41 protein-coding genes and 2 pseudogenes (1 of these 43 running past the window's edge) are annotated in these 57,671 nt (G+C 46.7%); 19 read left to right on the top strand and 24 right to left on the bottom strand.

Annotated elements, in window-relative coordinates; translation table 11 throughout:
• Together G8759_RS02275 and G8759_RS02270 are read right to left on the bottom strand one after the other, a co-directional pair.
• A protein-coding gene (locus G8759_RS02275; RefSeq protein WP_232074104.1) for a DUF6371 domain-containing protein crosses the window boundary here: on the bottom strand, positions 1-137 show its beginning. Its footprint begins 1,075 nt before the window's first position; only the first 137 of its 1,212 coding nucleotides appear in the window; the start codon lies at positions 135-137; its stop codon lies off the left edge, out of view.
• Positions 138-850: 713 nt separating this feature from the next.
• Positions 851-2,434 carry an autotransporter outer membrane beta-barrel domain-containing protein gene (locus tag G8759_RS02270; RefSeq protein ID WP_167204825.1) on the bottom strand — a complete coding sequence of 528 codons (1,584 nt, stop codon included), beginning with the start codon at positions 2,432-2,434 and terminating at the stop codon, positions 851-853.
• 246 nt (positions 2,435-2,680) lie between these two features.
• Here G8759_RS02270 and G8759_RS02265 point away from each other — a divergent pair, with 246 nt between their 5' ends.
• The 4 genes from G8759_RS02265 (at position 2,681) to G8759_RS02250 (ending at position 6,807) form a co-directional block, all read left to right on the top strand.
• The gene (locus G8759_RS02265) at positions 2,681-4,609 is read left to right on the top strand and encodes an ATP-binding protein (protein ID WP_167204823.1); all 1,929 of its coding nucleotides are present in this window, start codon (positions 2,681-2,683) and stop codon (positions 4,607-4,609) included.
• A 70-nt stretch (positions 4,610-4,679) separates the two neighbouring features.
• Positions 4,680-5,315, top strand: a complete 636-nt coding sequence (locus G8759_RS02260) for a response regulator transcription factor (RefSeq protein ID WP_167204821.1) — start codon at positions 4,680-4,682, stop codon at positions 5,313-5,315.
• Positions 5,316-5,483: 168 nt separating this feature from the next.
• Entirely contained in the window at positions 5,484-6,350 is an 867-nt protein-coding gene (locus tag G8759_RS02255) for a DUF4190 domain-containing protein (RefSeq protein ID WP_167204819.1), read from the top strand.
• Between the two features lie 61 nt (positions 6,351-6,411).
• Complete coding sequence (locus G8759_RS02250; protein ID WP_167204816.1) at positions 6,412-6,807, top strand: hypothetical protein; 396 nt, start codon at positions 6,412-6,414, stop codon at positions 6,805-6,807.
• Between the two features lie 135 nt (positions 6,808-6,942).
• Here the strand turns inward: G8759_RS02250 and G8759_RS02245 are convergent, their stop codons facing one another.
• On the bottom strand, positions 6,943-7,152 hold the full coding sequence (locus G8759_RS02245) for a hypothetical protein (RefSeq protein ID WP_167204814.1): 210 nt from the start codon (positions 7,150-7,152) through the stop codon (positions 6,943-6,945).
• Positions 7,153-7,425: 273 nt separating this feature from the next.
• On the opposite strand from G8759_RS02245, the gene G8759_RS02240 reads away from it, so the two are divergent.
• Positions 7,426-7,944 (top strand): hypothetical protein, encoded by a 519-nt coding sequence (locus tag G8759_RS02240; RefSeq protein WP_167204812.1) that lies wholly within the window; start codon positions 7,426-7,428, stop codon positions 7,942-7,944.
• A 155-nt stretch (positions 7,945-8,099) separates the two neighbouring features.
• Here G8759_RS02240 and G8759_RS02235 read toward each other — a convergent pair whose 3' ends face one another.
• The gene (locus G8759_RS02235) at positions 8,100-12,170 is read right to left on the bottom strand and encodes an FG-GAP-like repeat-containing protein (protein WP_167204810.1); all 4,071 of its coding nucleotides are present in this window, start codon (positions 12,168-12,170) and stop codon (positions 8,100-8,102) included.
• A gap of 1,311 nt (positions 12,171-13,481) precedes the next feature.
• On the bottom strand, positions 13,482-15,101 hold the full coding sequence (locus tag G8759_RS02230; RefSeq protein ID WP_167204808.1) for a PQQ-dependent sugar dehydrogenase: 1,620 nt from the start codon (positions 15,099-15,101) through the stop codon (positions 13,482-13,484).
• A gap of 108 nt (positions 15,102-15,209) precedes the next feature.
• Between G8759_RS02230 and G8759_RS36275 the strand changes: the two are divergent.
• Both G8759_RS36275 and G8759_RS35760 read left to right on the top strand, forming a co-directional pair.
• Positions 15,210-15,716: pseudogene (locus G8759_RS36275) on the top strand (PAS domain-containing protein); the annotation flags it as partial.
• 54 nt (positions 15,717-15,770) lie between these two features.
• A pseudogene (locus tag G8759_RS35760) lies at positions 15,771-15,977 on the top strand (sensor histidine kinase); the annotation flags it as partial.
• A gap of 98 nt (positions 15,978-16,075) precedes the next feature.
• On the opposite strand, the gene G8759_RS02220 reads toward G8759_RS35760, so the two are convergent.
• The 5 genes from G8759_RS02220 to msrA all read right to left on the bottom strand — a co-directional run bounded on the left by G8759_RS02220 (position 16,076) and on the right by msrA (position 23,852).
• Entirely contained in the window at positions 16,076-19,423 is a 3,348-nt protein-coding gene (locus G8759_RS02220; protein WP_167204804.1) for a fibronectin type III domain-containing protein, read from the bottom strand.
• 204 nt (positions 19,424-19,627) lie between these two features.
• The gene (locus G8759_RS02215) at positions 19,628-20,641 is read right to left on the bottom strand and encodes a family 43 glycosylhydrolase (RefSeq protein WP_232074103.1); all 1,014 of its coding nucleotides are present in this window, start codon (positions 20,639-20,641) and stop codon (positions 19,628-19,630) included.
• Between the two features lie 552 nt (positions 20,642-21,193).
• A complete protein-coding gene (locus tag G8759_RS02210; RefSeq protein WP_167204802.1) occupies positions 21,194-21,391 on the bottom strand; it encodes a hypothetical protein in 198 nt (65 codons plus the stop codon).
• Between the two features lie 501 nt (positions 21,392-21,892).
• Positions 21,893-22,216, bottom strand: a complete 324-nt coding sequence (locus G8759_RS02205) for a hypothetical protein (protein ID WP_167204800.1) — start codon at positions 22,214-22,216, stop codon at positions 21,893-21,895.
• A 1,066-nt stretch (positions 22,217-23,282) separates the two neighbouring features.
• Positions 23,283-23,852 (bottom strand): peptide-methionine (S)-S-oxide reductase MsrA, encoded by a 570-nt coding sequence (gene msrA, locus G8759_RS02200; protein ID WP_167204798.1) that lies wholly within the window; start codon positions 23,850-23,852, stop codon positions 23,283-23,285.
• Between the two features lie 169 nt (positions 23,853-24,021).
• Between msrA and G8759_RS02195 the strand changes: the two genes are divergently transcribed.
• Positions 24,022-24,909: a PPK2 family polyphosphate kinase gene (locus G8759_RS02195; protein WP_167204796.1), complete on the top strand. Its 888-nt coding sequence runs from the start codon at positions 24,022-24,024 to the stop codon at positions 24,907-24,909.
• Between the two features lie 12 nt (positions 24,910-24,921).
• Here the strand turns inward: G8759_RS02195 and G8759_RS02190 are convergent, their stop codons facing one another.
• The 6 genes from G8759_RS02190 to G8759_RS02165 form a co-directional block, all read right to left on the bottom strand.
• On the bottom strand, positions 24,922-27,480 hold the full coding sequence (locus G8759_RS02190) for a GH116 family glycosyl-hydrolase (RefSeq protein ID WP_167204794.1): 2,559 nt from the start codon (positions 27,478-27,480) through the stop codon (positions 24,922-24,924).
• Between the two features lie 144 nt (positions 27,481-27,624).
• Entirely contained in the window at positions 27,625-28,512 is an 888-nt protein-coding gene (locus G8759_RS02185; protein ID WP_167204792.1) for an AraC family transcriptional regulator, read from the bottom strand.
• 428 nt (positions 28,513-28,940) lie between these two features.
• Positions 28,941-29,795: a DUF4097 family beta strand repeat-containing protein gene (locus G8759_RS02180; protein WP_167204790.1), complete on the bottom strand. Its 855-nt coding sequence runs from the start codon at positions 29,793-29,795 to the stop codon at positions 28,941-28,943.
• Between the two features lie 5 nt (positions 29,796-29,800).
• Complete coding sequence (locus G8759_RS02175) at positions 29,801-30,658, bottom strand: DUF4097 family beta strand repeat-containing protein (RefSeq protein WP_167204788.1); 858 nt, start codon at positions 30,656-30,658, stop codon at positions 29,801-29,803.
• Positions 30,659-30,695: 37 nt separating this feature from the next.
• On the bottom strand, positions 30,696-31,511 hold the full coding sequence (locus G8759_RS02170; protein ID WP_167204786.1) for a HEAT repeat domain-containing protein: 816 nt from the start codon (positions 31,509-31,511) through the stop codon (positions 30,696-30,698).
• The gene (locus tag G8759_RS02165) at positions 31,501-32,046 is read right to left on the bottom strand and encodes an RNA polymerase sigma factor (RefSeq protein WP_167204784.1); all 546 of its coding nucleotides are present in this window, start codon (positions 32,044-32,046) and stop codon (positions 31,501-31,503) included. Before G8759_RS02165 ends, G8759_RS02170 begins: the two co-directional genes overlap by 11 nt.
• Positions 32,047-32,413: 367 nt before the next feature.
• Between G8759_RS02165 and G8759_RS02160 the strand changes: the two genes are divergently transcribed.
• Positions 32,414-34,714, top strand: a complete 2,301-nt coding sequence (locus G8759_RS02160; protein WP_167204782.1) for a PQQ-dependent sugar dehydrogenase — start codon at positions 32,414-32,416, stop codon at positions 34,712-34,714.
• Between the two features lie 78 nt (positions 34,715-34,792).
• On the opposite strand, the gene G8759_RS02155 is transcribed toward G8759_RS02160, so the two are convergent.
• The 7 genes from G8759_RS02155 to G8759_RS02125 all read right to left on the bottom strand — a co-directional run bounded on the left by G8759_RS02155 (position 34,793) and on the right by G8759_RS02125 (position 40,703).
• A complete protein-coding gene (locus G8759_RS02155) occupies positions 34,793-35,338 on the bottom strand; it encodes a 3'-5' exonuclease (RefSeq protein ID WP_167204780.1) in 546 nt (181 codons plus the stop codon).
• A gap of 60 nt (positions 35,339-35,398) precedes the next feature.
• Entirely contained in the window at positions 35,399-36,904 is a 1,506-nt protein-coding gene (locus G8759_RS02150) for a S41 family peptidase (protein WP_167204778.1), read from the bottom strand.
• 105 nt (positions 36,905-37,009) lie between these two features.
• Positions 37,010-37,471, bottom strand: coding sequence for an ABA4-like family protein (locus G8759_RS02145; RefSeq protein ID WP_317166755.1), 462 nt, complete (start codon positions 37,469-37,471; stop codon positions 37,010-37,012).
• A 776-nt stretch (positions 37,472-38,247) separates the two neighbouring features.
• Positions 38,248-38,670: a hypothetical protein gene (locus tag G8759_RS02140; RefSeq protein WP_167204776.1), complete on the bottom strand. Its 423-nt coding sequence runs from the start codon at positions 38,668-38,670 to the stop codon at positions 38,248-38,250.
• A 349-nt stretch (positions 38,671-39,019) separates the two neighbouring features.
• Positions 39,020-39,604, bottom strand: a complete 585-nt coding sequence (locus tag G8759_RS02135) for a hypothetical protein (RefSeq protein ID WP_167204774.1) — start codon at positions 39,602-39,604, stop codon at positions 39,020-39,022.
• A complete protein-coding gene (locus G8759_RS02130) occupies positions 39,555-40,424 on the bottom strand; it encodes an MPN domain-containing protein (RefSeq protein ID WP_167204772.1) in 870 nt (289 codons plus the stop codon). Before G8759_RS02130 ends, G8759_RS02135 begins: the two co-directional genes overlap by 50 nt.
• Positions 40,425-40,703, bottom strand: a complete 279-nt coding sequence (locus G8759_RS02125) for a hypothetical protein (protein WP_167204770.1) — start codon at positions 40,701-40,703, stop codon at positions 40,425-40,427.
• A 685-nt stretch (positions 40,704-41,388) separates the two neighbouring features.
• Here G8759_RS02125 and G8759_RS02120 point away from each other — a divergent pair.
• The 10 genes from G8759_RS02120 (at position 41,389) to G8759_RS02075 (ending at position 56,541) form a co-directional block, all read left to right on the top strand.
• Positions 41,389-41,820: a hypothetical protein gene (locus G8759_RS02120; protein ID WP_197933079.1), complete on the top strand. Its 432-nt coding sequence runs from the start codon at positions 41,389-41,391 to the stop codon at positions 41,818-41,820.
• 66 nt (positions 41,821-41,886) lie between these two features.
• Entirely contained in the window at positions 41,887-42,729 is an 843-nt protein-coding gene (gene prmA / locus G8759_RS02115) for a 50S ribosomal protein L11 methyltransferase (RefSeq protein ID WP_167204768.1), read from the top strand.
• Positions 42,730-42,896: 167 nt separating this feature from the next.
• Entirely contained in the window at positions 42,897-47,843 is a 4,947-nt protein-coding gene (locus G8759_RS02110; RefSeq protein WP_167204766.1) for a hypothetical protein, read from the top strand.
• A 548-nt stretch (positions 47,844-48,391) separates the two neighbouring features.
• Positions 48,392-48,901: a response regulator transcription factor gene (locus tag G8759_RS02105; RefSeq protein ID WP_167204764.1), complete on the top strand. Its 510-nt coding sequence runs from the start codon at positions 48,392-48,394 to the stop codon at positions 48,899-48,901.
• A gap of 450 nt (positions 48,902-49,351) precedes the next feature.
• Complete coding sequence (locus tag G8759_RS02100) at positions 49,352-50,578, top strand: sugar transferase (RefSeq protein WP_317166754.1); 1,227 nt, start codon at positions 49,352-49,354, stop codon at positions 50,576-50,578.
• Positions 50,557-51,498 (top strand): glycosyltransferase family 2 protein, encoded by a 942-nt coding sequence (locus G8759_RS02095; protein ID WP_167204762.1) that lies wholly within the window; start codon positions 50,557-50,559, stop codon positions 51,496-51,498. The genes G8759_RS02100 and G8759_RS02095 overlap by 22 nt, the downstream gene beginning before the upstream one ends.
• A gap of 16 nt (positions 51,499-51,514) precedes the next feature.
• Positions 51,515-52,747, top strand: a complete 1,233-nt coding sequence (locus G8759_RS02090; protein ID WP_167218631.1) for a glycosyltransferase family 2 protein — start codon at positions 51,515-51,517, stop codon at positions 52,745-52,747.
• A gap of 68 nt (positions 52,748-52,815) precedes the next feature.
• Positions 52,816-54,297: an O-antigen ligase family protein gene (locus G8759_RS02085; RefSeq protein ID WP_167204760.1), complete on the top strand. Its 1,482-nt coding sequence runs from the start codon at positions 52,816-52,818 to the stop codon at positions 54,295-54,297.
• 123 nt (positions 54,298-54,420) lie between these two features.
• Positions 54,421-55,281, top strand: a complete 861-nt coding sequence (locus G8759_RS02080; RefSeq protein ID WP_167204758.1) for a glycosyltransferase family 2 protein — start codon at positions 54,421-54,423, stop codon at positions 55,279-55,281.
• 42 nt (positions 55,282-55,323) lie between these two features.
• Positions 55,324-56,541: a glycosyltransferase gene (locus tag G8759_RS02075; protein WP_167204756.1), complete on the top strand. Its 1,218-nt coding sequence runs from the start codon at positions 55,324-55,326 to the stop codon at positions 56,539-56,541.
• A 33-nt stretch (positions 56,542-56,574) separates the two neighbouring features.
• Here the strand turns inward: G8759_RS02075 and G8759_RS02070 are convergent, their stop codons facing one another.
• The gene (locus tag G8759_RS02070; RefSeq protein WP_167204754.1) at positions 56,575-57,447 is read right to left on the bottom strand and encodes an alpha-1,2-fucosyltransferase; all 873 of its coding nucleotides are present in this window, start codon (positions 57,445-57,447) and stop codon (positions 56,575-56,577) included.
• Positions 57,448-57,671: the final 224 nt, after the last annotated feature.

Genomic DNA, 57,671 nt, shown 5'->3' with positions numbered 1-57,671 from the left:
TCACCGGTTAACCGATCGACATAACGGCTTAGCGTCCGACGATGCCTGGGTCCACAGGCAGGGCAATCGGACTTTATTGCTTTTGGAGGAAGGTGATATCGATACGAACGGGCATCCATCAACGTAAAACTAAGCATTTGTTTTTAGGAGACCATTCTGGCTTGAAAATAAGGTTTTCGTTGAATTGGCAGAGTTTTCTAAGCTTATTTGGCGGGCTCTTGCATCCTCCGGCAAGCTTCAGCAAATGGTGTATAAATCCGGGTACCGGTCTCATTTTATTTGCGATTGCGCCAGGTTAGATACCGGGTACTTTCTGCTGGCTGATAGCCAGTCCCGCTTCGGCATACTTGAAATCGGCAATGTCGAAGGTTGCATAGAAATGAATCTATCTACTTAACCAACCGTACTATAGAGCTGTTTTTTTAGAGCCTGAAAATTCCATATAGCGGTTAGGCTTATGCCCAAATACAGCCATTTTACAGATTATCTACAAAAAATGAATAGCTGCAGATAACCTGTGGGAAGCATACTTCGATCTTATTACGACCAGAAACTATAATATGGGGGTAATATGGACGCAAGTTGCTCCGGTATGAACAACTTCATTTTTGGTACAGTACTTAACGCCGTCTCTGATGCGATATGGCGTTTCTCATACCTGATTCGGGACAGCCTGTACCCATTCCACAGTCACAAAAAAGCCCAGCTCACAAGTAGCCGGGCTTTTTCATTCATGGGTTAGTCGATAACTCTATTGAGACGAGGGGAAATCTGGAAGTAACCAAAAAACTTCCAGCCAGATTCTACAAAAAATAAGGATGTTTGTCAAGAACAGCTTTCGTCACCAAGGTCACTTTTTGTTCAGTAACTGCTTGACCAATTGCTTCAATTCGTCGATCTCGGTTTGTTGTTTTTGGTTCACAGACTGCTGTTGCTGTTTATCCTTCTCTAGTTGAATGCTATATAGAGTTAGTTCTTCGATCTTTGCCAGTAGTCTGGCATCCATTTTGGCCGCGTCAATACCTTGTTCAACGACTTCGACGGCCGAAGGAATACCCGGTAAGTGTTGATGAAGCTGAATATAGTGTTCTACCTCACCTAGTGAGCGTAGCTCGTAATTTGCCATCAAGACGTTATCCGACCATTCGGCTACGCTCCGTATTGAGTAGTGCCCTGCCTGCGTTAGAACCAGTTTACCCGTAGCATCGACCGTGAGTAGCTTATCGTATGAAGCTAGTTGAGCGGGGCTATTGGATGTCAGCTGACTCAGGCGAACACCAGAATCATGATTCACGCTACTATTGATTTCCAGCCGGGCAGTAGGAGACGACGTTCCAATCCCTACGTTGGTTTCATTACCCAATACAACCGCATTACTGACAGCAACCTGAGCGCCCGCACCGATGGCCGTAGCATTGGTTAGGTTATGCGCGATAGCATCGGTGCCGGTGCCGATAAATGTGTTCCGGGAACCACTGTCATGGTTGCCAGTCGCATAGCCGATATACACATTATCATCTACATTACTACTTGCTGGGCCCGCTCTATTACCCACAAACGTGTTATGGCTACCCGTACTGTTAAGCTGGCCGGAAGCGGTACCAAAGAACGTATTGCCTTTACCCGTGGTCGTCATATAACCCGATCGAAAACCGACGAACGTATTGGAGTCAGCCACGGCGTTGTAGCCGGATTGAAAACCCACGAAGGTACTTAACTGGCCTGTCTGATTCGTATAGCCTGCTTTAGACCCGATAAAAATATTGTTTGAAACAAGATTGTTTAAACCCGCGGAGTCACCCATCATGACGTTGTTATGGCCTGTTTTATTCTGGTAACCGGCCAGCGTTCCCAACGCCAGATTGCTGTAACCCGTTGTGTTATTCACGCCAGAAGTGGATCCGATAAAGACATTACCTGTTCCCGTTGTATTGTTTTGGCCCGTCACATTTCCCACAAAAGTATTATTGGCGCCCGTCGTATTGGCATTTCCTGCGTTGTACCCGATAAAGGCATTATTATTTCCTGTTGTAGTACTAAAACCCGCATTGGACCCTAAAAAGGCATTTCTTTCCCCGCTTGTATTCCCATTCCCTGCCGTGAAACCAACAAATGTATTGTCACTCCCCGTTGTATTGGCCGATCCCGTCCCATACCCAATAAAGGAATTTTTAGAACCTGTTGAATTAGCCGTCCCCGAAAAGGAGCCGAAAAAGGAGTTGGCATTGCTCGATGTGTTACCCAGGCCCGCCTGATAGCCTACGAAGACATTGAAGGTGCCTGACATTGTTGCATTACCCGCCCCAGGGCCTACCAGTGTGTTTCTGGTACCAGGCGATAGTGAATTCGGACTATTAGCGACATAGTTAGTCTGGCCGCTCGTCAGCAGTGGGCTACTCAGCCCAAGCAAAAAGAGGTAGTAGAGTTTAGGCATAGGATTACGAAAAGAGAGGTTGACAAAAGAAATGCGTGGATGGCAGGATCGATGAAAGCAGCTATTCGTGTGGTCAAATTGTCATTGAATGTAATGGATTGTTGATCGACATATAGAAATATGGCACTATTACTCTGGGTATTGTGCGTAAACAACCGGTTTGTGGGTATGAATCATCAGGCTGAACGAAACGAAGCAACCTGCCTTCTATATTTGTAATCCAATGTTAGCTGAATTACCATACGTATGTTGGTCAAATGTCTTCTGATCGTAAGCCTTTTCCTGACTCTAAATCATGTACTTAGTTTCGGTCAGTCGGTTCCCAATCCTTCTGATACCAGCTACATCATGGCCCTGTTAAAAAAAGCAGAAGCGATTGAGTTACAGCAACCTATGGTGGCCCTTCGCGATTACCAGAAGGCTTCTGCATTTGCGAATAAGATCGGGTACACAAAGGGGTATTTTGAAAGTATTCGATTGATAGCCTACCTGCTCGACTTACTGGGACGCCATGATGAATCCTACAAACTGGCCGGGGATGCGCTAAAAAAAGCGTTACGGGATACGTCTGAGCAGTATCGTAGTACATGCTATTTTGCCTTGGCCCAGTCGGCTAAATCCCAGGGCAGAAACAAAGAAGCGATTAAGTTCTTCGAAAAGGCGGCTCCTTTCATGCTGGCCCATAAGAACCGCCGGAAAGCATCGGTTCTTTATCAAAATCTAGGGCTTATTTACGAAAGTGAGAGGCTCTATCCACAGGCGCTGGACTATTTCGGCCGCGCACTCAAGTACGATTTAATAGCAAAAAGTAGCGCTCTGGACCTGGCTTTGGATTATCATAGCATGGCAACCGTTTACATGAAACAAAACCAGCTGAATATGGCTTTGGGCTATTTTCGGAAATCGAAGGCGTTGCTCGATCCAACAAGTGACATGCATTTTTTGATAAGCCTGTACGGAAACATGGCGAATCTGCACAAAGAACAAGCCCACTTCGATTCATCACTTTACTACTATCAGCGGGCGCTGCAGATGAATCGTAAGTTGGACAACCCTCTTCAGGAGCTGCATTTACTAGCCGGAAAAGCAGAGACCTACAACGAAATGAAGCAGTTTAGTCTCGCAAGGCCCTTGCTCGACAAAGCGTATGGATTGGCAAAGCAACATAAGGTGGGACTATCTGAATTTCGAAATATTTACCGCGAATATGCCAATACCAGTATGGGCTTGGGTGACTATAAAGGCGCAATTCCCTGGTATGATAAGTACATGCAAACAAAGGATTCGCTCTCATCGATTGAGGCTAAAGAGCTGCTGGAAAGCTATGAACTAAAACTTCGCCAGGCAGAAGCTAAACAGAAGATAGCGGAGAAACAGCGCCGGATCGACCAGTTAGAGCAGGCAAGGCAACGTCAGAACTTATGGCTATTAATTGCGGCTTTGGCCGGGATCGTGGTCGTAATTGTTCTGGGATTTGCCTATCTATACTTTCGTCAGCGTCAGCGCACGGCCGCGAATGCCCTGCTGGCGGCCGAACGCGCTCATGCCCTGGCCGTGGCGCAATCGGAATTGCAGGGCCAGCAGAAAGAACGGCTCCGGATATCTAAAGAAATGCATGATGATCTGGGCGCATCTCTAACGGCCATTGGGCTACTGAGTGAAGTGGTTAAAACCCGGATGGGTCCCAACACCACTCCCGAAATAGAGAAAATTTCGAGCATCTCATCCGATATGGTCACCTCCATGAATGAGATCATCTGGTCGTTAAACACCAAAAACGATAACCTCAATGGCTTGATTGCTTATATCCGGTCTTATGCCAGCGAGTTTTTCGACAACACGAATTTGTTGCTACGGGCACAGGTTAACGAATCCCCCCAGGAGGTTATCATACGGGGAGGAGATCGCCGAAATATATTTTTGACCGTTAAGGAAGCACTTAATAACGTGGTCAAACATGCTCAGGCGACTCAGGTTTCACTCCTTATTCGGCCAGAAGCCAATCAGTTAGTCATTGAGGTAGTTGACAATGGGCTGGGGTTTGTTCAGAACGAGCGTACACGATTCAGAAACGGGTTGGGGAATATGCAAAATCGAATGAGCGAGTCGGGAGGCAGTTTCGCGATTGAGTCTTCGCCGGAGGGTACGTGCGTAAAAATCATGTATCCATACTGACCGGAGATAGCCGATAAAATACTACAAATGAAGTATTTTACCGACGAGAGAAAAGGGCCATTATTGCCGGATGAAAATACCCATTACTGTGGCTATCGTAGATGGCAATGAGCCGATACGACAGTCATTAGCTATTTTGGTCGATGGGGCGGAAGGCTTTAGGGTTCAGGCTACATTCGAGGATGCGGAGTCGGCACTCGCTTATTTACCGCCCCATTGTGTCGACGTTGTCCTGATGGATATTGACCTGCCGGGCATGAACGGTATCGACTGCGTCCGGCAGCTGAAAGACCTGTGCCCTACTACCAGGGTTATGATGTGTAGCATGTACGACGAGGACGAAACCGTTTTTGACGCGCTTAAAGCGGGTGCAAACTCATATATTCTCAAACGGAGCCCGCTTCACAAACTTCTCGACGCCATCATTGAACTGCACGAAGGCGGGGCACCCATGAGCAGTACCATTGCCCGCAAAACCGCCGATTCGTTTTCCCTTTACACGACTACACCCAACACACCGGACGTACTGACGCCCCGTGAGCGCGAAATCCTGGATCGACTATCGAAAGGCTACAGCCATAAAGAAGTAGCTAATGCCCTTTTCATTAGCTCACCGATGGTGCGCAAACACATTTTCACGATCTACCAGAAGCTTCAGTTACACTCTCAGGCAGCTACCGTCAACAGACATTGGGGCCGAAAATAAAAGCACTTTTGCACGTCAGTAGCCCGCATTAAATGTGATCGTTCGGCTTCATTCTCGCTCTGGTTCGCCCTAAAAAATCATACAAATGCAGTATTGTTAGCCCTGGAACTGGCCGATAGTTTTGCCCCGGTGATTGACGCTAATCACCTCAAAAATCTTCCATCGGTTATGAAAACACTCTTTCTAACAAGGGCTACATCGCTACCAGTTAGGATTTCATCCCTGTATAAGCTAAGCGTTCTTCTACTAGCACTTACTGCACTGGGTAGCTTTTCATCCTGCCAGCGCGCTCCTTATGCCTATTTTACGCCGACTCCACGCGTACCCCATCAACGGATAGCAGTCACTAATCCCACGGTAAACCCACCTGTTGAGCCTCAGGTAACGGCTTCGTTGAAAGAAGATGTTCCTTTAACGACCAATCCCATCTGGGAACAACCAGTAGACAACACGCTTTCACATCCAGCCGTAACCGCAGTTGAGCAGACTCCCTCCCAGGGTCAACGTAAGCAGATACACCGCAACAAAACTGTACCGCCCCAGTGCGACCAGATTGTACTGCGCAGTGGCGATGTCATTGAGGCCAAGATTAAGGAAATAGGTGTCAATGAGATTAAATACAAGAAATGTGATCGGCCGGATGGTCCTGACTATACCATTTCCAAACGCGATGTGCTGAGTATAAAATATACGAATGGCGACGTCGAACGCTTCAGTACAAACGCTAATTCGTACAATACCAATAACAGTTCATCGGGAGGAAGTCGGGCCTCGTACGATAGCCCCACTAACTCTCAGAATGATGGCCCAAAAACTGATCCCTTCGCTATTGTGGCCATTGCCACCGGGGGGCTCGCCATTCTGACGGGTTATGGTGCTTTTTTGTTAGGAGCAGCAGCCATTGTGTTTGGTGCGCTCAGTTTAACGCGTATTCGAAAAGAACCAGCCCGTTTTAAAGGGAAAGGATTAGCGCTCGGCGGAATGATTGCGGGTATCGTAGCGGCCGGTGTTATCCTGCTCTACATGCTGTTATAGGCGAATTAGCTGTCGTCTGATCTAGATGCGGAATTAACTTAATCCATCAACCCTCCAACTCATGAAAAACGTTTGGATTGCCCTTTGTTTATTATGGCTAGTGAGCGCCTGTCTGCCTGAAAAAATTGGCAAGAAAGACCCTGAACCGGACCTGGCCGGCCTCTATCAAATTACCAATTTCGTAAATGATGGTGTAACCCTGATTCCGAGGTCAGGGGTTAGTGGCCGGGTAAATGTGACGAAAGACAGCGATAATCAAATAGGAATATCGTTTTCTATTACCAATAATGGACAGACGTCCAATGTTGATGGTGGGATAGTATCCATCAGTAAGTCAAGTGGGTCTTCGTATGATATTGTAGAAAACGGGACGCGAATCGGATCAATTGACGGCACTAATTTTTCGTTGAGTTATTCCGATATCAATAGCAGTTTTTCAATATCGGCAAAAAAATAAGGTCCCTCTTATGAGCCGTAAACTGTTTGGCTCATAAAGGCTCACCTCGATTTAATTCACCGGGAAAATTACCCAGCCTTTTACATTGAGGGGCTTGATCATATAGATCAAGCCCCTTTTTTATGGTTCTGAAGATTACCCCTGAACAATCTCCGGGAGCAAACTAGGATCGACACCAAATCTTGTTTGAAGCCTCCTTAACCGATTTCTCAGTTCGTCAATGTGCATGAGAATACCATTTCTAGGAGTCGAGTTGGCCAATGGGTGCTTATTGGCAGTATTAAGGCCGGAATAATGCGGGCTAAATAGTTCCGCCTTTTTTTTCTGTGCTTTTTGCTTTTTCATATCCGTTGTTATTTTACCGTATATAAATAAAGCAAATAACAAGCCTGAAAGTTATCGATAGTGGTAATGGAATCACCTCTCCAGTAGGAAGTTCTAGCATAATCAGGTCTTTCGCTTGAAAAGGACCGTTGTTGGCTGCTATCTGTCGGAATCAACGGCCAAATGATCTACATAACCTTTTCGAATAATAAAGCCTAGCGTTTCTTAAGATGTCTGCCGTCACGACTAAGCGATTACGAATCGGCCTCGAATTGACTGCTTTTTTACACAACTATGATACCACTTTTCCCCTACTGGCGATTTATCATCCACACTCCCTTGAGTCAGCAGGAAGCGCTAACCAGGCTTTCGAGCGAGGTCTCGTCGGCCCAACGACAGTTTTTCTTCTCCTGGGATACAAGTTCACAGGAGTTTAGGGGAATCGTTTCGAACAATGACTTCTGTATTGAGCGGATCATTCATTACAAAAACTCATTTTTACCCACAATTTATGGTCATTTTCTGCCTACTCAAAGGGGCTTACAGATTCGTATCGTTATGACTCTCCATCCGATTATATTGATCATTGGCATTGTATTATGTTTATGCGCACTTCCCTTTCTGGTTTCATTTGTCTATCGCTTCATCACTATTGGCCATTTCGATGAAGCCCTTAAAACACCTTTTCAGGTGATGGCCTTTCTCTACCTGCTATTCACGGGTGGCTTCGCTTTTGAAGCAGTTATAGCCCGTCGGCTGCTTAACCGCATTTTTGAGTCTAACCCGCCCACTTCGGCTACGCCTGATGCGTAATAGCGGCTCCTGCTTTCTAAAGAAGAGGAAAAGTCAGGTTTTCAGGTAGAAAATCCGTTTTGACATCACCGGGACAAACGCCCATCAGGTAAGCCCAAATAAAAACGCCCGGTCACAAGTTGGCCGGGCGTTTTTCGATAGTACATCAATATACACTATGGCTTCAATAACTTCACTTGCTGGTGCTCGGTAGTCGTATTGACGTGCAAGAGGATTATTCCCTTACCCGTACCAATGGGCACACTCACCCGCTCCAGCGAAGCCGCTTCCTCAAGACGCTGCTGATGCAGGACTTTACCCTGCATGTCCACCAGATTCAACTGCACGGCCTGACCCGCTATCCCTCGAATTTCAACCTCGACGGATTTACCCTCCACCGGATTGCCCAATACAGTCACCTGTAAACCCGCTCCGGCTTCGGCCACCCCCACTCGGGTGGGAGCCGTGCAGACCGCCAGCCAGTTATACAGATAGGTTGCCGTTGTAGCGCCCTGTTTTGCACTCAGGGTAATGCTTGGATTGTCGGTATACAGATTCAGACTATAGGGCCCTGGATTGATGGTCGCCGGCATCTCATTGACCACCGAAAAACTAATGGGCGAATTGTCTACTCCGCCATATTGGGGCGTAAAGGTTACCCGACGCTGACCTGCACTCACTACCTCACAACTCACCGTCGATACACCCACAATCGTAAAACCGGCTGGTGTGCTGGGCATGGGGTTTACCGTCAGCTGAAAGCTGGTTTGAGCGGGCAAACCACCCGGATCGAGAGCGGTTATCTGAACACTGCTCACACCCGAAGTGGAGGGTGTACCACTGATCAGACTACCCGTGAGACTCAAGCCCGCAGGTAAGCCCGTAGCCGAGAACGTCAGTGACTGACCATCAGGGTCCGAGAAGTAGTTGGTCAGTTGCAACTGATAGGCTTGTCCTACCAGAATGGTCTGGTTGGGAATACCACTCGTGGTGGGCGGGCTGCTGGGGTTGTTGCCCGTCTGGCAGGAAGCCAGCCAGTTGTAGGCAAAGCGCGCTTCAGGATTACCGGCCTGATTAGCTACCAGGGTGATGACCGGATTGTCGTTGTAGAGCTTGAGCGAATAGGGTGCCGGGGCTGTCGTGGTGGGCATCTCATTGACTACCGAGAAGCTGATGGGATTACTGTTCTGCCCTGTGTACTGAGGGGTAAACTGGACCTGATAGCCACCCTTGGCTTCATCGATGAGCGTACAGTTGACCATCGTCACTTTGGTAATGGCAAAACCACCTGGCAGGATCTGCAAGCTTACCGGACTGGCTTGGGGACTGGTGCAGCTGCCTACTGAACAAGTAGCCGTCAGGGTATAGTTGCCGGGCTGGCTGAAGGTATAGATGTTGCCCGTGGCCTGCCCCGCTCCGCCTTGTGGGAACCAGTTGATGGTACCCCCACAACCACTGGCCGTGACCGAGATGGGCTGGTTAGACGTCGAGGTAGCCGAGGCTTGCAGGCTTGGCGCTGCCAGCGCCGTGTTACTGCTAACCGTGGTCGTCGCCGTCGCCGAGCAGCCACTGCTGGCGACTACCGTTACCGAGTAAACGCCCTGTTGGTTGACGATAGCCGTGTTGGCCAAACTGGCGATCACACCCGAAGGGCCACTGAAGCTGTAGGTGCTTCCTCCATTCGCCGTTAAGGTCACGCTGGTCTGAGCACAGGTGATGGGTCCATTGTTTTGCAGATTCGCTTGGGGCAACGGATTCACCTGAACGGTTGTGCTGGCCGAAGCATTCACTCCATTAGCGCTTACCGTCAATGTATAGCTTTGTGATCCCGAACCAGAAGCGGTCAGGGTCTGCTGAAAAGCACCGGTTGACGAGCTCCCTATCGTCGGCGTGTCCTGCCCATTGGTCAGCGTGTAGGTATAAGCCCCTGTCAGGTTGCCCACAGTCGCGGTGAACGTCAGGGGGCTACCCGTGCAAAGGGTCCCGCTCAGTGGCGCAAAGCCACTCAGGCTGGGACCGGGCGTGTATTGCAGGGCGTAGACGAAGGAAGCTAAGTTGGGGTTGCCGGCCGCGTCCTGAGCCCGTTCCTCTTGTACGCCCACATTGATCCTACCAGCACTGGTCGGAGTGAGCGTCACCGTGTAGGTGATATTATCCATAGTTATCAGGTCAGCCAGGGTGGCTATATCGACAAAGATATCACTGAGCACAAAATCGGTAACGGCCTCCGAGAAGGCGATGGTCAACGTCACTGGTCCGGTGATGCTACTACCCGATGGCCCCGCTGAAGAGGTGATCGAAACGCTGGGTGGAGTGGTGTCGATTGTCCAGGTGTAGGTGGCTGGCGTAGGGTCCACGTTACCCGCTACATCGACAGCCCGGACCCGGAAGGTATGTTCGCCCTCGAGCAGCCTGGAATAGGGCTGGTTACTAAAGGATATCTGTTCATATTCACTCCCATCCAGACTAAACTGGAAAGTAGAGCCGCCTTCCGAGTTGGAGAATCTGAACACGGCCGAGGTGCTATTGGTAATCAGGGGAGGAGTCGTCGAAAAGGAGGTTTCGGGAGGGGTGGTGTCAATTCGGAAGGAGTTAGTGTTGCTTAAGACGCTATTGAGGCCATTGAGCTGGGCGATGGCATGAACCGTATGCACCACCTCGGTCAGGGGCGTAGTCGGCGAATAGGTCCAGTTACCGGTCTGGCCAGCGGTAGTCGTGCCGCTCAGGACGTTATCGATATAAACCAAGATTGTAGTGTTGGCTGGAGCCGTTCCGCTGCACTCGGGCGTGTTGTCGGCGAAAACCCCACCATTGGCTGGTGTGATGACCGTCGGGGCCGAAGGTGGGTTAACTACGGTCAGGGCAAAGGCATTGGTGGTCAGCGAGTTGCAGCCACTGGTAGCGACGAGTGAGTAGCTGCCACTCTGGCTAATGTTAACACTATTGAGCGTGAGGGTGGCTGAGGTCTGCCCGCTGACAATGCCGGTCTGGTTATACCATTGCAGGCTGGTAGGGGTTCCACTGATGCCCACCGGTACCCGCAAATTGGATCCGGTCGCTACGGTGGCACTGCTGGCAGGCTGCTGGGTGATGACTACCGGCGTACTGCCATATAGCACCGAGATATTGTTACTGCCCCCATTGGCGGTAATGATATCGGGACGACCGTCAGCGTTAAGATCACTGACCACAACAAAATTAGGTTGATTATCTACAGCGTAATTGCTAGCAGCCGCAAAGCTTCCGGCTCCATTTCCCAGCAGCACCGATACATTGTCACTAAAATTATTAGCTGAAATGAGATCAAGAAAACCATCGGCGTTGACATCACTCACCGTCACACTAAAAGGCACATTCCCAACGGGGTAGTTGGTTCTCACAAAGACTCCTCCAAGTTGCCCACGCAGTACCGTTACGGAATTATCAATTGAATTGGCGGTGATGATATCGGGATTGAAATCGCCGTTGATATTACTCAATACTACGCCGGTAGGCCCGCTCCCAACGGCCCAGTTTACTGCCGGACGGAAGCTTCCATCCCCCTGTCCAGGGAGTATCGATACGTTGTCACTAAAACCATTCGCCGTGACTATACTGATTTTACCATCTCCATAGACATCCCCCACACAGACCGAAAATGGAGAATCCCCTACTGGATAGTTCACAGGAACCGCAAAGCTTCCGGCTCCATCTCCCAGCAGTACCGACACCGTGTTACTGGTAGTATTGGCCGTGATGAGATCTGGATGACCATCGGCGTTGATATCACTCATCGCTACTGAAGAAGGTGCAGTCCCCACTGGGAAATTGACGGCAGCCGCAAAGCTTCCGGCTCCATTTCCCAGCAGCACCGATACATTGTTACCGGTAGTATTGGCCGTAATGAGATCGGGTCGTCCATCTCCATTCACATCCCCGGCCACTACTGATCGCGGATTATTCCCTACCGGGTAGTTAATCGCTGACGCAAACCCTCCATCTACTTTCCCCAACAGCACGGAAACATTGTTACTAGAATTATTAGCTGAAATGAGATCAAGAAAACCATCGGCGTTGACATCTCTCACCGTCACCGATCGGGGTTGGCTGCCTACTCCATAATTGGTAGCGGGTAGAAAGCATTGGGCAACAAGCCTGGAGGGAGTTATTAAGAACCCACCCCCTAGTAAACAAGCCAGCCAGAACACTTGTGTCCGGCAATCGGTCATCAGCCGCTGACGATAAACAAACGGTAGAAAAGAGGCCATAAAGTAAAATAGATTGAGTTAAAGAGAACAGGAATTAATGGAATGTAGACCTGAAGCGCCAAAGCGGCCAATCCTGGAAATTGTTGGCTTAGGAAAGTACCCTGCCAGCAGGAGCAAGAAGTGAGGTTGGATACATACGTTAAAGAGAAGGGGTTGAATGGTGAATAAAAAGGCATGATTTCCGTATATCAGACACAAAATCAGGGGTATATACGTAAATAATTTCTTATTAGATGTCGTACATATTAATTTTCCTAAATACTTAGGAAATATACCTATACGTTCATTCGGAAAATTACAGATGTTATTTCTTGCGGAATTATAAAAACGCCCGATCTCATCGAAACCAGGCATTCACCTTTATCCACGTTTTAAGGTTGTTTACGCCCAGAAAGGATCATACTCAACTCTGAGACAGACGCTCTAACAAAAACTTACCAGAAGGTTTATACCCATCGGGGGTTCAAGCAGCCAGCAACGAACGTAGCCGACATACGTTGGCCATTTCGTCAATCAGTTGCTGCGGGATGTAGGCCAACTTCTCCGTCAGCTTGCACTACAGCTTACATAAAAGTCTGGTGTATCTGAAAATGTCTCCATATTGATAGCTTTCGACCCTGGAATATTAGTTGGCTAAGCTATTTTCAAGGGGTTAAAATTAGCTTAGTCATAGCTTACTTTTCTGCCGATCACCGCAACACCTCTACACCATCTGTTTATCCATGAACTACCTGTATGATTACACGGGGCAGGTTCTTCGGATTAATTATGGAGCTGCCGGCCGGCTTCTGTTTAGTCTCAACAGCAAATTAAACCTAACTGGTAATCAGAATTGATCTTTACGGTTAGGGCATATTTGATAGCCCATACTTATAGATGAGGGTTGCCTCATTATAATTTCCAATCGCTTCGACCGTGGCCAATATCGGCAACACTGGCAATCAGGCGAATTGAACAAATGCCCTGACCGACCCGACAAAATAGAGTTATCTAACCTTTACATTTATTCTGTCCGTTATTATACCCCTCCCCCCTTTTTTGAGCGTATATTTTATACGATGAAGGTTACCCAGGTATATGCCTGAGGGGGATTTGCAAGAAATAAAACTAATGGTCGTAGCTAAATTTCCGTCCTATTTTCAGTGCCCACAAAGGGACTAAAAGCTTCCTTTGTGGGCGCATCTGTCCATTTTTCGGCTGAGGCGTGGTACACCGTTTGCAAGAAGAGCCATTACTAGTAAAGCCGGCAAAGCCATTACCAATGCCAAGAGGCTCCTACTTGATCTCTCCTACTAAGTACTGGCTTTAGTTTTAAAGTGCCGTAATGATACGAGCATAAATATTATTCGTTATATTGCTATCATAGGCATTGGTAGCATCATCAGCGACACTAACAGTAAGGTTAGCCGCACTATTTGAGTTAGCACTGGTTCGAGTGAGGCTAAAACCAATATTTACATTGCCACCGGCTCCGATGAACTGGCCAGATTTCATCACTAATGAAATCTGATTGTTTTGTGAACTGGTCACGGTCCAGCTCGTATTCGTCACTGTTGTTGGACTTCCCGTACCGCCCGAGATAGTGATACTGGTAATGGAAGGGTTAAAAGCGAGTGAATAACCAATAGGAGCTGTAAGGGTGATCACTACGTTGCCACTCGAGGTTGGAAATCCATTTCCTTCATAAATCCCTACCACAAAGTTAGCGACACTGCTCCCGGCAGGGAAGTTAGCTTGTGGCAAAAGTAAATTAGGCGTTAAGTCAGGGGTTGAGGGTGTATATATTATTTTATTGAGTGCACCGGTATTCCGGCTCAGATAATAAAGATTACCATCAGGACCCGTTAACATACTCAGTGAATTGCCGGGTAAACTGGTGGCAAAGGCAGATCGTCCGGCAGGGGTAACAGATAGGTCAATGTTGTTTATCCAGTTATTACAGAGGTCCTGATAAAAGTAGCGACCAATTAAATTGGAGGGATAGTTCGTACTGACTGGACTGAAAAAGGTGCCGCCCGTAATAGCGCATCCTTTACCGTCACCCGTCCCATGCGGATAAGCATAAACAGGATTGGTAAAGGCTGAATTGGTACTTGTTCCTTCGGCGTCCGGCCAGCCAAAATTCAGCCCTCCAGCAGTGGCTTCGTTAATTTCCTCCCATGACCCTTCCCCAACGTCATTAACGAAGACCCTCCCCGTTCCAGGCTGAATGGCAATCGTATAAGGGTTACGTAAACCATAGGCCCACACTAGTTTACGCTGATTAGTTCCAGTGGGAAACGGATTATCGGCAGGTGGGCTCCCATCGGGATTAATACGAAGAATCTTACCGAGATGAGTATCCAGGTTTTGTGCGTTATCCCGAAACGCATTTTCTCCTATGCCGACGTAGAGCTTACCGTCTTTTCCGAAACCCATGGCACCACCATTGTGATTGGTGGCTCCACTTAAGGGGTCTATATCCAAAATCACCGTCTCACTGCCCGACACAACGACATCACCAGTTGCGGTAAATCGACTGATACGGTTATGAGCAGGAGTGCCTGGAACGGTATAATAGAGATAGATGTATTGATTTGTTGAAAAGGCAGGATCCAATACAACACCGATAAGACCCCGTTCACCGGTCGAGTCAACGGTCAATTTCACAAGAGGAGCAGTCAATAAGCTTCCGTTTTTAATGACACGTAAGGCACCTCCTTGCTGGGTAACGAACACCCGACCGTCTGGAGCAAACACCATAGCGGTCGGGTTTCTAATACCATTGACTACCTGCACCTGGCTAAAGCCGGTCGGAAAGGTTTGAGCTTGTAGCCTTTCAACAAAAAATAGAACTAGAAAAACGGCAAGTAACCCTGCGCTTTTAGAATAAGTAGCATGCAGCTTGCTCCGATTGACGCGATGGTCAATCCAGTTGTAAATAATTTTCATAAAATTTTCGGATAAAGTCTCTTAAAACTGTCAGTACCAGGAAATTAAACTGTAGTTTTTATCTTATTGTTTATTAAAAAAGTAGTATATATACTTAATATAGAACCTATGGTATTGATCATCCATTCTCCGTTGGCTGGCATTGCTTCGATGAACCGGCCTTGTTCGACTCATTCAGTAACCGCTGAATACTATGTGGTACGGAGATCACAATCTACCCGACAAGAACATTTTTCCTACCTATTTAGTCTTTTTTGTATGTTACCCCTGCGTTCTTTCTTATCGATATATTTACTCGTAAGCATGACTGGCTCCGACAAGCCTTTTGACAAGAAGACGCCCGGTGAGCGTCTGGATGCACATTCCGCTCTACAAGCGGCCGGGCTAGGGGTTTGGGAAGTGGACTCCCAAACCAACCACGTCCACTGGGATGATCGCTGCCGCGAGCTGTTTGGTCTGGGCAAAGATCTTATAGTGACTTATCAAGAGGCCGTTCAGCATATCCATCCCGAGGATGTTGACCAGGTTAATAAAGCTTTAAACTGGGCGATGAACCCCGAGTCAGATGGAGTCTATGATCAGACCTTTCGCACCCTGGGAGCCGATGATGGCCAACTGCGCTGGGTACGCTTTCAGGGACACGCCTATTTTAGCGAGGCCGGTAAGTTAGTGATCGACAACGGTGTAGGCTTTGATGAAAAGTATCTGGATCGCATCTTTCAGGTCTTTCAACGACTACATGGAAGGAGTCAGTTTGCCGGATCAGGTATCGGTCTGGCTATTTGCGAGAAGGTGGTTACGAATCATGGCGGAGCCATCACAGCCAGTAGTCAACCAGGCCAGGGAGCAACCTTCAGCGTGTATTTGCCTGTGTAGCCGGACCTCGGCTATCAGCCACGTTAAGTGTTCGAACCGAATTATCTAGTGGTCTACCTTACGTCTTCTTACGATAATGACTTACCTGACTCTAACCCTTACTGATTTAGTAGTAAACGAGCCCCACTCATCCATGTTACAGGAACCGAAACGTCGTAAATAATACGGCGAACCGCGGCCAGATAACTTTGAGGAATGATAACCGCATGCTTCAGATGCACGCTATCCGTAGCCATTGGCGCACGGCCACAGGACCAAACGCTCAAATCGTTCCAGTAACCGCTTTTAACGGTATACATCTGTTCACAGGCTGCTTTGGTCTGAAAGGCTATTGAACTTGAAAAGGCGGAACTTTCAGTCGGCGAGCACAGTGCTCTCACTTGCCATTCGTATTGAGTCGAGCTAGCTAAATTCGTTAAGCTATAGGTACTCAGATTATTGGTACTAATGGTAAGACTACTAACTGTCGTCCAGTCTGTAGCTCCTACGGAACGCCAGCGGATTTCGGCGCGTGTATCACTGGCCCCATTAAAAAAATACCAGCCCAGTGTCGCTGAATTTTCGGTTATATCGTACGTACCCGAACCTGGGATACCACATGGATACGTCACAAAACTAGCGATCGCCGAGTAGCCCGAATATTGCCCATCCGGGCATTTTGTCCGCACCTGCCACTCATAACCAGTACCACTTAAGAGGCTACTGAGTGCACTATAGTTCGTAGACAGATTGTTCATCTCTGTCCAGTCGGTGGTACCTGTCCGCCGGTATCGCAGATCATAGGTAACCCCAATTCCCATGGGGTTCCAGCTCAGCGATGCGCCTGTAACGGTGGCGGAATAAAGGCTGAGTCCTACCGGCGTTCGGCATTGGGTCGTAAAGTAAGGCCCACTCGTGAAGTCCGAGCTAACCGAAGGCGAGCAGGTCGTTCTGATTTGCCACTCAAAGGTGGTATTGTTGGGTAAACCAGTTGCATCAAAACTACCGCCTGTCGTGGTGGCCGTCAGGTTGCTGACGGTGGTTGTCCAATTGGAAGAACCCAGAGGACGATACCTGATTTCGTAGGTGGTACCAGCTTCATTACTTACATACCAGAAGAACTGGGCCGATGATGAGGTAACATAGGAGACATAGGCATTACTCGTCGTGACAGGATTACACCGGGTGGTGAAGCTAGCCATTGCCGAGTACTCCGATTGAGCATTCGCTGAACACGCCTGGCGGACCCGCCACTCGTAAGTCACATTGGTGGGAAGACCCGTTAAGCTATAATTGGTAACACCCAGATTACTGATCGTGCTCCATACCCCGCTACCCACGGCTCGATACTGGAGCTCGTAGGTATTGCCTGGCTCGGCACTCCCATTGATGTACCAGGATAAGCGGGTAGCTGTAGCCGTTGTATTGTTGTTGAGACCTTGAGGGATAGCACATACAGTGGTAAAGTAATTGGATGCCGAAAAATCAGACTGTTGCCCACCGAGACAAAAACTCTTCGCCTGCCATTCGTATAGGGTGTTATTGGTCAATCCACTCACAGAATAAGCCGTCGTGGTTAAGCTACTGACCACTGTCCAGTCGGTTGTTCCCACCGCTCGATACCTAAGCTCAGTCGTACGACCTGTTTCGTAATAGTTGAGTGACCAGTATAGGTATGCTGAGGAAGACAATACATTGGATACCTGTAAGGAGGAAGGTGCCAGACAGGATAAGGTTGAAAAGGTCTGGAGTGTCGTAAAGTCAGAACTCACCGTTGGTGAACAGACGCCCTGCACCTGCCATTCGTAGGCGGTTGAAGGCTGTAAGCCCGTTAACGAATAGTATCCTGTAGTCGATCCCAAATTAGGGACGACAGTCCAGTTTGGATCGCCTACCGCACGCCAGCGCAGGCTATAGGTCTGGCCGGGAACTGACGTGCTCCAACTGAGATTGGCCGATGCACGGGCCGGGTACGAATATGGATAGGCGGGTACCTGACAGGGTATGCTGAAACTAATAGGCCCCTCATAGTTATCACTACCCGTCGTTCTGACCCGCCATTCATAGGTGGTGTTGGGGGCTAATCCGTAAATACTCACCCTGTTTTCTATCAGATTGGGGATTGTATTCCAGGTCGGGCTATCCACAACCCGCCACTGTACTTCATAAGTAGCACCCGCACCGGCGGCAGGCCAGTTTAAGAGGGCGGTAGTTCCAGTGATAGATGTGGTTAACCCTGACAGGGTGACATCAATTAGTGAACTAAGACTGCCCGTCGTTGTATTCGAGGGACGTACCCGATAATAATAGTGGTTTGGTGCTGTAGCGCGCGTATCGGTGAAGGTTGTGGCATTCGGCTCTACACCCCAAATGGGAATAAATCCCGTAGTAGGCGATGGAGAGCGTTCGATGAAATAGCCCATTTCATTCGTCGCATTGTCCTGCCAGGTCAAGGTCACTAAAGAGCCATTCAGGCTGATGCGTAAGTTACTGGGCGCCGGGACATCGGTGGGTGGGGCATCGAGCGAGTAAGCGGTATGGGTCTGGCGGAGGGCTAAGCCTGCCTGCATCCGATCATACTGACCGGGAGTAAAGTCATGCGTACAGGGATAATAGTACGACATGATATTGGTGATCGAGGGCGAGTAGGGTTCTCCGTTAGCATCGCGGGCGGTGCTGTTTGGATCGTATTGAGGACAACCCGTTCCAGTAGTCAGGTAAGCGCCTACCTTATTGTAGGGATCGGCGGGGGTATCACAGATTAAATCACCATCGGTCGCGCAGTTGGCTCCGGCTCCTCGCGTGACTAGCTCAGTTGTAGTTGCATTTCCATTATTATTGCCAAACGTATGGTAGAGGTTAAAGTTATGGCCTAATTCATGCGGCATCACCCGATTGCCCACATCCTCAATTGGCCCGACCACGCCGGTCATGATAAATGAACGGGTTGAGTAGGTGGCATTGGCGGGATAATAAGCGAATCCGCCTACAGTTGAGGTTGAAAACCGATTTACATAATATTGGTTCATCGCATTGGTCGCGTCCCGACCGTCTACCGCTGACCCTTCAGGATATGGGAAGCTGCTGAACAACGCATCATTGTCGATGTAATCAGGTGTGGTACCGGCGAAGTAGAATTGAATACCATAGCCATTTGAGAGGTAGTAACTATTGGTAATCGCCATGGCCTGATTTAAATTGGCCAGTGAAAAGCCGCCAGAGCCATCACTTTGGCGAAGGATGTGAGGTCGAATGGGCATATAAGTGATGGCAGTGAAGGCCGCTCCCGAGGCTCGTTTGCGTTCCAGGGCCAAGTTACCCTGTTGCACCAGTGCGCGTATCTGTTGTGGAGTGAGGTCCTCCGTACCGCATTGCGGTTGTAAAGCTGGAGACGTTTGTGCCTGCATTTGGCTACTAAAGACAGACAAGAGCAACCAACTGAGAATACCGGTAAAGATTCGATTCATAAATTTTGACAAAAATGAAGTTAATTTTACAGGTTAGGCTAAGTCTATTTTACTGATTGATGAGCGCACATTCCATGCTGTGATTGACGTTCCCTGACCAACCAGGCCATTGCGATGAAAGAGACCGCAATGGCCGCCCCGCCAAAAGCACCGAAACCAAGTCCAATTGTCGTAACAACATCTATAACCACCATTCACGTTAATCTACTGTAGGAGCGGGAGGGCTCCCTGCCAGGTCAGTTTTTCATTGGATAATAGCCAGGTGCGGCCTTTATCATTATTGCCCTGATAAAATAAATAGGTTTGTCGGTTATGGTCTTCAAAAATGTGCGGGTGACCCGATTCACTGGCATTCCAACTGCCCGGCATACCATTTTTCAGAAAAGGTTCTGTCTGCATTCGCTCCCAGTGCAGGCCGTCCTTACTGTGTGCGATGCCGATCTGCTGCGGCCAGTTATTGTAGGCACCCGCATAAAACATCACTAGCTCTCCCTGGCGCTCGATCACCGAAGCGCCTTCAATACACTCGCCTTCCCAGGCGAGTTCCGGCTTTAGAATCGGGCCGTCGATGGAGAGTTGTTTCCATTCGTTCCGATTAAAGGAGGTTGTCAACGGGGTTGCAGCTACGCCCAGAATCTGGGTTTTATACGCCGGATCACGGGTAGCAAAGTAGAGAAAATACTGGTTTTTAAACCGATACACTTCGGCATCAATCGCCCGACCGCAGTTCCACAAACCCGTCGGGCGGAAAATTGGGTTTGTTTCATTGCGCTTGAAGTGGATGCCATCTTCCGACCATGCATGGCAGATGGCATCTTTAGGCCCTCCCCCGTATGTCTGGTAAAACAGGTGGACTTGTCCATCCTTCAGCAAAGCACCGGGCGCGCAGATGCCCGCTCTTTCATAGTCGGCAACGGGCGGAATTTCCGCAATTTTTTGCCAGTCGATCAGATTCCGGCTTTCCGCAATGCCAATGCCCCAACCCTGTTTTACCCCGTTCGAATCAGTATAGGCCGGTACCGAAAAATACATCAGATAACGGCCTTTGAATTTTACCACGTGCGGATCTTTGGCATACGGTCGGCCCAGTCGGGAGCGATCGCCGTACATCATCTTGCGAGGTTCTTTTTCATCAACGACATTTGGATGCAGCCAGCCGCTACTCAACATCAGAAGAAGGCTAAGGCCAATCGGCACTATAAATCGATATTGTTTCATACTGTATTATTGTAACCAGTTTTTGGGTCAAAGGTCTAAGGGTTCGACATACGGGTTAATGAATTGACCAGTAACTCCAGGCCCCAAGCTCATAGTCGTTAAAAAATGCGTAGATCAAACCAACTATAAATGTAAATAAAACAGTGAATCTCGGCTAGATGGTTGATTTCTGGATGGCTCCCTGAATAAGGATGAATGTCGCGAAAGAGCTAATGCCTAAACAAAACGAGTCCGACTAGTGACCTGCACAATGAAACACAGCATGCATCGACTAAAAAACGAACGGATATATGAACGCCCGATCTCATCGAAACCGGGCGTTCACGTCTAACCCAGCTTTTTAAGCCATTTAGACCCAGAAAAGGACCGTGCCCAGCTACAGGGTATAGCCGCTCTAACAATTACTTACCAAGAGGTACATACCCATCGGGAGTTAATGCTCTCTGCACCGAACGTTTCCCGCATACGTTGACCTTTTCTGCACTTAGGAGGCAATGGCTGGGCGAACCTGTAAGTAACCAATCGGCTCAACGTTGAGCCCATAAAAATTTATTACACCCTATTATATTCTTTCGTTACCTGTTGGTACCACTGCCAGCCTTCGGATGAGCATTCAATGGCAATGTGTACAAACGTACTTCGTTCATCTAACCCAATCTGAGTATACTGAAAGAAATCGGCAGGCAGATCGATTAATTGGGGATCTAAGTAAGTAAGGAACGGGTAGGTTACGTAATCAGTCACGTTCATTCCGATGGTACTTGTATGCGGTTGGTAAGAATAGGAAATTATTAACGAATAGTCAATCGGTGCATTACATTGGTAACCGGACGTCTTTATACCCGTAACCGGAAAGTAAAGTGGATTGCATGTGATCGGCGGAATGGATAACTAGAGGTGTTTACCAGCCTAAATGTCTAATCTATGAATGTAACAATAGACGAGGAACCGCTTCCTGGAGATTATTACGGGGTAATTTATAAAGGCAGTTTTCTAATACCTCTTGCCGGGCTAGTGCTGACAGTAATTGCTGTCTGGTATCTTCTCAAGAAGCGTAAATGAGGGGAAATGATACATCAGGAGGGGCGAATTACACGAAACCCGTTACGGACTACTGCTCTATAAAGCTACTGGTATCGCCTGGCCAATTATTCGATTTATTACCGCCTTGACTGACTCTGCATAATTTTTGATGAGTGCAGGATCTCTAATGTGCCTGTTGTGGGGGACCATAGTAAGGTATTGGATTTTCTATGAACTAGAGATCAAGTGCTCACCTAACCCTGCGTATCGTATTTCGTGAACCACTTTCTGGGCCACATATGTCCAGATCAATTCAGCAGGTGTCTGCCGTTGAAACTCTTCGGAGAGCATCAACACATAAGTAAAGGGCATAAGAACAGCCTTGATAAGCACTTTGTTATAGCCTTCTTTTGAATCGAGCTCACGGCCGGGGATTTGCTCAAATATCTTGATCGAAAAGAGCTGTTTGCCGATGAAGTCCTGCCTGATGCCAATCTGACGGGTGCCGTATTCGTTTCGGACTCCGTTTATTGGCGTATACCAACTTTTCATAGTGTAACTCGATAGGTGATTCGTTGCAACTGGCTACTCTTGTCCCTGCCAGTTTTAGCCATCCATTTCATGAATGAAGGCCTTATTTCACCTATTTAGAGTACTTGAAAAGCACGGAGTCACTTTTTTTAATTATTATGTAATAGGGTTGCGGCTCCAGCAGCCAGTACTGAACTGGCGCGATTTAATAAGTCAATGCATAAATCCATATCTCCTTAGTAGCTAAGGAACTTATTGGTAAAGAAGTCTCCCTATCGTTCCTACCATCACGGATAGGAAGAATGTGAGGGAGATCTGAATAGAGATGGTGTATTGACAAATCAAGGTATCGAAACGAACCAGAGAGATGTATTTGGGCTGGCCCAGGCTCCGTATGGGAAGCAACAGGAAGATATAGAGAAGGTGTTTCATCGCTAGCCAATAAAGTGTAGTATCCTGTCAATTCTTACAATCTAATCTCAATAAAGACATTACTCGAGGTCGGTAAGCCCTATCTGGTTTGGGTTTCATCCGCCAATTATAGACGAACGTGATGACACTTGCTGCCTGGATGCTATTAATGATCATCGTGTGGCTGTAAGCTTAGACTGATGAGCTACTCTCTTATACTATTTTGGAGCCAATGATCCCGATGAGTGACCAATAGAACAACTCTGGAAAAGCCACTCTGTGGAATCGTTTCTGTTCAACCAATACCTTGTGGAAATCAGGACTTCGGTTGACATGTAATCGATTCGATTCTTTAACTTGTCATTACCATGAGTCCGAAAGAACAAGCCGACATCCGGCGTAATTTGAGCATTGCATCGATTTGAAAGTACTCAATTATGCCGAATAAATGGATAGAAGTCCAGATAAGCACAATTTAATAATCACTACTACTGGTACTGGTGCCTATCCTGCAGAGGGCTTCCGTTCCTGTAGGTTGCCTAATCTGTACATCGGAGGATGTAGATCGGATCGGGGGCAAAAATTAGAACAAAATGAATCAGTGATCTATTTTGGTGAACAAAAGAAAAAACGTCCACAGATCATCTCTATGGACGTTTTAAAGTTTACTATTCGTTTATACGAGTGTATTTTGTGCTTTCAATTTCTCCTTAAACACTTTTTTGAACTTATCGAGTTTAGGAGCGATCACAAACGCACAATAACCCTGATCCGGGTTTTTGACGAAGTAGTTTTGATGATACGCTTCAGCTTCATAAAACGTGCTGGCTGGGCTAATTTCCGTTACGATCGGATTAGCGTAAGCCTCGGCTTTGTTCAACTCGGCTTTAGCCGTTTCGGCCAATTGTTTCTGCACATCGTTATGGTAGAAAATTACCGAGCGATACTGCGTTCCAACATCGGCGCCCTGACGGTTCAGTGTGGTTGGATCATGACTGCGGAAGAACGCTTCCAGCAACTCCTGATAGGTGATTTTCGATGGATCGAACGTAACCTCAACGCATTCAGCGTGACCAGTTGTTCCGGTGCAGACTTCTTTATAGGTCGGATTAGGTTTGGGACCGCCTTCATACCCCGAAATGGCAGAAATAACGCCATCCAGCGAATTATACATCGCTTCTGTACACCAGAAACAGCCCGTACCAAATGTAGCTTTTTCGAGGTTCTTTGATTGATTTGTTGTCATACGTAGGGTGCTTAATCAAGGCTGTTGGCTTTGCGTATAGCTGCTCTCGCAGGTATATTTGGCCAGGCAACACCAGTTGTAGAAATAGCTGACAACCATTACATGAAATTCTGGTTGTTAGCTGTATTAGTAACGTAACTGACTCGCGTAAAGTTTGCGCCCATATCCTGTGAAAGATTTAGATACCGACCGCTTCCGCTACGACGGCGACAAACCGTTCAAGATTAAAAAAGCCCCAACTAAAGTTGATGATCTTTACGAAGATGACGTTCATTATCAGGCGTTGCTCCGCCAGCAGGCCGAAGAAATTGATAAATGGCAGGAGCGTATGTACATTCATAATCATTATGGGCTAATTGTTGTCTTTCAGGCGCTTGACGCTGCCGGTAAAGATGGCACCATTCAGCACGTTTTTACGGGCACGAACCCAGTAGGTGTGCATATATCGTCGTTCAAACGCCCAACCGATCAGGAACTAGACCATGATTTTCTATGGCGCAGCTGGCGTGATCTTCCTGAGCGAGGTACAATCGGAATTTTTAATCGCTCGTATTACGAAGAAGTGCTGGTAACGAAGGTTCATCCGGAAATTTTAACCCAAAGTCAGCGTCTACCTGAAAAAGCCACTGCTGACATAGACAAATTGTTCAAGCAACGATTTGAGGCCATTCGCGATATGGAAAAGTACTTGTATCGAAATGGTTTTCCGACCGTTAAATTTTACCTGCATATTTCCAAAAAAGAACAGGCAGATCGACTCATCGCCCGGATTCAGGATCCAGAAAAAAACTGGAAATTTGAAGAGGGCGATGTTAAGGAAAGGGATTTCTGGGACGATTATCAGGATGCATACGAAACGTGCATCAATGAAACAGCCACCGATAATTCGCCCTGGTACGTCATTCCTGCCGACGACAAAAAGAACATGCGCCTGATCGTCGGCAGCATTTTGATCGATGAATTAAAAAAGCTTCCCATTGCGGATCCGGCACCCGACGAAGCCCGCTTCAAGGAGTTGCAGAAACTAATTCCAGTCATCCAGAAGCAGAATAATTAGGGATTGAGTGAACTAGTTGACCGTTGCAGTAAATAATTCGCCTTCTTTCAAAGACCTGGCATTGACAGATTTTTTGCCGACCTGTAGCATTTTCAACGGTAACGCTCCGTGCATCACATGGAGCGTTACCTGCACTTGATTTCCTGCTTTTTTCTTGGCGCACGTACCCCAGGCGTATCCATTCGACCAGAAATAAGTGCCTTCCTGATCAGTGAAGCTCATCATCTGGCTTATCCCCGAATAATGAAAGCCGCTCAACGCCAGCGTTGACGCCCAGCTCACCATGGCTCGTGCATAATGATGACCACATTCGGCTTCGTCGAACGGATTCCGTTTGCTCCCGTCAAACCGATTCCGAATGTTACGAATGCAGCGCAAACCCGATTCGGTCTGGTTTTCATAAAGCATGCCAATAGCAGCCGTGTATTCAAAGCCAGTCATAACCTCGGCAAAATACGGAAATGGTACTTTTGGGCGTCCTTTGGGCCAGCTGGCCATCAATAGAGCAGCTTCATCGCCCAGAGCGTATGAACGCATATTATTGAAGTGGTCGGTCATGGATGACCGGTAATTATACTTCAGAATCGATTGCAGGGTGGCCTGCACGTGTTCTGGCTTCACCAGATAGCCTAAATCACAGACGTGAGCCATAAACTGGCCAACCAATTGATCGACCAGACAGCCCTTGGCCAACTGATACGCCGGATCTTCCTGTTGTATTTTATTAAATCCGGAAAAAGTGCCTTTGGCGATTAACTGACCCGCCGGAGGAATTACCTGCTGTTCGTAATAGTCGCCGTTAAACAGGTTCGCATCGGTCCAGGCGCTTCCGATTCTGAAAATCTGATCGCAGGTTTTGGCAAAAGCAATGTCCTTCATGGCTTCGGCCATCTTTGAAGCGGCCTTCAGTGCACCAAGATACCAGAACTGCATCTGTGGATTTGGTCCAAAATACTCCACATCCATCGTGTTGTGCTGCGCTCCTTCCATAACACCGTCCTTGTCGGCATCCCAACCTCCCGGCACCCAGGCAAAGGCCAGCGTCCGTTTTACATTTGGCCAGTTTCTGGTCAGAAAATTCATATCACCCGATAGCTGCCAGTCACGGTAGAACTTCATTATTGTCCCCATTTGCCCATCGGCGGCCGCAACTCCGCCACCAAAACCGGGTTTCAATGGCAACCCTACCCGAAAACTCATCAAACCGGTTGTGTCGAGGGCATAATTAAACTCGACATCACGCATGGTTCTGGCCAGATCACCGAACAAAAAGGCCGTAGCCTGCTCGTAGTTCCAGACGTGCGTACACGACCCATGACAGGAACCAATGTCATCCATAACGCCTTCCCACCCAAATAGTCGGCCATCGTCAGTACGAAATACGGTTTGAGATCGAAGCGTACTTAAATTGAACAGAGCAGCCTCCTTCACCTCTGCCGGGTAATCGCTTTGCAGGAGTGCCTGAACGAATGCTATTGTTTTCTGCTCAAGTGCTGGAATGAATTGTATGGTCTTGTCAGCAACTGCCCAGGCATCGGCGTATTGGGTCGTATAAAAATTCCCTACCCGCTCGCGTGACCAGGCAAACCGATTGGGGAAATGCCAGGTCAGAAAAAAGGTAAATGTTTCTGTTTTGTTTGGCTCTATTTTCTTTTGCACCGCCAGCGAAGCCATCGGGTCTTCATCCGCCGAAGCAGTCTTTTCGGTTAGCCTGCCATCATCGCTAAAGTCATCCCAGAAATCGAGTAGTGCATTTTCCCAGGCGTTCGATACCGATGACGTGCGATAGCTGACACCCCGAGGCTCTGCCGTTGTTAGGGCAACTGTTCCCCAAGCAGGGTCTGCCTTATCGACACCATCGGAGTACAGATAGATTCCCTGAAAGCCATTTCCCTGCCGAAACTGGTTCCGATTTTTTTGAGCGCCCTGTGGTTCCAATTCACCTTTCCATGACTTATTGGTTTTGCTGCCATCGCGCCCAATAAAATTGTGCATGGAACCACATACGGATACCGTTAAAGGCTGATTGCCAGTATTTGTCACTTGATACGTTAGCACCGCAATGGGTAAACCACTGGCATTCGCATCGGCCGGAATGAGTGGGTTGAAACCCTTGATCTGCACGGAAACGGGCATAGCAGGATCGCTTAGACTAACCTGGCCAAAGGGATAAGCCGTCTCAAAACTGGCTTTCGCAAAACGTGGCAAGCCATGATGATCAACTGGACGCCCTTCCATGTGTTGGTACTCGTGGGCTTCGAGCGGCCCCAGCAGCGCTCTGGTTTTCTTTTCCTCCAGCAGATGAATCGCAAAGAATGGAGCGGTATTGCCCGTCAGAACAGTACTATAGCCCTTTGCTGGCCGGTTCATAATTTCCCAATCCTGCAATTGCCCGCGCCCACCGAGCGATACAGTACCAGTACCTATACCACCTAATGGCAATGCAATCCGAGTGAGATGTTGCTGATCGTAGCGTTTTAATACAGGCCAGGTTTGCGGTTTCCAAACATTGGTCTGTGCCAGCCCATTCAACTCGGACATCAATAGAATCAGGAGGACGAGTTTTTTCATTTTCTTACAGAACCTTCTAAAGTTTAGGCGATAAAAGCAACGGAAAACCAGCAGTAAAAAGAGTCGGCAATTGGCCACAATCGGTTGATCGGGCACTTCTTTATGGCGTTATCATGTGGTATTTTGTGGACTTTGTGGTAATCATCAGCCTGCTTCACCAAATGCCTTTTGATAGTGCATCGGGCTTTTACCCGTTATTAGCTTGAAATATTTATTGAAGCCCGAAAACTGATTGAAGCCGCTTTCGTAACAAACCTGGGCAATGCTTAGCCGGCCTTCAATAAGTAGTTTGCAGGCATGTTGCACCCGCAGTTCCAGCAAAAAATGCGAGTATGATTTGCGACTGCGGGATTTGAAATAACGGCAAAATGAATTTGGGCTCATGTTGGCAACTTTGGCAATTTCATCCAGTGAAATCTTCCGCCGAAAATGAGCAATCGAATAGGCATAGATTTGATTGATCCGATCGGTATCGGCATCGTCGAAATGATTCGGATAATCGACTGTAGAAAGCAATTCTATTTCAGTTGATTGCGCCAGCATTGACAGCACCTGAATCAGTGAAATAATTCGGGTGGTGCCGATCTGGGTGGGACATTTCTCAGCAAGCATTCGAGCCAGCAATCGTTTCGTTTCCTCCTTCGTCTGCCCATGCAACCGAATTCCTTGTCTTGACTTTTCCAAAAACTGAGCAATCAACCGATTTTCAGGTAATTGGAGAAAAGTATCACCCCAAAAATTATCGCGAAAATGCACAACGGTCGCCTGAGCAACCAAGCCCACCTGATTGTCAAAATAAACGGGGTCGCACCGCCAGTAGTGAGGCAGGTTTGACCCGATCAACAATACATCTCCTTCCTGAAAGTTTTGAATATTATCGCCTACAAACTGTGTGCCTCTCCCCTTTTCAAGATGCACCAGTTCAATTTCAGGATGATAATGCCAACGATTATAGAAATACGGCACCACATCCTGCCGAATACTAAACGAGCATTCGGATGACAAGGGGACTTTTAATAATTGCGGCCTCATACCTATGAATTAACCACCTGATGATACACTACCAGCGTCAATTGTTAATTTAATGGTAAAAGTAGCTAATTTAATGAAACTATCTCTTAAAAAAATACTATTCCTTTGTAGTATTATACAGTAATGGTTCATCATTTAGAGTTGATAGAGCTATTTATCTCTAGATCAATTACCAGACTATTTATCGTTTAGTCTGTAAATTATTCATTATAGAAGTTGAAGCTACTTATTTTCTGTCTGGACAACAGTAAGGACTGACAGGCTCCCAATTAATTAGAGTGTACCATCATAGGTTTTAACCAGAAAGTCCCACCTGCTTGCGTGGCGACTTTCTTTTTTTGTGCCCATAGCCAACGCCCGATCGTCACCGATTCCATTGCTTAACGTAATGGAATCGGTGACGATCGGGCGTTGGGATTTATAGCTATTTATTTCGCCTTACGGATATAAATATTTCCGTGCATATTTTTCATCATCATTTCGGGGCCACCACCATTAATTTTCCCCTTAACCCAGTCTTCTACCGTTACCCGGTACATACCATTTTTTTCGCTACGGGTTCCCTTGGGCTGGCTCTTATCCACATCGATATCGAAATCGCTGAAGATGTCGCCCCGATCAGATTTTAGCTTGACCGACGCCTTCGCATTAGCCGGGAAGGTAACGTCGACATTGCCATTCAAGGTTGAAAAAGCCATCGGTGTATCTGAATCGAGCGTCTTAAAGGCAGCCGTGAGATTACCATTTACCGTATTGGCTACCGCCGAACCCGATATATTTGTGAGCTGGATCGCGCCATTCACGTTCGTAACTTCCAGGGTTCCGGTCACGTTTTCAACTGTAATTTCGCCATTATTCACTGTGTTCAGTTTCAAAGAACAGCGTTGTGGCACTTTAATGGTCAAATCAACTGAACGTTTCCAAGAATCAGAGCTAACCTTAACATGGTTATCTTTTTCTTCGGCACTAACCTCCATGCCCGCTCCGCTGGAAATTCGCTTCATTCCGTTCGAGTTGGCGTCTGCCCTCTCTTCTCTTTCCCGGTCTCGTTCCCGATCGCTCCGGCGAGAAGCGGCAACTGCGTCGATCACGATATCTTTACCCGTACCGCCAACCACCCGGATTGAGCCATTTACTAAACCCACATTCAGAAAGGCAGGCTTTGCCGGGTCACTTAGTGGCACGACAATCTGCTCCTTTACATCGCTCTGGGCGGCCAGCGGAGAAGCCCAGAACATGAACAGAAGCAATAAACTGTTTATTAAAAACTTAATTGTAGTCATTGTAGTCAGGATTGTTTTTTAATGTAAATGTTACCATTGAACGTCTCAAACCGGAATGTTTTTCCCCCACTGCCAATCCGGATGGCAGTATTCTTATTGAGCTTATATACGGTGGTTTCGCCCCGTCGTTCCTGATTTTTGGTGACCTGCACTGGCAAGATTTCGGCGTCGGGAAAATCCGTATAGAATTCCCCCTGAAAGCTTTTAAACTGTAGATCAGCAGAAAGATTAGCGGGGTAGCTAACCCGAATGTTGCCATTCAGCGTATAATACGATGACTTATCGGGGGGGCTAGCCAGGTAGTTGATTACCACATCGCCATTGATTGTGTGTACATCCGTAGCTCCTTTGGCGTTCACGATGCCAATGGCACCGTTTACATTGTTTGCTTTCAGTGAGCCACCAACATCTTTCACATCTACGTTGCCCCGATTAATTGTCGACGCGTGCAGATTCATTTTGTAAGGGATCTTGATCGTGAAATCGAGCGTAAAGTCATAATGGATACGACGGTCATGATCTCTGTCGCGCCAGTTACGATTTGGCCGGGAATCGAACGGTTCAGCGATGTACGCAATAATGCTGTCACCTTTTTGCTCAAATTCAAGCTTAAACTCTTTTTTGCCCGTTTCCAGCACGTCTTTGTCTTTTGCTTTAATTGTTTTGTCGATGTCCAGCACAACCTTGTCGCCAGAATACCCTTCGACCTTAATAAACCCGTTAATGTTGTAGATGACCAGTGTACCACCGTTTGGAGCCGCAAACTCTTTCGTAACATGCTCCTTAAATTCCTGGGCACTGACCGGCGATTGGGCACAAGCGAGCACCAATCCCGCTAAACAGGGGATGAGAAATAGTTTCATGATCTGATTTTTGATTTAGGGTATTTACTGGACTACCTTACGATAAGGCTTTGATACTTTCCTGAATTTTAGTTTTAACCAGGTCGTTCAGATGTTCCTGACGAAGCATTTGACGAAGCGGTTTTATCGACTTTTTCTCTTGCAGTTTTACCATCACATCGGCCAGCGCCACCTGTACAAGCGGAGAATCCTGCTGGGTCAGCGACTGCACCAGTCCCTGACGAACCTTCGAATCATCGGCCAGTTTAGCCAGTGCTTCGAGTGTCACTAGACGCACATTCACGTTCGGGTCGTTATTGAGCGTCGTTAACAGCGCTTCTACTACACGTTCATCGGCCTGATTGATTTCGTCCGTATAGCTCACTGCCCGCAGCCGTTCAGAGGCCGATGGGTTTTCAATCAATGACAGGAGCATCATCTGGCGCATCTCCTGAACCTGCAACGACAGCGAGTCGATCTGCTGTTGAGAAGCAACGGTTGGTTTATCCTGGAACCAATACCCAGCCCCAATCCCGATTCCGATCAGTGCGAGGCTATAAGCCAGTCGTAAGGCTCCCTGTGGCGTCAAAAGCGTGCGCAGTTGCTCGATAAAACGTTCCAGCCAGGTTGGTTGCTCAGCTTTAATGGTGTCTTTATACGTATCAAGCATCCTATTGAACTGAACACGCATTCGTTCACTGGGTTCAGGTACGGGCAATGTGCCCATCTGCTGCCAGAGTTGCTGCATTGAATCGGCTTCCTGTTGACAATCAGGACATCCGATCATGTGTGCTTCCAGTTCCAGCCGTTCGGCTTCCGGTAACTGGTTACTCAGCCACTCGGTAAATTGCTCATTGGCATTTTTACAGTTCATGTGCTTTTCGACCAGTTTCAATTGTTAAATAAATACGCTTCAATTCATTCATAGCCCGATAGACCCTCACCTTTACGGCACCTTCCGTTATATTCAGCACGCGGGCAATTTCTTCGTACTTTAATTCCTGGAATCGACTCAAAATCAACACTTCGCGATGGTCTTCATTTAGCCTGGCCAGTGCTTTATGGAGCATATCCCGATCCTGTTCCTGCTGTAACTGCTCGTCAGCATCAATTCCTCCCCCAATTCGTTCGGCCATCTCGTTGACGTTGGCATGATTCGCCACACGTTTGTTCTGTTTCGCCTGGTCAGCCAGTACGTTCCGGGCCAAATGATACATCCAGCTTCGAAACTCCCCTTCGCCAGTGAACGTGTGACGATATTTTAACATCCGATAAAACACTGTCTGCACCATATCCTCGCTGGATTCAGTCTGTCCTGTCATATGGAACAGGAAACCGAACAACGGTCGGTGGTATCGCTCGAAAAGTAGGCCCATCTTATCCAGATTGCCCGCCTTTACCTGGAGCATGAGTGAGTTATCTGTTAGCGCGTTCAACCGGATAGACGTGGATTTACAGCATTTGGAACTGGAAACTGCACCTTTCAGCAAAGGTTACAGGAAGTTGAAAAAAAATTTAGCATTTATTGATAATCGTGATTTCAAGTGAAGCATATCGGCTACAATCAAAGCCGCGATAGAGCATTAACAGGCATCTCAACGTGGCGTTTAAATGATACGTGAGATACGAATCGAAACAACTTAGTTATAGGCATACATCCAAAAAGCCCTTTTAACTACTATTTATTTACAACACGATAAATTAATAAACATTGTAAAATAAATCACAGTTTGATCCTATAAATAATGAATGTATTTCTCTTTAACACAACGCTTTATGACTACTTTCTACAAATTTTTACAACGTACTGCTAAATGCTCAAAACTGGTATGGCTGTGCAGGCAGAACAGTCAATTTTTACTTTTTCTGGCTTTGGTGTTAGGCACTGTAAACCTTCTACAGGCGCAAACGTATCCAGCCAACTTTAGCCAGGTTCCAGTAGCTACGGGCATTAATACTCCTACCGCTATGGCTTTTGCCCCCGATGGACGAATTTTTATCACTCAACAGGGTGGCGCATTACGCGTTATTAAAAACGGAAGCTTATTGGCCGCTCCTTTTGTGAAACTGACTGTCGACTCGACCGGTGAACGAGGCTTACTCGGCCTGGCCTTTGATCCCAATTTTGCCAGTAATCACTTTATCTATTTATATTATACTGTTCCGGCTCCGCAGCTACACAATCGCATTAGCCGATTCGTAGCCAATGGCGATGTGGTTGTGCCAGGAAGCGAGACGGCAATTCTGGATCTAGATCCATTAGGTAACGCATCCAATCATAATGGTGGAGCCATGACCTTCGGCAAAGATGGTAAACTCTACATAGGCGTTGGCGAAAATGCGACACCAGCAAATTCACAGACGCTGGACAACTATTTAGGTAAGGTACTCCGTATTAACGCCGATGGTAGTGCACCAGCCGACAATCCGTTTCCGAGCGGTTCAGCGTCTCAAAGGAGAATATGGGCCTATGGTTTGCGGAACCCCTACACGATTGCGATTCATCCGGTAAGTGGTAAAATCTTTGTAAATGACGTAGGTCAAAACGACTGGGAGGAAATCAATGATGCTACTACGAGTGGGCTCAATTTTGGCTGGCCCACTGTGGAAGGAACAAGCTCAAACCCACTTTACGCCAACCCGGTTTTCGCCTATCCGCATGGTACCGGCGACGGCAAAGGATGCGCCATTACGGGTGGAACCTTTTTCAATCCATCGAGCACGAACTATCCGGCCAGTTTTATTGGCAAGTATTTCTATCAGGATTTTTGCAACAACTGGATAAACGTGCTGGACCTTTCCGTCAATCCAGCCAGTCGTGCTCCTTTTGCTACCAATCTGCCGGGCAATTCGCTGAGTATATTGACAGGTCCCGATGGAAATCTGTATTTCCTGAGTATCTCTGCGGGTGCGCTTTATAAGATTATCTATACCGCTCCCAACCCTAATGCCTTTGCCATAACGGGTGTAACGATGGTAAACTGCGCCACCATAACTGCCGGACAGCGCAGGGTGATCTTCTCTCCACAATATGAAGGTATAACCGGTCAGCCAATTTCGTTTTCGGTGGCCAACGAATTATCACCCACGACCAATGCTGGCCCTTATACCCTAACACTCTACACAGACAACCCCTCGATTACGCTTAAAGCGGTACAAACCGGCTCAGTTGGCGAAGCAAGCTTTACCTACAATTGGTTGGCAGCCTGTTCGGGCGGGTCAACGCCGAATACGCCCCCTGTAGCAGGAACGCCTATTCCTCCTCAATCGGCAACGGTTGGTCAAAACTTTAACTTTCTCATTCCAGCGAATGCTTTCAATGATGCTGAAACCCCATCGGCGCTGACGTATAGCGTGAGTGGTCTGCCAGCAGGGCTAAATTTTGTAGGACCAGCCACCATCAGTGGCATCCCCAGTACATCGGGTGTGGCAACGGTAAGCGTAAAGGCCACCGATCCCGGCAGTCTCACCGCCGGTAGTTCCTTTACACTTACAGTCAATCCGGGGGCTACACCCAATCCGGGTTCTTTTGCCATAACGGGTGTAACGATGGTAAACTGTGCTACCATAACTGCCGGACAACGCTCGGTTCGTATAAATCCACAATACTCAGGCCAGACAGGTCAGCCTATTTCCTTCTCGATTGCCAATGAGTTGTCGCCCACCACCAGCTTGGGGCCATATACCGTTACACTTTTCACCGATAATCCTACCATAACGCTCAAAGCGGTACAGGCAGGTACGGCGGGAGAAGCCAGTTTTACGTATAACTGGCTGTCATTCTGCACGAGTGGAAGCCCTCGACTCGGTGCCGAATTACCGTCTGCATTAACAGTCACAGTTCTGGGCAACCCGGTTCTGAGCGAATCGGTAGACGTTGATGTACGTGGTGCATCGGGTCAATCGCTTCGCTTACAAACACTCGACAGCCAGGGACGTAGCCTGTTCGATACGACGATTGACCAGGCTGCACCAACCGAACGAGCTACGTTACAACTAGGAAAGTCATCAGGAATTTACTTCTTACAGGCCAATACACCAACCCAAAAGCAGGTTATAAAACTAGTAAAACCGTAAGCAAGAAGATCTGGTTGCGAATCAGGTCGTTACGGAATGGATTTAACCCATTCTATAACGACCTGATCTAGTATTGTATTAATCATGAATTGCCAAGGAGGCACCACCACTGCGGGGAATCAGTCCGTGGGCATCATGTTGGAGTAGCATTTCGAAAAGCCGGACTGTAGCGGCTGCATCTCCCTGCGCTCGGTGACGATTATTGAGTGGAATGCTGAGTGAGTTACAGAGTTTCCCAAGGCTGTACGATGGAAATCCTGGAAAAACTTTTCGGCTTGTCCGTACGGTACAAAGCGTCCGCCGAAAATAATCATAGCCGAGCCATTCCAGTTCCTTTTTGATGAAGTTAAAATCAAACCCTACATTATGGGCAACAAAAACAGCATCCCGCGTAATCGTAAGTACTTGCTCAGCGATGTCGGCAAATAAGGGCGCTTCCTGAACCATCTCGTCGGAAATACCGGTCAAGTGACGAATGAATGGCGGAATCGGGCATTCAGGGTTCACCAGCGAATGAAACGAGTCTACAACTTGCAGCCCATCATGGCGGAAGATAGCAATTTCGGTAAGTCGGGTGGGACCTTTTACCCCTCCAGTAGTTTCGACGTCAACGATACAATACACACAGAAACGGTTTGCGGTATTCGGTTTACGATCAATCGAATACCGTATAAAAGTAAGGCATTAGCGTGATGCCTGCAACGGTCTGGCCTTAATTGGTTGAATAGGCTGCCGAGCCACAACACCTTCACGAATTAGCCGGAGTGTATACTCCAGCACATAATCCCGATTGGTGATTACATCGTCGTAAGAACGCGTAACTCTAAAATCTGGTTCGACGGTGAAGCCGTTTGCCCGATCGGCCACTACAGCATGGGTCAGTTTTTTGAGCGGAATTCGCACTTGCATGCGCGAATAAGGCAAGGTAATTGTCTTGAAATGACCGGCAAAATCACCCCAATATGCACTGCCACTGGCCTCACCGACGAATGTTCCCATACCGGCGTCCAGCGTTTTGGCCAATACTGACGTCGTCGCTGAAAATGATGCACCATTCATCATGAAATACAGATTACCCTTAAAAGCCGTACGGTTTCGGGGACGATAATAGCGACGGGACGAACGACTGGCAAAACCGTCGGAACCATTGGCTTTGTATTGTAAGCTAAAGTTCAGCGCAGCAAATGGATTCCAGCGGGAAATGAGTTCATTACGGGCAGCCCGCTTCATTTCTTCATGCTCCATGATTGTAAATGGTTTGGGCATCCAGTAACGAAGCAACCGGGCGGAGTTTAAAACAATACCGCCACCATTTCCCTGCATATCGACCACCAGATTCTGGATGTTTTCTTTTCTTAACTCCCGAAAAGCCCGCTTGAGTCGCCGATTAAACGCCCACTGAAAAGGATCATTTTTTTTGATTCCCATAAATGTCGATACCCGCAAGACAGCCGTACGTGTAGCCGAGTCCACGATCCGTACCGAAAGATTCGGCCGCCGATCGATCTCGTTGTGGTAACGGCGCTGAATCGTAGAACGGAAACTAGCCAGTGTCAGGCAGTTCAGGCGTGTTTTCCGGACGAGTGTATCGGCAGGCAATCGATAGGTAATCACTATGGAGTCTGCCGAGCCATACCAGGCTGCGTAATAGTCAGCAAATTGAACCAAACTCCATTGCTGCCGCCCCGTCAGGTTGTCGCCATCGGAGCCAGAGTGATCAGCTTCCATTAGTTCGCGATGCAGATCAGCTACGGTGCGTCCGTTAATCGTAATCAATTCAGTACCCCGGTGAAGGCTTGTATCTGCCGACACATTATGACTGATAAAATACTGCTCGCCAACCGGCCGAATATAAAATGGAATGAATCGAGTCGTTTTCCCGATAAAGTTTTTACGGTGATTCAGATTCGTATGGCCGTCTTTAAGCGCCGTGACAAACGGACTGACATGATGAAAAAACGTCAGATAATTCATTGGTGCCGTCAGCCCGTTGTAGAGCGAATCGTACAACTGTTCCATACGGGGCTTGGGCGTATAATAACCCATGCCCGGATGCAGTAAATCGAGTTTACGCTTTAAATAAGTAAGGTCCGTGCGGGCCTGGTTAGGAGTAAGCGTTTGTGCGGGCATAATCGAGCACCCCAGCCCGATCCACAAGCCCATAAATAACAGAAGTCGGCCAATCTTCATCGTCACCAGTTACGGTAAAAGCAGGGTTTTCTACCCTAATAATTTTCCTACTGTGAAGATAGGGTTTAGCGCAACTATAATCAATCAAAAATGTTTAATATCTTATTAAAATTTTGTTTCGGTCCGATTTCCCAGAAACATACGCAGTAAGCCATATAAAAGCAGGCCAATTGGTCCGAGCATAAAACACAGTAACAGACAGGGAATCAGCCATCCATGCGCAATACCCTGACTCTGTCCATCGCGGAGTACATAACTACCCGCAACCAGATCAAACGCCAGGTAGTGAATCCACCCGCCGAGCACAATCTCTTTCTGTCCTTTAAAAAGTGATTGTACACCAGCCAATGAACCGAACGATCCAAAATCAATTCCGGGCCCACCCGAAGCGACTGGTGCTATAAGCAGGTAATAAATGTACATACCGCCCAGTATCATGGGAATAGGGAGCATCCGAGCCAGCATCTGGGTAACCCGCCAACGCGGAGCCACGATCATAAAGAGCCATTGGGGCAAAACAAGGAGATTAGCGTAGGTAAAGGCTGTTTCGGGGGTCATGGATGCCATTTTTAGTTCAGTGAAACTAATCAAATTTCGATTCGACTGAACGCCCTTTTCAAACTAACCCATGGTTTATAGCAAATATTACCCAGACCAATATGCTTTAGAATAGATCAGCGAGGCAATCCCTCAGGTTGATATGATATCGATTAGACCAAATATGTTTTTATATATCTCTATTTGATAACTAAGTTAGCCAGTTTGTTTATTTGACTTTAGATCTTTCGCTTACAGGGTGATAACTGGGATTCTTGGGTTGCCTAACTTGCTGCGCAGGTAATCTGATACGAGGCTGGCATGCACCTTGTATATGGGCTCTCTTACCTGTTGAGCCTTTACTTTCAAGGCGTTCATCGGGATTGAGTTGCACACGCTTTGCTTTCTGCACGAGTTGGAAGAGGGATTGCCGTTTGGCAAGGTACTCTTCACGGGGTAGGTTCGCCGGAGTTTCATATATTTACATAAAATGTAAATATATTTTTTCTGATATCAAATCCTCAAAATTATGGGCAAGAAAGTAGAGCGTATTAACCACACATGTGTGAAAATATGGCTAAGGCATGCTTAAAAGATCAGGTAGATATTCCCCAGTAAATGAATCTACCTAAACTTATTACCCTGGTTCCTCTGGCTTTTTACCAGTAAAACGGGGCCAATGGAACATTTCGCTCAAATGTTCCATTGGCCCACTGAATTGTACCGTTCGAGCTGCTTTACACCAAAAAAACCTACAAGGTTTGAGTCTGTCAACCCTAATGATCGTGTAAGGTCACAGTCTTCAATTATTGCTTTAATCTCCTAAACAACAGGGCAGTACTAGCGGTGAAAAGAGCAAACGGTAAGGCATACAACAGGAAGTTTACATTCAGGTGACCTAACGTTGAATACACCTCAATTTGGTCATACGCATAAAATAGGGCAAGCGCATATAAACAGGCAAAAACAACGACTAGTCCAGTGTTAAACACGATACGCTCCTTCAGGAGCATCACCCAAAGATAAAGCCAGCATAAAATGACAAATCCTGAAAGAATCTTAATGAATGGCGAACCAGCCATGAGACCTATTACCTGCCAGGCTAGTATAGGTAAATTCCATTTTCCGTCATATTCATGTATCCCCAGATACGTGATTAAACAGAACAGAAGAAGCATTTTTGTGCTAAGCCCACTTTTCACAAATCCAATCGTTCTTTGAGTTTTCATGTCCTTTAATCGCTAATTACAGTTTGTACTTGCGGGAGATGTTAAGTTTTCCCCTGACACGAATCGACCGGGGTACCAGGAAGAGGCTCCTTTTAAATCCTCACATAGGTTCGCCGGAGTATCATACATATTTACATTTTATGCAAATACATTTTATGATGTCAAATCTTCCAAATTTTGGGCCAGAAAGTAGGGCAAACCAACAGATCAGTTATGAAAATACGGCTTAGGTGGGAGACAAAGCCCCGATCTGGCTTGGCGCTATCAAGATCGGGGCTTTTTGTTAGTGATATCATTCAAAGCGGACTGTCTGTCAACAATCCACTTCGAACGTCTCTTCCGAAGAGAACTATTTGAGGTAGGGAATTTTTTCAGTTTGATAATCCAGATTTTTACGTAGCCACAGTAACCTTCTATCACGTACTTTAAAACGCCAAATAATTTCGTCAAACAAGATGGCCTTCTCCTCTATAATGCCATCATTGGACACCTTCTGGTCACTGAATTGGTCTGGTAATATGGACCTAAGCTGTTTTTGTATGCGATTAACCGCATTCGTGTCCAAATTACTGATGACGGATTCGACTCCTGAATAAAATAGCAAAATCGTGTTATTCCATTTACCATACGTGGTCGTTGGATTTCTTTTAACTGAATCAAACAAACCGATATCACTGAGCGTGTACGTATAGTCATTATCATAACGTTCAATGACTACAGCAATGACCTTAGCCTTGCTTACTTGTTGGTATTCTTTAAGTACCTTTTCAAGTATCTTATCTTGCAAGACAAGATTCATCAACTGAACAGGCTGCGACTGTCCCGTTGAGACGAGTGAATGGACCATCAAGAGTAGCCATAGTGAGTACGATTTGCTATAATGGCTATGGGCAGCGCTTTTCAAAAACGCCAGCGTATGGCTGAGTACTTCCATCGGAAAAAAATTGATTGATAACAAACTGGTTCATAACATAGTGACTCACTCCGGGGTGCCTCTGGGCAAATTGCCTATCAGCATTTGATGGACTAGCTATACCTGGTGGGCTAGGGTGTGTATGGATATAACCTCGTACTACATAGGTACCCTGATTAGTCGGGACAATTTCTCTGCTTGAAGTTTTGCTCATCTTCCATATCAAAAATTCAATGGCTCTTGTCCCATCTGGCGTAAGTTGAGCTTTATTAGCAGGCAGAACAATTATTCCTTTCGTTGTTATATAGGCTCCATACTCTTGGCCTGAGCTGTTCGCTTTATCGAATAAGAATGTGTAAGCCTCGCACTCTCTCTCATATAGCCTGTAATCTGTTTCTTCATTGTAGCTGTCTCGCCCGACAACTTTGAGTGGAATTTTATAATTCTGAAAGTCATTTTCGTCATAAAACCATCCGTCTAAGTTCTTACCTAAATCAGGCTTGATATTGTTTAAACTTACGTAATCTCTAAAATCATATGTAAAGTCCCAATTTTCACTAAGGAACTCTATCTCTGCACTAGTTAGATACACGTCTGGGCCAATACGATTTGCCATTTCCCAAGCAAACGCGTCCATTGGAGTAAGATCAATGGGCATCCCATAATCAATCGGTGTTGTTTCATTCGTGGGAATGAATGGATCCCTGATAACTTGTCCACCTCCACCACCACTTGGATTTACTGCGACCCAACTCGATTCATCATCCCACGGATTTTCTCGAATTGGAGCCCCATTAGGAATTCCATCATTGCAGGTAGCATCAAGTTCAGCAATTTTCACCTAGAACCCGCCCGTGGATGCGTCCAGAAAGGCGTCGGGTAGACACGCTTTATTCGCGAATGGGTCACAGTGATAACTGCTACTACCGCCAGGGTTCTGAGCCATAAGTTGATAGAAGGCGACCTTGCATGAATACGAAGACAACCTTGCATTCGCATTTTGATCAGGTGAGGAAAATGTATCGGTTAATTTTCCTTTTTTATAACGCCACCCTATTTTATAATTATCCCCCGCATCATTCATCAGCAGGACTACTCCCGAAAAGGTAGCTTTTTTCACGGCTTGCTTTTTCCGTTGCTCGTTTCGTTCCGGAATAATGGTGATAGTTACAGACCGTAAATTACCATTCTCATCCTTAGAAATCAGGAGCTTTTGCTAGATTTGATACCCTGCCCGATCAAAACTGGGAAGCGAATAAATACTGCCTTTTCTGGTAAAATTTTCATCACTCGGGACACTAACCGGAACGTTTGAATTATACAATAACGGAACAGACACTACATCAATGCCGTTGGCAAGTTTCCCTTGTTGGGCATACTTCCAGAAGGCTAGCTGGTTTTGCTTTTTAGTCGCCACTCGAGCACGAGCCGAACTGGATGTTTCATACCAACTCTTTGCTTCATCAATCGTTATGGCTACTGATTTTGCCGGAATTCCTAAACTATCCTCCTGGATGCGACATGATTACAAGCCAGTTATTATAAACATAATAACTAAAGGACGACTTAAATATTTATTAATCATGATTTCTGTAAAATGGTTTATGATTTTGTAAAACTATTGATTGGCCGCACAAGTATCTAATTAAATTATTTAATTTATAATAATATATTTAATATTGTTTAAATAGTATACTATACATATTTGCTTTGCTGTAGTTTAGACCTACCGTCACACTCGGGTAGGTGTCGGATGAGCTGGTGGAGTGCTTTTAGTTAGTTCTTTGGAGTGTAGGTTCGCGGGTATGCCCGCCCGGGTTGCCTCCATCCAAAAGCTGGACGAGTTAGACAATCAACGACGGATGCGGGGCGAAATGCCGTCCACAAATGGAACCTTTAAAACGACCGTACGGCCCGGACAGATGTCGTTCGTACCGAATCCGAACACCCAGCGCTTTGTATCTGCGTTAAATCAGGCGGCCTGGGACTTTCAGGAGCTAACCCGGGACTCGGTTTATTTGCAAAAAGCACTAATCTGGTCGAAGCGGTCGCTTGAGTATCGGGAAGAGGGTAGTTTGATGGATACCTATGCTCACATCCTTTATTTTCTGGGGCGCAGGGATGAAGCCATTGAGTGGCAGGAGAAAGCGGTCAAAAAGGAAAAAGAACGAAACTCTCCGATGATTACTGCGCTTCAGGAATCGTTCCAGAAAATGAAAAATGGAACCCTGAAATAATGAATTAGCTTTAGGTTGTACCGAAAGGCAACCCATGTGGCTTGCCTTTTTCATTACCTTAGAGGTATGAATTATATTGAACTTCAACTGCACATTTCCCCTGATTATTCCGATATCCTCACCGCCGAACTGGCCGAACTTGGTTTCGAGTCATTTGTGGATACGAATGAAGGGTTGAATGCCTATATCATTGACTCGGATTTTGATGAAAAGGCCGTACAGGAACTTGTTGCTAAATACACGAATCAAACCGCAATAGCCTATGAAGTCCATTCGTTAGAAAAACGAAACTGGAACGCCGAGTGGGAGCGCGATTATGAGCCGATAGAAGTAGCTAACAGTGTCCGGGTCCGGGCGTCCTTTCATCAAGCGGACGCCCGGTTTCGTTACGATATCATCATTAATCCGAAGATGTCATTTGGCACAGGCCACCACGAAACCACGGCCATGATGCTCGAACAGCAACTTGGCCTTGATTTTGCGGAGAAAACAGTACTTGATGTCGGCAGTGGAACAGGCATCCTGGCAATTCTGGCGGCTAAGATGGGCGCACAGGCCGTGCTGGCTTTTGATATTGAAGACTGGGCGGTTGAAAATGCTCGCGAGAATGCCGAACTGAACGATTGCCCGCAGGTTTCGGTGTTTCAGGGAACAATCGACGATATTAACTCAGGTAGCGAAGGCGAACCCAGCCAATATGATGTTGTGCTGGCCAATATCAACCGAAACGTATTACTGGCCGAAATCCCGACTTACACAGACTTATTAAATGAAGACGGATATTTACTGGTAAGCGGTTTCTATGAACATGATGCGCCGGATATCCAACAAAAAGCGATCGATTCGGGCCTTAAACTTATAAAAAAGATGGCCATCCGAGAGTGGACCTCTCTTTTATTCAAGAAATAGAATCCTGGTACAACTAGTCAAGTAGACGTTAGAACAACGTTTTTCGCAACAGATATATAATGAATCGTATTTACGCTATTCACCCTGGTAATCTGTTTCATCACAGATTACGGTCGCGCTCCAATTTGCTAAGGTGGTCATTGTCAGTACAGACCAGGGCGATCTTCATGCTTTGCTTCGCCTTTTCCACGGCTTATGGTCAGGCAGTCCGGCTCTCCGATAAACCAGATCAGTTTATGGCCGAGGTGCAGAAACTAATGGCAACGGGCGGAGCCGCAGGAGTTAAGGCCGGAACGGACCTACAATCGTTGTGGTCCGAAAATCGATTGTCGGCCCAGCAACAGGAGCGCGTAATGGTATTAAGCCGTAAGATGAACCAGAAACGGCTTCAGGCAGCCACTCACTTTGTTCCTTTTTACGGAGCACTTTATCAAGCCAGTGCCAGCCAGCAATCAGCCGGTACGCCAGCCAACGTGGATGGCATTTTAACAATAGCCGAAAAACTGTTCGATGCCAATGACCCAAAAGCCTTTGCCCGAAGTCTGGAAACGGCCCGTCGTTTCCTCGAACGGCACGAACTTTACGCGAGCAATTACAACAAACTCTACGCACAGGGTGGTACCTTTCAGCTTCGTTATATAGATACTGCTCAACCGGTATCTACAACGGGGTCCTCAACGCCTGCCGATTCCATTGCGGCAGCCAAAGCTGCGGCAGAACGGTCTCGATTCGATGGCTGGGATACCCCCACCCCATCAGACTCAACTCAACCGCGCCAGCTGGGTGCTCAGTTTGTGCCGCAACGTCGTCCTATTCCGTCGGTTACGGGTGCTGTGCTTACCCTGAAAGAGGTAACGCTGGCGATTGTTGCCAATGGAGATTCGGCGCTGGTAACAAACACGAGTGGCGACCTGATGCTCAAAGATGGCATTTGGGTTGGTCAGGGCGGCAAATTTACCTGGGAGACCGCTGGTCGACCGGATATTTTTGTGACGCTTAGCGATTACTCGCTCACAACAATGAATCCGCGTCTGTCAGCCGATGATGTGACCCTTACGTACGATAATCGAACGGGTACACCCGCGAAGCCTATTAAAGGCGTCTTTGAATATGTTAGCAAGAAGAAAGGCGGACCAGTTACGTATCCACGTTTTATGTCGTGGCAGAATGATGTTAAGCTACCCGATTTAGGGCCGGATATTGAGTACCGGGGTGGCCTGGCTTTATCGGGCACACAGATGGTGGGCGCATCGGCTAGTGGCCAGCCAGCCCAGTTGACGGTTAAGTATAATGGCAAGCCAGCTTTCAAAGCCAGTAGCCGTCGATTCGATTTTAGCGCTAACGACACAACAAGCGCCGGATTTGGTGGAACAACCGGGGGTGCCAAACCGCTAATTTCGGCAGGTTCAGCCGCGTTTGTAGGCTATGTCGATACCGATTCGATAACCCATCCATCCATAAAGTTCAGGTACGACAAAAACCAGCATATTGCCTGGCTCGACCGCGAACAGCACACCGACTATGCCCGTGTTCCGTATTCCGACTCATACCATAAGTTCTACATTATACCCGAAGTAGTTCGGTGGGATTTACAGCGTCGAAAAGTCGATTTTTATCAGGTTGGGGCAAAGCGTGAAGTGCCCGTTCGATTCGAATCATATGATTATTTTCAACCACAACGCTACTCCGACCTGACGGTTGATTATGGTTTTCATCCACTTCAGATCGTCGCCAATTTCATCGCAACCAAGAAGCAACAGACTTTTTTTGACGATGATATTATACAGTCTACCAAAGTCAGCCCGGTTGCCTTGCGGGGTGCCTTGGGCCGCATGGTTTTGGAAGGCTACATCGATCGCGACCCGACATCGGGTCTGATGCGGTTGAGCCGGAAGGGATATCTTTATGTACTGGCTTACGTAGGGAAACGGGATTACGATAATTTTCAGGTACAATCGCTGTTTGCATCAAATGACAGCACAAAAAACGCGACGATCAATCTGGATGATAAATTCTTGACGATCCGTGGAGTCGACCGATTTACGCTATCTGATTCATTGAAAATATACGGTGTCCCTTCTGACAAAACGTTGCGTATTGGTAAAGGGCGGGCCTTTACATTGAACGGTCAGCTCAAAGCAGGAACCCTTCGCTATGCCGGTCGTGATCTGAAATTTGATTACGATAAATTCGCGATGAACCTGAATAAAATTGACTCCATTACCTTCTCTTCGCAAAAACTGGCTGCCCAGGGAAAAGAGGGCGAAATTGGGGGTGACATTAAATACGAAAACCCCGGAACCGTCTATTTTGGCAGCGCCGATAATAAATCAGGGCGAATTGCGGGTAAAAAAACCACGCAGCGGCTGGTTATGCCCGAAGGAATGACGGTATATTTTAACCAACCCGTTCGCGGAGACATTCTTTACAATCAGAAAGTTTACTTCAAAATACCGGCAATCGACAATGATAGTCTGGGCAAGGGCGATATATCTTTTGTCGGCACATTCCATTCCGATGGCATCTTTCCGCCCTTTAAAGCCGAACTCAAAACAATGCCCGACAATACGCTGGGCTTTGTTCATAAAGCGCCAGCCACTGGCTATCCAGTGTATAGTTCCAAGAAAGGTGCTGCTCCATCGAACGTAAAATTTACGGGCGAATTGACCATGGATAAATCCGGATTGCGTGCCGAAGGTGTTTTAAATCACCTGACCGCCAGCCTGAACACAAAAGGCATCTTATTCATGACAGATTCCTTACTGGCGTCGGGCGACAAAGGTGAAATTAAGGAAGGACTTGTTGGTAAAGGATACTTCCCACAGGTTCAATTGAATAACTATAGCCTGAAATGGTGGCCAAAGGCGGATAGCATGGTCATCACTACCCAGAAAAATAACTTTAACTTTTATAATGCCACGACCAATCTGGAAGGGGGCTTGGTACTTCGTTCGGCAGGTTTGTTTGGTAAGGGAACATTACGGAGAAAAGATTCAGAAGCGATCTCAAAAAATATAAAGTTTAATAAAGAGGGCTTCGTTGCCGACAACGCTCAATTTAAAATTGTGTCGGATAAAGAGGCAAACCGGCCAATTCTTCTGGGCAATGACATTAATGTAGATTTTAATCAGACCAAAGGAATTGTCGGTCTGGCCATCAATACAACGAAAAATACAAGTATCGACGATACGCTGGCCGGGTCAAGTATGGAGTTCCCGTTTGCCGCTTACAAAACGAGCATCAACCGGGCCCAATGGAATCTCAACGCGAAAACGATTGCCATGAAAGGCGATGTTAAAACCTCTACGTTTACAGCTACGGCTGCCGAACAGGAAGGGTTAACGTTTAACGGCTCAGCGGCCCTGTACGACGTTGAAAAAATGATGCTCAACATCAGTGGCGTTCCTTATGTTACATCGGCAGATGCGCGGATCTATCCTGACAAAGGTCTTGTGACCATCCGGCGAAACGGCGAGATGCTGGCGCTGAAAAACGCGAAACTGGAACTGGATACGGTTACGTTGTTCCACCGGCTTAAAAATGGCAATATTCAGGTTCTTTCCCGAACACGCTTTGCCGGAGATGCCACTTATCAGTTTGCAACCGCAAAAGGCGATACAGCCAGTATCAAGATGGGAAGCTTTGAATTAAAAGAAGCGCCAGCCGTTGCTTCTGCTAACCTAACTGCCGATACCAAGAAACCTGTCCGGGGCAAACGCAATGCGGCACAAAAGCCAGCAACGACTTATTTTACAGTAGCTCGCGCTGACGTTGACGAGGATGACAACCTTCAGTTAGCCCCAAAAATGCTATTCAAAGGAGCAATTACGATGCAGGCTCCTGAACGGGATCTAGCGTTAGATGGCTCAATTAAGCCTGCCCTTAAAAAACGCCAGGATCTCATTAGCGGCTGGATTCCATTTAAGGAAAAAATAGCAGAACGGCTCGAAATAAAGGTTGACAAAAACCTTAAAAATGAAGGCGGACAGCAACTGGTAGCGGGTATTCATTTCCGGTTGGGCAATGCTGGGCTTTATCCTACGTTCCTGTCGCCGAAAGAAGATCCTAAGGATGAAGACCTGTTTTCGGCAACGGGTATTATGAGCTACGACGAAAAAGATAAAGTGTACCGAATTGTCTCTAAAGGCAGTGACCTGCCAGCAGGCCAACCCGCTCTGGCAGCGGCTCCTACTGATAGTACCAGCCGTCCGGATAGTGCAGCCGCTTCTGATGACGTTGAGAACGCCTTTACTTTTAACGATGCCCGAGGGCTGATGACCTTCAAGGGCAAAATGAATCTACTGAATTCTGGCCCGAACGAGTACTTGCTCACATCCGGATCGGCACGAATCAACATTGACAGTACTCAGTATCGATTGAATACACTCTTGGCATTCGCATTCCCTGTGCCGGATCAGATTAACAGTGTCATTGCCGACAAGTTAGTTAAGACGAATCAGGAAGAGAAAAACGACGAAGCGGCCGACGATGACCTTAACCGACTATCGGATAAGCTGTTACCCTTAATTGGCCAACAGGCAGTAGACGCTTATCGGGCAAAAGCCCAGAATCAACACGTACCGCTCAACCAGGCATCGCCAAAACTGAACAGTATGCTTGTCTTTGCGAATGCGAATCTACGCTGGTCCGATAAATTCAGTGCCTTTTACAGCACTGGTCAACTCGGTGTTTCAAACATGTCGGCAACAGACATCAATGCTCAAATGGACGGATTTGTAGAAATCCGAAAAACGGCCAATGGTGACGAAGCCAGTATTTATCTGGAGTCATCGCCCGACGTTTGGGTATTTTATGATTATAAACCAGGCAATACACCAGCTTCCATTGGCCAGTTAGCGATTATAACCTCAGAGCAGGACATCAATGATCGGCTACTGGCTGGCTCTAAAAACAGTTCAAAAGCTACCGTTGAAATCGTCCCGGCTACGCTCGACGAAAAAACAGTTTTCGTCGAGCGTTATCTGGACCAGTACAAAACTAAAGCGAAACCAGCCCCTAAGCCGAAGTTGCAGCCAGGGCAGAAAGTTGTGAAAGACGAGAAGAAAAAAGACGAGAAGAAAAAGGATAAGGAAGCAGAGAAAGAAGGTTTTTAGCAGTAAAAAGGGAGCCATGAATGGCTCCCTTTTTACTGCTAAAAAATTTAAGTAAAACCTGTATACGTCTAAGTAAAATCAGCCTTTGTTTCCAATAACTCTCTCGCAACCAGAAGAATATTTACACTATATACTTTAAAATGCCGTGTTACATAAACTACCAATATGGTAGTTTATAAGTTACTGAGTTGGCTACAGTATAACATATCGCACAGACAAAAAATTGTATTAAACATAGATAATATAAGGTTTATTATTTTTTAATGATTTTTAATTCTTACGATTGATCTAAAAATAACGATACACTAAAGTTCGTCGCTTTGACAACTATCGCGGCCAATTATAACAATAAGGTATTGATAGTAAGCAATTTACCTACACCTTATTAAATACTAACTTACATCAATAGAGAAGGCCTTCTAAAATATACTTCGTATGGTATGCCCAAAGTTAAATAAGGTTTTTTTTTCATATATAGGTAACCGGAGGTAGGGTAAGTAGTCTAAAACTTAGATCTAACCCATCTTCAGAACTTAAAGGCCAATAAAATGAATCAAAAATATCACTTGCTCATAGTGGATGAAAATCCTTATGTAGCTGATATTCTCATACAGACGTTAAAAACAGACTTTTCAATTACCGTGGCCAATACGGGTCATGAAGCGGCTCGTTTATTGATCCAGGGTCATCGGTTTGATTGCGTTCTTACCGAACTCAATTTACCCGTGTTTAGCGGTCTTGAATTAACGAAGCTAATCAGGATGAGTAAGCTCATCTTTCAAACGCCCGTAATTGTTCTCTCCAACGCTCCTGACAGTAATACCCGAATAGAGTGTCTTGAGCAGGGAGTTGACAGCTACATCGCTAAACCATTCAACCCACTGGAAGTAAAGGCCAAAATTCATGCTATTCTTCGCCGAACTTCTGCACCGAAAGAAGAAGTGCAGGAGCCGACAGCTGCTGTACGTCTTCAAGCTGAATCCAAACCAGTTTGGCAACCAAAATCGCGGATCTTATCGATGCTGCTAAGAGGTTACCTAGTTGCACAGAGTGCCTGATTCATTATTTTCTTCTGGTTTAGATCTCCAGGAATCTTTCTCTTTTCACCTTCAAATTACGTGCCAATTCAACTAACTAGAGTAGTCTACAGGATCCTGCTCTAATGCTCCACACCAAAGTATGAGTGCTGGCTCTAATTGCCATTGACATTAATCGTTTCATCTTAAAAGCATCCCTGTAGTTACTTCAGGACGTTTAAGGGGAATACCAAGCAGGCATTTCGCATTGATTGTCAATGAGTTGAGCCAATTTTTCTCAAACAAATTCACTAAATAATAAATCAAGCTTATCTGAATAACTTAAACGTCTACTTTTTACCTGTTTAATCGAATAAGGCCTAATGAATAATATCATTTTTTGACAAGTACTGGAATCAAATGACTCAGCTGAATAGAGCCCCAAAATCCTTAGTGTCTTCGTCAAAATTTGTGCCAAAGTATGACAATGCAATGACAGAAAGCTTCATCAGACCGAATGTTGTGGATATAGCGCCAATGCCTTATGTCTTATTAGTGGAGGAAGATGATCAGATTGTCAATCAAATCACGATGGCTGTCGGCGACACTTGCTCAATCGTGCGGTTCAGGAATTTCCAGGAAGCCGGGGAATGGTTATCGAAGAACCCTACAGTAGATTTGATAATTGCGGATAAAGATAACAGCCAGACAATGGTTGCCCTGGTTCGAAGCAACACGTCCTACCAATCTGTTCCTGTTTTGATTGCCAGTCGTTTTGTTAGGCCAAATTTAGTAAAAAACGCCCTCAACAATGGCGTTACAGACATTCTGGCCATCGACAAAGATGACTATGCGTTACAATCAAAAATAAGATATTATCTGGAGCTGAAAACCCGTATACTTTCAGTTCCTGACAAAAAACAACCATTAACAACCAACCACCGGTTCACATTGCCCTGGTGGAAGCGTAGTATTGATATCGTTATTTCTCTTTCCATACTACTCGCTTTATCCCCTTTACTCTTATTGGTTTCCCTTTTAATAAAAATAGACTCGAAGGGGCCAATTCTGTATAAGTCAAAACGTGCCGGGACTAATTTCTATGTGTTTAACATGTTTAAGTTCCGCACAATGAGTACGCAGGCTGACCAACAATTGCGGCATATGGCCTCACAAAATATTTATACTAAGCCTACAGACAATCTTTCGACTGATGATTTCTTTCAATCCCGAACGGATTTTCTATGTGATAGCTGCCGTAAAAGGGGCGTATCGTGCCAGCAACCGCTATTTGATCAGGACCAATTAATTTGTGAGAAATTATTCCTTCGGGAGAATGAAGAAGCGGCTAAATTCATGAAGTTCCGCAATGATCCACGGGTGACTAAACTCGGGACTATTCTTCGTAATAGCAGTATTGATGAGCTGCCACAACTATTCAATATCTTACTGGGCGATATGTCGTTAGTTGGCAATCGGCCATTACCGCTTTATGAAGCGGAGAAATTAACTTCTGATGAGTTTGCGCAACGATTTGCCGGACCAGCAGGCCTGACTGGCCTCTGGCAAATCAAAAAAAGAGCAAAAGGGCAAGGCCCTATGTCGGACTGGGAGCGGACTCAACTGGACATTGAGTACTCGAATACCTTTTCCTTCAAGACTGATATGTATATTCTCTGGAGAACCATTTTCAGCTTATGGCAACGGGAGAATGTATAGATAGCGTGGTTCAGCGTACGGATACAGCACCACTCGTATCCATAATCACGATCAATTATAACCAGGCTGAAATCACGCGTCAGTTCCTGGAATCCTCAGCTCTGCTGACTTATTCGAACTACGAAGTCATAGTAGTCGATAATGCGTCGGAACCAGCATTGAATACGCTGATTGATCTGCAACCTTATTCCCAACTGCGGTTCATTCGGAGTGATCAGAATCTAGGTTTTACAGGTGGGAATAATTTAGGTATTAAGGAAGCGAAGGGTGATTTCTTTTTTATTGTCAATAATGACACAGAATTACCGTCTACGCTGATTGAAGAGTTACTTAAGCCGTTTTATGGGAACGAAAATATAGGCGTCACCTGCCCTAAAATCAGGTTTTACGATACACCGGATATGGTTCAGTATGCCGGTTACAGCTCCATGAATATGTACACGGGTACGGCCATTGCCATTGGTTATAAACAGACCGATCTGGGGCAATACGACAAGCCAGGCATTACACCATTCGCTCATGGCTGTGCAATGATGGTCAGTCGGAAAGTAGTTGATAAAGTAGGGCGTTTTGCCGAACGGTTCTTTCTATATTATGAAGAGCTTGATTGGTCGCAGCGCATCCGTAATGCGGGTTTTCTGATTTACTATCAGCCATCGGCTTCTATTCTGCATAAAGAGTCAATGTCGGTCGGACCACAAAATCCGCTGAAGACCTACTACATGACTCGTAATCGCATTCTTTATATGCGCCGTCACTGCTCACCATTTCAGCGGGTTGTGTTCTATCTGTTCTTTGCGGGTTGTGTATTGCCCAAGCACATGCTTGCATACGTATTTCGTGGTAAGCTAAAGCACGCCAGTGCCTTTGCAAAGGGTGTAATCTGGAACCTGACCTCAACGAGCATCTCACCCGTTTAGCCTTCGAACTTCTATGATGACACCGCTATACTATTTAACCAGCTTCCTGTTCTTTTTCCTGTCATTTCTGGTTTTCTATACCTACCTGGGCTATGGTATAGTAACCTGGGTACTGGTAAAAGTGTGGTCGGTCAATAGCGGAGCTATCAAACCAGAAGATCGGTTAGCCAGTACACCCGACATAACCATGATTGTGCCTGCTTACAATGAACTGGCCTATCTGCCCGATAAACTGCAAAACTGTCTGGATCAGGATTACCCCAGTGAGCACCTGCATCTGTTGTTTGTAATCGAAGGATCTACAGATGGGTCCGCCGAATATCTGGAAAAACAGAAAGCAACCCTTCCTAATCTATCCATTATTTCGGGAACGCAACGCCTGGGCAAAGTTGCGGCAATGAACCAGGCCATGCGGCAGATCAAAACACCACTGACCATTTTCACGGATGCGAACACCCATCTCAACCCAGAAGCGGTTAGCCGACTGGTAAAACGGTTTGAGGTAGCCAATGTGGGTGCCGTTACGGGCGAAAAACGGATCAGTGTACAAGGTCAGGAGGCCGCTGCCGGAAGTGGCGAAGGACTTTATTGGCGCTATGAATCTTTTCTGAAAAAACTGGATGCCCAGCTTCATACCATTGTGGGAGCAGCTGGTGAATTATTTGCCATACGAACCAAACTCTACGAACCTGTAGAGACAGACACGCTACTCGACGACTTTGTGATTTCACTGCGTATTGCCGAGCGTGGCTACCGGGTCGGGTATGCACCCGATGCCTACGCACTCGAACGCCCGTCGCATTCGGTCGGCGAGGAGATGAAACGAAAAGTACGGATTGCTGCGGGAGGCTTTCAGGCGATTCGGCGATTGGCTCATCTGCTTAATTTTTTCAAGTATGGTTGGTTAAGCTTTCAATATGTTTCGCACCGGGTGTTGCGCTGGGCAGTTACACCGTTTTGCCTGCCGCTTCTGTTTCTGCTGAATATAATTATGCTTGTTCAGTTGTATCAGCAATCAATTTCAGGTTCGCCTACGATCACGTTCTGGTGGGGAATCCTGCTACTACAAACGGCATTTTACCTGGCTGCCTACATTGGCTATGCGCTGGAAAACCGGCAGACTCGCTGGAAATTAACGTTTGTGCCCTTCTATTTTGTTTTTATGAATTGGTGCGTTTTAGCAGGATTTGCACGCTTTTGTAAAGGTAATATTTCAGGTATTTGGGAAAAGTCGAAACGGGCCATTTAATGCTTCCATCCAACGAAAACTCCCAGCGTATTCATAAGTCATTGTCATTGCAGTAACGCGAAGACACCATGTTTGAACGAACTCTTTTACTTAACCGTCAATTACTTAACAACCGGTGGCTATTTACGCTACTAGGGATTCTGGTTGCCGTACTGGGTGGTTGGCTGGTCGGTAATTTTGGCATGACCGGTGCGCTTATGACTGTAGGCTTACCGGTAGGTCTGCTCATCGTGGCCAATATCCTGCTGGAGCCTAAGATTGGCTTATTGGCTTATCTAAATTTAAGCTTTCTACTCGGTTGGGCGCGGTTTATCCAGAGCGACTTCCCGCTGGGTCTGGCAATGGACAGTGTACTTGTGCTGACCTTGCTGAGCGTCTTTTTGAATGCAAAGCGAATGAACTGGAAACGGCTTCGTCATCCCGTTTATTTTGCCGTGGTCTTCTGGTTGCTCTACACCATACTGGAGCTGTTAAATCCAGAGGCTCCTTATAAACCAGCCTGGTTTTTCCACGCTCGGGCTTTCTCCCTAAACTGGTTTTACATGGCCACCATTATGCTGGTCGTGCCCATAACCAAAGAAGACATTCGGCTATTAATAAAAATATGGCTGATATGGTCTTTTCTGGCCGCGTTATGGGCTTTTAAACAGCAGTATATTGGCCTTGAAGCTTCCGAAATTCGGTGGCTGGCCGAAGGAAATGACAGAACTCACGTTTTGTGGGGCCAGCTAAGAAGCTTCTCGTTCTATTCTGATGCATCGCAGTTTGGGGCCGAAATGGCCAGCGCAACGCTCATCTGCTCCATTCGTTTTTTTGAGGAAAAAGGGGTCATGCGTCGGATCGGCTATGTGTTCCTGACCCTTATTTTCTTCTGGGCTTATGCCGTTTCCGGTACTCGCAGCGCTTTTTTTGTACTGGTCGCCGGTTATCCATCTTACTTATTCCTTCGGCGCGATCCAGCCCTTATTTTTAAAGGAGTGATGGTTGCCCTCCCACTTCTGGTCATCCTGCTGTTCACCCACCTTGGCGACTCAGTTTACCAGATTTACCGAATTCGCACTGCCTTACGTCCCAGTGAAGATGCTTCGTTTCTGGTACGTCTGGAAAACCAGCAGAAACTAAGAGCCTATCTCAAGGATTTGCCGTTTGGCGCTGGTATTGGAACATCGGCCGATACGGGAGCTCGCTTTTCGCCAAACCACTTTGCGGCCCAGATTCCACCCGACAGCTGGTATGTTGAAATCTGGATTGAGACAGGTATTGTGGGCTTAACTCTTTACCTGTTAATGCTGGCCACCATTATCGGGTATGGTGTTTATAAGGTCTGGCAGATTAAAGACCCCTGGTTGTTCAGACTCATGATTGCCTTACTGGCCAACTTCATTGGTATTGCGCTGATGTGTTACTCAAACCCAACACTGAGCCAGTTCCCAACCTGTACAATGCTCTATATCGCGTCTATCCTGTTTACCACCTGCGAACGGTGGGATACCGTTCCTGAAAAAATAGTCAATAAGTATAATGGACTGATGACATCCGTACGCAATTGAATCCGAGCTCATTTTGGACTTGCCCGACCAACTAGTCGGCAGGTCTGCCTAGTTGATAAAACTACGCGACACCTACCAATCGATTAGCAAATTTTTAACTTATTTACACCATTAGTACTGATTATGAATTTATTATCTAACCCCAATTGGTTAAAGCGCCACGAATATCCATATACCAGTATCGATGAAGTACCCCAATCGGTCTTCGATGAAATCAATGCCCGTCTGGACAAACGGATCAGTACGAAACCATTGGTTTCTATTATGGTCATTGCTTACAATGAAGAAGTAAATATTCTCCGTAGCATCAGTACGCTTTCGTGTCTTGAAACAACCATTCCGTTTGAAATTGTTGCTGTTAACAACAATTCAAAAGACAGAACGCAGGATACGATCGACAAACTGCATGTCAGGAAGTTTTTTCAGCCGATTCAGGGTTGCGGACCTGCCCGGCAACTAGGCCAGGAAATGGCTATTGGTAAATACATGCTACTGGCCGATGCCGATTGTCTTTACCCGACAAACTGGATGAATGAAATGATGGAAAAGCTCCAGCAACCTGGCGTCGTATGTGTTTATGGGCGCTATTCATTCATTGCCAATCCGCAACTTCCGAGATGGCAGCTTACCCTACACGAAACCCTCAAAGATATTGTTGCAGAGTTTCGCCATGTCAAAAGACCGTATCTTAATGCTTATGGTATTAGCATGGGTTATTTGCGCGAAGCCGGTCTAAAAGCAGGCTATATGATGCACAACAGAACCTGGGGAGAAGATGGTCGCCTTTGTTTTGATATGATGCAATACGGTCGGGTCGTTCAGATGAAGACCCGGTCGGCGCGCGTTTGGACTGGCCCCCGGACACTAATGAAGGATGGCACCATTTGGCAGGCCCTCGGAAAACGTGTAAAAAAAGAAATGAACAGGGCTTTTTCTTACCTCACCCCTCATCCTCCACACGATACCAAAACCTCCGAAGATTAAGCAGGCTGAATAAAAATCGCCCTGCTCACTACACTTCTGAACATGAACAATTTTGATAGTATAATCTGTGTCGGCCAGACAACCTGGGAAGGCGATTTTCAGAAAGCGGTTGTGCAGTTAATGACCGAACTCTCTGCACGGCACCGGGTCTTGTACGTCGATTATCAGTTTACGCTGAAAGATTGGCTAATGGGTATTATGAACCGACGGCCCGTTCCTGTTCGGAAGCTGATGCGCCTATCGAATCCACTCACAAAGAAAGTTGTTGACACAGGTGGTGAAGTTTATGTATGGACTCCGCCCCTGATACTGCCCGTTAACTGGCTGCCAGCCAAACCACATGACTGGCTCGTTCGATGGAACGTTCGGCGGGTAGTTAAGGGCCTTCGCCGGGTAATGCGTCAGCTAAATATGACGCATCCACTTGTCGTAAATGGCTTGAATCCGGTCTTTGGTTTGCCAATGCTAAACCAGTTGAACGAATACGCAACGATCTATTACTGCTTTGATGAGATCACGATTGCCAAATGGATGAGCCGCCACGGTAGTCGCTATGAACCTGAGTATCTTCAGCGAGTCAATGCCGTAGTAACAACTTCTGAGACGTTACGCCGATCGAAGGCCCTCCTGCAATCAAAAGCATACTGTGTAAAAAACGGGGTAAATTTCGATCTATTCAATCAGGCACGCCAACTGATTGACGTACGGCCCGATTCTAATCCCATTGTGGGTTATCTCGGCTCAGCCGACGACCGCATCAACCTTGAACTGGTTGAGTTTTGTGTTCAAACAATGCCAGATGTAACCTTTCAGTTCGTAGGCGAAGTACATGAGGAAGCCATCACTCTCCGATTGTCTCGTTACCCAAATGTTGTCTTTACTCCACCTCGCCAACCAGCCGACCTCCCCCCCCTATTAGCCGGAATGAGCGCAGCGATGATTCCGTTCGTCTGCAATGAGCATACATACACGATCTATCCGCTGAAAATTAATGAATATCTGGCGGCAGGTCTACCCGTTGTATCAACGCCTTTCTCGATCCTGAACGATTTTGATGGTGTCGTTGAACTGGCTGCGAGTCCCGCCGATTTTGCGCAGGCGCTCCGCCGTGCACTGGCCGATACAAGCGTAACTCGGGTTGAGGAACGAATCTCGATGGCCAAAAATAACTCCTGGAAGAAGCGGGCCGAAGAATTTGAAGTCGTTATTGGGCAGCTCGTTCAAGATCAAACGCCGACTCCTATTCCGGTTACTCACTAACCAAAACCTGTAGTTGCATTAGTCCGTGTGTTATTAAATCCGGAGCCAATTGGCTGGTATTAAATCTTTCGTGTTCCAGGTTGGCTTATTTTTAAACCACTGACCAGGCGCTATAACAACTTTATCCTTTCTGGGATTAAGCCACGCTCCCCACCAGCTAAACGAGCTATTGGCAATAATGTGGTGATGGCATAGACCCATTAGCTGTAGATCGTCCAGATCGGCATCGGGTCCGGCATTCGCCACAAACTCATGCGGCATAGCTAAAGCCAGATTCTGCTTTACCCAATCTGGATCATCACTGAAAATGAATAGCTTAGCGTTAGGAAAGCGGTTCGTCAATTGAGGAATAGCTTTCTGGTAATAGTCAAGACCAAGAAAGCCAAACGACTGGCTAAACTCAGGGTGAGTGACATAATCACCGCGTCGAATGTGGACTGATATCGGAACGTCTGTCTGTTCAATTTCAGTTTTATAAGCAGCAAACGTCTCGCCTGTTTGCCGGTTGAATGTCAATTCTTTTCGAATCATCTCCGTGCAATCACCAAAATAGCTTTCAGATTGCCAGCACCCATCCAATATAATAAATCTGGCTTTGGCATCGAATACTCTGGGTTCAACATGAAACTGTTCTTCCAGAAGAAACTCGAAGATGGGCCTAAACGTCCGGTTCGGCAGCAACTTTGTTGCCTTCGACAGATACAGATAAGGTGACGTATCGAGAAGCGTGTAATCGATACTAAATGGGTACAATTTGAATTTTCTGGGTGTATCCGTTTCGTATTCGAATTTGTAATAACTAAGGTCAAAATAAAGTGATGTATTATTTCGAAGCGCAAGGCTTCTGCCTAGGGCATACTGAAACAACTGATTACCCAATCCTCCTGAAATTCTGGCAATGACCATGCCTGTAAAAAAATTAGATTAACGTTAATGCAAAATAGACAGTCAATGCACTGCCCATTAAAAATTGATCGTTAGAAACTTACTATTCTGTTTAAACCAAATCTATCCAGATAGCAGATTCCGTCGTAACGCGTTTAGCCATGCGTTTTATTGCCTTTGTCAAATCACGGAAAATAAGTACATATCATAAAGAGTACAAGCTATATCACCTCCGAAAGCTTATG

Source organism: Spirosoma aureum (genome assembly GCF_011604685.1).
Classification (GTDB): domain Bacteria; phylum Bacteroidota; class Bacteroidia; order Cytophagales; family Spirosomataceae; genus Spirosoma; species Spirosoma aureum.
This window is presented reverse-complemented; position numbering and strand designations above follow the sequence as displayed.

What these genes read in the sequence shown, in the direction of transcription:
- G8759_RS02270 (WP_167204825.1), bottom strand. Translation starts at nt 2,434, where the DNA reads ATGCCTAAACTCTACTACCTCTTTTTGCTTGGGCTGAGTAGCCCACTG.
- G8759_RS02265 (WP_167204823.1), top strand. Translation starts at nt 2,681, where the DNA reads ATGTTGGTCAAATGTCTTCTGATCGTAAGCCTTTTCCTGACTCTAAAT.
- G8759_RS02260 (WP_167204821.1), top strand. Translation starts at nt 4,680, where the DNA reads ATGAAAATACCCATTACTGTGGCTATCGTAGATGGCAATGAGCCGATA.
- G8759_RS02255 (WP_167204819.1), top strand. Translation starts at nt 5,484, where the DNA reads ATGAAAACACTCTTTCTAACAAGGGCTACATCGCTACCAGTTAGGATT.
- G8759_RS02250 (WP_167204816.1), top strand. Translation starts at nt 6,412, where the DNA reads ATGAAAAACGTTTGGATTGCCCTTTGTTTATTATGGCTAGTGAGCGCC.
- G8759_RS02245 (WP_167204814.1), bottom strand. Translation starts at nt 7,152, where the DNA reads ATGAAAAAGCAAAAAGCACAGAAAAAAAAGGCGGAACTATTTAGCCCG.
- G8759_RS02240 (WP_167204812.1), top strand. Translation starts at nt 7,426, where the DNA reads ATGATACCACTTTTCCCCTACTGGCGATTTATCATCCACACTCCCTTG.
- G8759_RS02235 (WP_167204810.1), bottom strand. Translation starts at nt 12,170, where the DNA reads ATGGCCTCTTTTCTACCGTTTGTTTATCGTCAGCGGCTGATGACCGAT.
- G8759_RS02230 (WP_167204808.1), bottom strand. Translation starts at nt 15,101, where the DNA reads ATGAAAATTATTTACAACTGGATTGACCATCGCGTCAATCGGAGCAAG.
- G8759_RS02220 (WP_167204804.1), bottom strand. Translation starts at nt 19,423, where the DNA reads ATGAATCGAATCTTTACCGGTATTCTCAGTTGGTTGCTCTTGTCTGTC.
- G8759_RS02215 (WP_232074103.1), bottom strand. Translation starts at nt 20,641, where the DNA reads ATGAAACAATATCGATTTATAGTGCCGATTGGCCTTAGCCTTCTTCTG.
- G8759_RS02210 (WP_167204802.1), bottom strand. Translation starts at nt 21,391, where the DNA reads ATGAACGTGACTGATTACGTAACCTACCCGTTCCTTACTTACTTAGAT.
- G8759_RS02205 (WP_167204800.1), bottom strand. Translation starts at nt 22,216, where the DNA reads ATGAAAAGTTGGTATACGCCAATAAACGGAGTCCGAAACGAATACGGC.
- msrA (WP_167204798.1), bottom strand. Translation starts at nt 23,852, where the DNA reads ATGACAACAAATCAATCAAAGAACCTCGAAAAAGCTACATTTGGTACG.
- G8759_RS02190 (WP_167204794.1), bottom strand. Translation starts at nt 27,480, where the DNA reads ATGAAAAAACTCGTCCTCCTGATTCTATTGATGTCCGAGTTGAATGGG.
- G8759_RS02185 (WP_167204792.1), bottom strand. Translation starts at nt 28,512, where the DNA reads ATGAGGCCGCAATTATTAAAAGTCCCCTTGTCATCCGAATGCTCGTTT.
- G8759_RS02180 (WP_167204790.1), bottom strand. Translation starts at nt 29,795, where the DNA reads ATGACTACAATTAAGTTTTTAATAAACAGTTTATTGCTTCTGTTCATG.
- G8759_RS02175 (WP_167204788.1), bottom strand. Translation starts at nt 30,658, where the DNA reads ATGAAACTATTTCTCATCCCCTGTTTAGCGGGATTGGTGCTCGCTTGT.
- G8759_RS02170 (WP_167204786.1), bottom strand. Translation starts at nt 31,511, where the DNA reads ATGAACTGTAAAAATGCCAATGAGCAATTTACCGAGTGGCTGAGTAAC.
- G8759_RS02165 (WP_167204784.1), bottom strand. Translation starts at nt 32,046, where the DNA reads ATGCTCCAGGTAAAGGCGGGCAATCTGGATAAGATGGGCCTACTTTTC.
- G8759_RS02160 (WP_167204782.1), top strand. Translation starts at nt 32,414, where the DNA reads ATGACTACTTTCTACAAATTTTTACAACGTACTGCTAAATGCTCAAAA.
- G8759_RS02150 (WP_167204778.1), bottom strand. Translation starts at nt 36,904, where the DNA reads ATGAAGATTGGCCGACTTCTGTTATTTATGGGCTTGTGGATCGGGCTG.
- G8759_RS02145 (WP_317166755.1), bottom strand. Translation starts at nt 37,471, where the DNA reads ATGGCATCCATGACCCCCGAAACAGCCTTTACCTACGCTAATCTCCTT.
- G8759_RS02140 (WP_167204776.1), bottom strand. Translation starts at nt 38,670, where the DNA reads ATGAAAACTCAAAGAACGATTGGATTTGTGAAAAGTGGGCTTAGCACA.
- G8759_RS02135 (WP_167204774.1), bottom strand. Translation starts at nt 39,604, where the DNA reads ATGGAAGTACTCAGCCATACGCTGGCGTTTTTGAAAAGCGCTGCCCAT.
- G8759_RS02120 (WP_197933079.1), top strand. Translation starts at nt 41,389, where the DNA reads ATGCCCGCCCGGGTTGCCTCCATCCAAAAGCTGGACGAGTTAGACAAT.
- prmA (WP_167204768.1), top strand. Translation starts at nt 41,887, where the DNA reads ATGAATTATATTGAACTTCAACTGCACATTTCCCCTGATTATTCCGAT.
- G8759_RS02110 (WP_167204766.1), top strand. Translation starts at nt 42,897, where the DNA reads ATGCTTTGCTTCGCCTTTTCCACGGCTTATGGTCAGGCAGTCCGGCTC.
- G8759_RS02105 (WP_167204764.1), top strand. Translation starts at nt 48,392, where the DNA reads ATGAATCAAAAATATCACTTGCTCATAGTGGATGAAAATCCTTATGTA.
- G8759_RS02100 (WP_317166754.1), top strand. Translation starts at nt 49,352, where the DNA reads ATGACAGAAAGCTTCATCAGACCGAATGTTGTGGATATAGCGCCAATG.
- G8759_RS02095 (WP_167204762.1), top strand. Translation starts at nt 50,557, where the DNA reads ATGGCAACGGGAGAATGTATAGATAGCGTGGTTCAGCGTACGGATACA.
- G8759_RS02090 (WP_167218631.1), top strand. Translation starts at nt 51,515, where the DNA reads ATGACACCGCTATACTATTTAACCAGCTTCCTGTTCTTTTTCCTGTCA.
- G8759_RS02085 (WP_167204760.1), top strand. Translation starts at nt 52,816, where the DNA reads ATGTTTGAACGAACTCTTTTACTTAACCGTCAATTACTTAACAACCGG.
- G8759_RS02080 (WP_167204758.1), top strand. Translation starts at nt 54,421, where the DNA reads ATGAATTTATTATCTAACCCCAATTGGTTAAAGCGCCACGAATATCCA.
- G8759_RS02075 (WP_167204756.1), top strand. Translation starts at nt 55,324, where the DNA reads ATGAACAATTTTGATAGTATAATCTGTGTCGGCCAGACAACCTGGGAA.
- G8759_RS02070 (WP_167204754.1), bottom strand. Translation starts at nt 57,447, where the DNA reads ATGGTCATTGCCAGAATTTCAGGAGGATTGGGTAATCAGTTGTTTCAG.